Source organism: Marinobacter shunpengi (assembly GCF_045449715.1).
Lineage (GTDB): Bacteria > Pseudomonadota > Gammaproteobacteria > Pseudomonadales > Oleiphilaceae > Marinobacter.
On sequence record NZ_JBJJLA010000025.1, the window covers coordinates 1 to 55,310 of the forward strand.

The window sequence follows — 55,310 nt, forward strand, 5'->3', positions numbered from 1 at the left end:
TCTCCCCCCTCACCCCGGCCCTCTCCCTCCAGGGGAGAGGGAGAAGTAACCCGCAACCTTTAAGGGTAAGCACCTCTCTGCTTCCCCCTGAATCTCCTGCAACGCGAAGTCTCGTAATCCCAACGCGTTGTAAAGGAGAACACCCATGTCCACCGCCCTGGCCGAAGCCCCGCAGGCCGCCACCGAATCCCTCCAGGTTATCAAGCGCAATGGCACCCTGGTCAGCTTCAATGCGTCCAAGATCAGTGTCGCCGTCACCAAGGCCTTCCTGGCCGTGGAAGGTGACCAGGCCGCCGGGTCCGCTCATATCAACCATGCCGTCCAGGATGTCACCGACCAGGTGGTGCAGGCCATCAGCCGACGCCTGAAAGCCGGCGGCAAGGTCCATATCGAGGACATCCAGGACCAGGTGGAACTGGCCCTGATGCGCGGTGGCGAACAGAAAGTGGCCCGGGCCTACGTGCTCTACCGGGAGGAACACGCCCGCCAGCGCGCCATCGATGAGCCCATGGAAGCCCACCCGCACCTCACCGTGAAAAAGGCCAGCGGCGAGATCGCCCCCCTGGACCTGGGCCTGATGAAACTGCAGGTGGAACAGGCTGCCACCGGCCTGGAAGGCATCAACGGCGACTCCCTGGTGGAAGACGCCCTGCGCAACCTCTATGACGGCATCGACGAAACCGAGGTGCTCTCCGCCCTGGTCATGACCGCCCGCGGCCGCATCGAGCAGGAGCCGGACTACAGCGCCGTCACCGCCCGCCTGCTGCTGGAACAGCTCCGCCTGGAAACCACCGGCGCCCTGGGGCTGTCGACCCAGTCGAGTCTCGCCGAGGTCTATCCTCAGGCGCTGACCGCCTTTATCCACGAAGGCATCCGCTACGAACTGCTGGACGAAGCGCTGGCGGCTTTTGACCTGGAACGCCTGGGTGAGGCCCTGCAACCGGAGCGGGACCAGCAGTTCGGCTTCCTGGGCCTGCAGACCCTGTACGACCGCTACTTCCTGCACTGGGACAAGGCGCGGCTGGAACTGCCCCAGGTGTTCTTCATGCGCGTGGCCATGGGCCTGGCCCTGCGGGAGGATGACCCCAACGCCCGCGCCATCGAGTTCTATGACCTGCTGTCCAGCTTCGACTACATGGCCAGTACGCCCACGCTGTTCAACAGTGGCACCCGCCACTCCCAGTTGTCCTCCTGCTACCTGACCACGGTGCAGGACGACCTGGAAAGCATCTACGGCGCCATCCGCGACAACGCCATGCTGTCCAAGTGGGCCGGCGGCCTGGGTAACGACTGGACGCCGGTCCGCGCCCTGGGCTCCCACATCAAGGGCACCAACGGCGAGAGCCAGGGGGTGGTGCCGTTCCTGAAAGTGGTCAACGACACCGCCGTCGCCGTCAACCAGGGCGGCAAGCGCAAGGGCGCGGTGTGCGCCTACCTGGAAAGCTGGCACCTGGACATCGAGGAATTCCTGGAACTGCGCAAGAACACCGGCGACGAACGCCGCCGCACACACGACATGAACACCGCCAACTGGGTGCCGGACCTGCTGATCGAACGCATGCGCAACGACCAGGACTGGACCCTGTTCTCCCCCAGCGACGTGGGCGACCTGCACGACCTGTATGGCAACGAGTTCCGTGAGCGTTACGAGCACTACGAGGCGCTGGCGGAGCAGGGCCGGATCAAACTGTCCAAGAAAGTCTCCGCCAAGCAGCTCTGGCGCAAGATGCTCACCGTACTGTTCGAAACCGGCCACCCCTGGATCACCTTCAAGGACCCCTGCAACCTGCGCTCGCCCCAGCAGCACCGGGGCGTGGTCCACAGCTCCAACCTGTGCACCGAGATCACCCTCAACACCAGCGAGGACGAAATCGCCGTGTGCAACCTGGGCTCCGTCAACCTGGCCGCCCACGTGAAAGACGGCGAGCTGGACGTGCAGCGCCTGGAACGTACCGTCAGCCGCGCCGTCCGCATGCTCGACAACGTTATCGACATCAACTACTACGCCGTGCCCCAGGCACGCAACTCCAACCTGCGCCACCGCCCGGTGGGCATGGGCCTGATGGGCTTCCAGGATGCCCTGTACAAGCTGGGCGTACCCTACGCCAGCCCGGAAGCCGTGGAATTCGCCGACGTGGCCATGGAGCAGATCAGCTACTTCGCTATCCGCTCCTCCGCCGAACTGGCCGGTGAACGCGGCGCCTACGAAAGCTACGAAGGCTCCCTGTGGCACCAGGGCATCCTGCCCATCGACTCGGTCAGCCTGCTACGGGAAAACCGCCGGGAAGGGGACTGCAGCGTCGACACCACGGCCCGCCTGGACTGGACCCCGGTGCGCGAACTGGTGGCGAAGCATGGCATGCGCAACAGCAACGTCATGGCCATCGCCCCGACTGCTACCATCTCCAACATCGTGGGCGTTTCCCAGTCCATCGAACCGGCGTACCAGAACCTGTTCGTCAAATCGAACCTGTCCGGCGAGTTCACCGTGGTGAATCCCTCCCTGGTCCGAGACCTCAAGGCCGAGGGCTTGTGGGACAACGTCATGGTTAACGACCTCAAGTACTTCGACGGCAGCGTGCAGCAGATCGACCGCATCCCCGACGAGCTCAAGGCCCGCTACGCCACCGCCTTCGAGATCGACGCCCGCTGGCTGGTTGAAGCCGCCGCCCGCCGCCAGAAATGGCTCGACCAGGCCCAGAGCCTCAATCTCTACATGGCTGAACCCAACGGCCGCAAGCTGGACGACCTGTACCAGCTGGCCTGGGAACGCGGCCTGAAAACCACCTACTACCTGCGCTCCCTGGGCGCCACGGGCGCTGAAAAGACGGCACCGGTCGCCGCGCCACAGCCGCAGGTATGCAGCATCGACGATCCTGACTGCGAAGCGTGTCAGTAACCGCTTAAGCTGGCAGGTATACCGGCAGCTTCGATGTAACCATCCCCTCTCCCCTGGAGGGAGAGGGCCAGGGAGAGGGGGAAGGCGGCCAAGCTGCGGAGTTAATGTCCCCACCCTCTCCCCAACCCCTCTCCCGTCAAGGGAGAGGGGCTAACACCGGCATTCTGGTAGCCCGTTTTCCAAAGGAGATCCCCCATGCTTAACTGGGACGACGAACCAAAACCCCAAAGCAAACCCACCAACACCGAAGGCCCAGCCCCGGTCAACGTCGACGACAAACGCGTCATCAACGGCGAAACCGACATCAACCAGCTGGCCCCGTTCAAGTACCCCTGGGCCTGGGAGTACTTCATGAACGCCAACAAGAACCACTGGACCCCCCTGGACGTCAACATGGCCCAGGACGTCCACGACTACCACCACCGCCTCAACCCGGCGGAAAAACACGTCTACGAGAACGTACTGGCCTACCTCACCACCTCCGACATCCTCGCCATGCGAAACATCGGCCTGGCCGTCATGGAAAAGATGAGCGCCCCGGAACTGCAGATCTACCAGGCCCGCCAGGTCTACGAGGAAGCCATGCACACCTGGGCCTACCAGCACTGCATCGAAACCCTCAACCTCGACCAGAGCGAAATCTACAACCGCTACCGCGTAGTACCGGCCATCAACGGTAAGATCCAGATGGCCAACCGCCGCCTGGACGCCGCCATGCGCTCCGACATGAACCTGCGTAACCGCGACGACCTGCAGGAATTCATCATGTCCTACCTGTTCTTTGCCGCCGTGTTCGAGGGCGCCTGGTTCTACAACGGCTTCAGCCCCATCTTCGCCCTGCAACGCCGGGGCCTGATGCGCGGCACCGGTGAACAGCTCCAGTACATCCTGCGGGACGAGGCCATGCACTTCTCCTTCGGCCTGAAAGTGGTCAACCAGATCCTGGAGGAAGAAAACATCACCCTCGACCCCAAAGCCGTACGCGACATGTGGGACGAGTCCGAAGCCGCCGAGAGGGACTACGCCAACTACATCCTGCGGGACCCGATCCTGGGGTACTCCGCCGAATACCACCACGAACAGTTCCGCTTCGTCGCCAACCGCCGCGCCCGCACCGTTGGCCTGGAAGAACCCTTCCCCGGGGCGAAGAACGTCTCCCCCTGGCTGGACGAACAGGCCACCATGCGCAAGGAGAAGAACTTCTTCGAGACCCGGGTGATCGAGTACCAGACCGGGGCGCAACTGGAGTGGTAAGCAGGGACCATTGGGCGTCGGGGGAATAGCACCGGCCCCCGATGGCAGATGGATTGGGATCTGTGATGCCGGTTGTTGAAATGATTCACTTGTCGCTGCAAACTGCTCGCTGAAGATTGTCGCCTGGCGATCTTCAGGGAACAGGTGTAGCACAAGGAATAGTGGAAGCACGCATTAACTTTTTCCTTGTACGTTGTCGACCCCTGCCGTCTCTTCGGTGCTACTAGCGATTTAACAAGGAACTGTTATGCGTGATGATCTGCTCATCCCCATCGTTTTTCCGGACTACCTTATTTCCGTCCCAACACCCAGAAGAAATGTGGACTTTCTCCCTTGGTTTGAGTTCGACGATTTCTCCATCCCCGCCACAAAGTGGTTGAAAAAGCCGGCTTTGAAACACCGTGGATGATAGATCCAAGACCAAATTCATACATCGGCGAATTTCGGGACGACTATGTGGATTTGAACTTTGCACCAAAAAACCGCGTCCTGGAAATAGAAGGCAGGGGGGCTATCAACCAATGAAGACCGTTCTGGTTGTAATGCTGATTTTTATGCTATCAGCCTGTGATGTGGTGCCTGTATCCGATCCGGAAAAGCCAGCGACAGTACCTGAATCCGCTTTCTGGGTGGGCGGCGACGATGGCGGTGTCTTTGTGACGGTTTCCAAGAAGGGAGAATCCTATCAGGGCACTATCTACTGGCAAGATGGCGAAATCTGGTACGAAGGCCCCCTTGAGTTTTCGGGCGAGAAAGGTAAAGAACCCGATATTGATGACCCGGAAATTTACATGGGGTGGGATGGTGACGACCTTCTACTCCAAGGTGGGGAGGCACTCAGTATTCCCTAGCTTATGTTGCTGACCCTTTGAAACTAAACCATCATGCTGGTATGCGGCAGGGACTTTGTCGAAGCAAAATTCAATAGTCCGGAATACCGTGACTATCAGAGGGAACAGCAGAAAAGCACTGACCGCATCAACCATGTAACGGATGTGTTGTGGGCGGTGTTGGGTGTTCGGCGTAGAAGGTAGACTGTCTGGAAAACTCTATTCAGTGAACCTTCATGCCAAGAACCTTCTACCGCCGCGGCCCTGACCACCGCGGCGGCGCCACCGTTACCTTCCTGCATGTCCGGCGCCGGTTCCAGTTCCGCACCGTCGAGATCGGCCGCTGGGTCACCGAACCGGAAAAACAGCGCAGCGCGGCCCTGTTCTACGACGCCCTGTGCGACCTGATGACCATCCTCGGCGGCACCGAAAGCCTTATCTCCCTGCGCGGCACCCTGGCCCTGCAATACGGCATCGGCGGCCAGCCCGGCGTGTCCGCCCACTACACCCCCGCCACCCGCAGCTTCGCCCTGGCCAAGAACGCCGGCCCCGGCAGCATCGCCCACGAATGGTTCCACGCCTTCGACCACTACATCGCCGACAAACTGTTCGAACGCAGCGGCAAGGGCGCCTTCGGCTCCACCCTCTGGCTGACTCGAGACGACGCCATCCAACACCCCCTCAACCAACGGCTGGAAGCCTGCTATCAGGCCATCCTCCTCAACGACACAGGCACCGAACCCAGCGAGCTCTTTCAGAAGTCCGCTGTGGCGGACAAGGCCGCCGGCGTCCACTACTTCAGCAAACCCGAAGAACTCTGCGCCCGGGCCTTCGAAGCCTTTGTGCAGGATGCCGACTGCAAGAACGAATTCCTGGTGAAAGGCACCCGGGAAACCGATGAGGCAAGAATGGGCCTGTATCCGCAGGGGAGCCAACGGGAGAAAATCAACGCCGCGTTCCGGGATTACTTCTCAAGCCTCGGGAGGGCATTGCAGCGCACGGATGCCTGAAGGCTGGAGTTCAGCGAACGTGTTTGTAAAACTCCGTGAATTGCACAGGAAATGCCGATAACCATCTGATAGGGTTGAAAGTAGAAGGTGGACCTGTGGAGTTATACGCCCATTGATACTCTCCGGGAGTGGTCCGTGCCGGGGCGTATAACTCCGGCGGAATCTATGGGGGCGAGTCTTAATCTTATGAATTACGAGCGTTTTCCGGGATCCATGGCTGGCCGATTTTTGGAATTATACGAACGGGTGTTATACGACGGCGTTCGTATAATTAGCTGTTATGTATCACCAAGGGGCAAGATTTCGAATGAGAAAAATGGCGCTGTCCTGTTGTATGCTTTTCAACCTTTCTGTGCCCGTTAGTCAAGCCGCAGATTCGGAAACAGACCAACTAATGGCCGAAATTGGGAAGCTTCAGCTTGATTCCCTTCCCGGCGACAATATCGACAGGAACGGAGACGGCCGGCCAGATCTCTTTTTTCAGCATGAAGGTGAGTATCTTTACGAGTTAGTCGATAACAACTTCGATGATTCGGTTGACGAAAGCTGGAAATATAATCAGGACGACGTTCTTGTCTCAGGGCGGGTAGACGAGAACTTTGACGGTATCCTAGAAACCGAGCTGGTTTACAGGGATTTTTTGCTCTTCCGGGTGTTCTCGGATACAGATAGGAATGGCGTTGTGGATCTCGCTACGGAATTTAATGATGGTGCCCGTTCGTTTTCCGAGAAGTTCTACCACTCCTCAGAGCAGAATCAGATTGGGAGAGTCGAATTTCGCTACGGCTACCCTAGTGGCCCTGAAGAGCTAAGAAAGACAGAACTCTCAGAAAAGGAGTTTCAAGAGCTTTGGCGTGGCCAGCAGTAATCACATAACCAATACAGGCAAGGGACGCGCCTTGCGTCGCGCCCCTGCTGTCGGCGTTAAGGTTTCGTAGGTATGAATAAAACTGAGTCACTAGTTTCCGGCGAAAGCTTCACCTACGAACTTTTATGGTCATGCTGCAAGCAGCAAATGGCTATGGCCAGGAGTAGCGAACAAGGTAGCCACTACTTCTACCTTACAGCCATGACTATGGCGTACTTTACCTTTGAAGCATATGTTAATCATGCACTTAGTTGTGTTGCCCCTGAGATTTTCGAGAATGAGAAGGCGCATTTTTCAAAAGGTGAGTATTCAGGAGCGCCGGGGAAATTGAAGAAGCTTTGTGAGCTGAGAGGATTCGACCTGCCGGACACCTCTCGGAGGCCATACCAGAGTATCAGGTTGCTCCAGAATCTCAGGGATGTCGTTGCTCACGGAAAAACGCATACCTTTGAGTCTCGTGTTAAGCATTTAATCGGCGAGAATCCATCAGTTGTCGAATCCAAGTTCGACAAGTTTGTTTCGGCAAAGCAAGCAACAATGTGCTTGGACGACACCCAGGAATTTATTTGCTGGTTCAACTCCCAGCTACGAGCCTCGTTTTTTGACTGCGGACTTTTGGTGTCGCCTCTTTCCGGATTTCATGGGCACTCAAACGCAGAATATGTCGAAGAACCTTAACAATCACAGGCACGGCGACGTCTACTACTTTGCGGCTTCGCCTCCATTCCGTAGCCGCGCATACTGGCTGGCGTTAGCGTTTTCGGGAGATAGCAATGCCTTTTGTTCAAACCAAAGGTCCCAAACAAGGGCTTTGTAATATCTGCAGGACGCATGGCAAGCTGACTGAAGACCATGTGCCACCTAAAGGCACGATTAAATTTCCTAGAATGACTCTCTACGGCATTAGCGAGGTGCTCAATGCAAAAGCAGAAAAAGATCGAAGGGGTAGAGATTTTCAGCAAGGCGTTAAGTTCCGAAGTATTTGCTCCGTCTGCAATAACGATTATCTTGGTGGACTCTACGACCAAGAATTAAAAAATTTCGCAAACAACGTAGGCTCTTACTTACACAGCTTGGTGGCTCGCCCTAATACGACCAATTTTCCGGTTGTGCCGGGTAAGATTATTCGTGCTGTGTGTGGCCACATTCTCGCGCTTGGAGTCGAACGTTTTCCGCGGGGAGATATGGGCGATGCTATGGCGGATTTGGTATTAAACCCAGATAAAGAAATCCCAGACAGCCTCCACTTTTACTACTGGGTCTATCCATTCTGGGATCAAGTGGCGATTCGTAATTTTGGTTTTCTTGTTCACACCGGCACACCGCCATTGGTTAGCTCCGTTTTAAAATTTTTTCCGCTGGCATTTATGGTTCTTTGGGAGCCAGCTACGGACTTCAGGAGTTCGCTCATCAGGCTAAATGACTACTGTGTAGGTGCGGGCAATAATCGGGTGGATATTCCGTTTCGCCTCACAAACATTCCGCCGCAGCGCTTCCCTGAGGCTCCTGGCGATTCTGGTGTTACGCTGCATGGTAGCGATTCGTACTTTTCGAGCAGGTTGCGCAGACCATGAACTACGCTAACCAATCGCTTAAGTACGTTCCCGGCGTAGCGGCCGTCCACCGGACGTCCCTTACGGGCCGCCGCTTAGCTTCGCGTTGAGGCTGTAGAAAAAGGCCGAAGGCCTATCTGGAGTCGAAATTGATCAAGAAATGAGCTAAAAATACGGCATATTCTTGAAATCTGGAACACTCATGGCCGAAAACGCATCCAGATTTTACGTAGGGGCACGATCAAAAATAGGGGCGGGACTTTTCCTACAGCCTCGTTAGGCGTCATAGGAGAGTCCTGATGGGCATGACTCCAAAAGAATTCTTCGAGTCCTTCGTGGAGGGAAATCTCGAGGATTGCCAAGAAGATCCTGGTTCAGTGCGCCGGGCATTCAATGCCGCAATTAGCGCTTCGCATTTGGCCGATCAATGGCACACATTCAATCAAAGACACAACCCCAACCTTGTGTCAGGGTTCAAGGATATCGGCCAGCTCGTTGAGCACCTATCGCAAGCGACGTCCGGCGCCTTCCGCGACGTCAGAAGCATTGCAAACGCGTACAAGCATCTATACACAGACAGTAGCTCCAGACACGGAGCTCGCTCAACTATTGACTCATCTGGCGCAATTACATCCGTCGAGCAGCTAGGCGGATCGGAGGTAGTAAAGGTTGAGGAGGAGTATGGAGACACATCGTCAAAGGTGGTCTTCACCCGACGGGATGGTTCAACGCTAGACTTTCTTCCCGTACTAGAAAAAGTCGTTGACTACTGGCGCAGTTCTATCGCGTGATGGCGCCTAACAATTCGTTGGGGGAAGTCCACCATCCACTCCGCTTCGCGGTTTAATTCAGGCATTAGAGGGTTTCATGGAAACGATGGAGATTGAGGACAGATTCAGAGAAAAGCTGGAAAGCAGAGCTGACATTGAAGTTGCGATCTATCGAGATGACTATAACGTTCTCTGTGTCTCCACTCGTTCGCCATGCGCTGACATTGGGCAACTGGTCGCAAGAGTTGAATCTAGAGCTATCGTACTCTCCTGCAACATTGCGCACTCCCACGTTGATGCGGCAGAGATGGAGCGGAGAGGCTATCCAGAACCAGTAGAAGCAATGCTGAATGAAGCGGTTTCGAATTTCGTCGATCTCGTTGAAAATCAGGCCTTCTTGTTAAGGAGGATCGCCCCCAATGGAGCCGTTATATCCAGTGGTTGGGGACCAATCTCAGCAATTAACGATAAGAACGAGAAGTTCGATAGGATGCTTGCGGAGACATACGGAGGCCCGATCATCGAAGAAAGGTGGCTCTGGTCGGGAAAAATTGATGAAACCCTCTAATCATTGCATGTTGGCGGACTGATTTTCCGCTGTGCTCCAAACCATCCGCAAATGTAAGCGTTAACTGCTCTAAATAGCGAAATAAAATGGAATTTGTAGCCGTTTTCCTGTTGTCGATAGTCTATTTTGTTGTTTTGCTGCTTGTTCCTGTCCTTATGGCTGCAGAACTCGCGTGCATAATGATTCTGTCTTACGGTCTGTTTTTGCGGTTTTTCGAGCCCAGGCAATATCGCTTGTTTCGCTTTTTCAGAAACGTCGGGGCCTTGCGCCTTTTGGTGACGCCAGTACTTTTGACGCTGGCTTCTGGTCTTTATCTTGCCAGCCAAACATGCTGCAAAAACACATTCGCCACTTTCCTCTTCAACGTTCAGCTGGTGGTTTGGGGTGTGGGTATAGCTGTCCTGGTTTCTGCAATAGCATTGCGACAGCTCTTTCGGTGGCTGAGGTTTTAGCAGTTAACAAGTGACTGTGGTGCCAACACCCGTAGTTGTCCCAACGTCACCGTCAAGAAGCAAAGACTATGGAAATTGTTCCTCTAGCTGACAAGAAGGAGTTCATTCTGGAGTTGGCGGAGCTTCACCATGGCGAGTGGAGTCATTTTAATCCGTCGCTTACTCTGGAAAAGCGGGCTGAAGCAATTGCTAAAGCCGCGGGACGAGAGGGTGTTCCGTCAATATTTGTTGCTATGTCAGGAGGTCAATTGGTTGGTTCAGCAGCCCTGGTTCAGCAGGACATGGACACCAGGCGTGATTTATCCCCTTGGCTGGCTGCCGTTTATGTCAAAGAAGGCTTCCGACATCAAGGAATCGCTACGGAACTGATCGCTCGATGCGAAAGGGAGGCCGTCAAATCAAAGGCTGATACCTGGTACCTCTACACGGAATTCGCGTCCAGGCTCTATGAGAAACTTGGCTGGCGTCATATGGAACGTTGTGAATATAAAGGCGTAGTGGTCAGCGTCATGTGTAAACAGATTGCCTGTTAACAATTACAGTGCCGGTGCAGGAAACTGGCGGGGCCGCTTAACCAGACACTTGTTTCGTGCATACATGCCAGGGAACACTAACCAGGCCGTTCGAGCGCTCTGCAGTGCCTGACCTGGCCATCGCAGGTCCATTGCGAACCTACCCCTTCCAGGCTGGGCGTTATCTGCCGCGCCAGATTATTTTCTCTCTCAGAAACCTCAAAGTTGGACTAGGATGTCAGGGGACGTGATTCGAGCGACCTGATCGTAATGTCGGCGGGTTTGTCTGTGCCGTCGCTGATGGAACCTTCGACAAGCGGTCAATCACCAACAAGGGGCGACTCCGTTGGGGACCCCTTCTGGCAAATCAGGAGCGACCAGCATGGGTAGACTAAATGACAAGGTAGTCGTCATTACGGGTGGGACGGGCGGTATTGGCAAAGTGACCGCAGAGCTGTTTCTGAACGAGGGAGCCTCTGTCGTCGTGGTAGACCTGGACCAGTCAGCCATCGATAAAACCGTGTCAGAACTGGCTGTCCACGGCCCGGTCACTGGCGTCAAGGCGGATGTCAGCAAGGAGGATGAGGTAGCCGCCTACGTAAAAGCCGCCGTCGATACTTACGGCCGGATCGACGTGTTCTTCAACAATGCGGGCATCGAGGGCAAAGTGGCCCCCATTCCCGAACAAGCCATCGAAGATTTCGACAAAGTCTTTGGCGTGAACGTCCGAGGGGTGTTTCTCGGGCTCAAACATGTGTTGCCGGTGATGTACCAGCAGAAATCCGGCTCGGTCATCAACATGTCGTCCGTTGCCGGCCTGACTGGCAGTGCAGGCGTCGCCCCCTACGTCGGCTCCAAACATGCAGTGGTCGGCATTACCAAGTCAGCCGCCCTGGAGGCAGGCCCCAACAACGTGCGCGTTAATTCGGTTCACCCTTCGCCGGTGAACACTCGCATGATGCGGTCGCTGGAGGAAGGCTTCAACCCGGGACATGGGACCGAGGCCAAAGCAGCTCTGGAACAGGGGATCCCCCTGGGCCGCTACGCGGAGTCCATTGATATCGCCAACTGCGTTCTCTTCCTGGCGTCGGACGATTCCAGCTTTGTGTCAGGTTCGATGTACCGGATTGATGGCGGGATGTGTGCGGACTGAGTTTCCGCATCACCGGAGTGAGTTGGCGCCCTCGACGGTGCCTGGTTTGTTTGCCGGACCCCGTGACTGGCCCCGCTGCTGTCCGATTTCATACCCGAGGCTTTGGCGCTCGGTGCCACATTTGTTGCCTGCAGAAAGCCGCTGATCGTCGGAGGCGGGGTCTTTCTCTGTCGGCAGGGAAAGGCAAAGGTTAAATTGAAGAAAGATGGATGGACCGTTGTCACCAGTGATAAGAAACTGTCTGCACAATGGGAGCATACGATTGCCGTAACATCGGATGGCTATGAGGTCCTTACACTCCGCGAGGAGGAGTGTATCCATTAATGACAGGAGTCTGTTCATGCAGCCGAAAGACATCGTGGCGCAGTTCATCGATCATATCCATGACCAGCGTTTTGACGAGGCGAAGGCCTTGCTGGGCGCTGAGGGGTTTGAGTTTGTAGGCCCGAATATGCGTTTCCTCAGTGCGGATGACATGCTGTCGTACCAGTTTGGTATGGCGGCTATCCAGAAGGACCTGATCGTCCGCCAGCTCAGTGCCGACGGGGAGCATGTGTTTGCCATCCTGGATTACCAGACCCACTTTGAACCGATCGGTGATGTTCGGCTCGCCGTCTGGTTCCGGGTCCAGAACGACAAGATCCAGACGGTCGAAGCCTTCTACAACGCGGCGGTGGTTGAAAACATGCTGGGGGGCAACCTGCCGTCAGCCGACTGAACAATAGCGGATGCAAAGGAGATATAAAGTCATGGACGCAAAAGTCGCCGTTTTCGGCCACCTTCGGTTCCCACCGGAAGCCATGGGGGCCGTCAGGCCTCACCTGCTGGCATTCGTGGAGGCTACCCGGCGCCACGATGGCTGTATCGCCTATGACGTTGCCGAGGATCTCACCGACCCGGGGCTGATCCGCTTTTCCGAGCTGTGGCCGAGTCAGGAATCCCTGGATGCTCACCTTGTGGCACCGCATATTGGTCCCTGGAGGGACGCGGCGAAGGGGTTGGGCCTGATGGACCGGAAGTTTACGGCCTACGGGATTGCCTCGTCCCGCGCCGTCTAGGTCTGGCACCGGGCCAGAAGAGCCCGGCCCGGTGCCTTCACCTACCAGAAATGCCAACATCCCTTCTGTCAGCCGGTTATGAGAACAACAACAATGAATGATGTGTCCTTTGCCTCCCGTGGGAACGGGGTTTCTGTAGTCTGGTGGGTGGCGTTTGTCGCTTCTGGTCTGGCGTATATAGCCCTGCGGGGTGCTATCCCGGTCCAGTGGGGCTGGCTGGTCAAGATTATCCCCATTGCCCTGTTGTTATTTCGGAGCCTGTCGGAAGCTCGCGGAAAGCCCCGGGCTTTTCTGGCGGCTGGTCTGCTGCTGTCGGCAACAGGCGATGTGTTGCTGAGCCTGGAGGGGCTATTCATTCCCGGGCTGGGCGCTTTTCTGTTGGCGCAGCTGACCTACGCGGCACTGTTCCTGTCGCAATTCCGCTGGCGAGTCAGCCGTCTGCCCTGGGTGGTGCTCGTTGTGGGCTATGTGCTGGCCTGTAGTGTGTTGGTTCTGCCGGAAACCGGTAACCTGCAGTGGGTCATCACCGCCTACATGGTCGCCATCAGCCTGATGGCCCTGGCCGCCGGTTTCCGGAACGACCGGCAGTTCCTCTGGGTCGCCATGGGCGCGTTGGTGTTCATGGTCAGCGATACGCTGATCGCGGTGAACACGTTTGTCTCGCCCTTCCCCTTCGCGGATGCTGCCATCATGGTCACCTACTACCTGGCTCAGGCATTGATCGTGCTGGGGATTATCCGGCATAACCGGGAGAAGGCTGGCCGGTAGCCCCATACGGACAGGCCATTCCCGGGACTTTCCCGGCGGCCCGGTCGATTCGTGGTATCGTTCGAGCACGATAAGCATTTTCGTGGCAGTTCAACGGGTAACAGGCTTGATATCAAGACTTCCAAAATGGATTGAGTACGGGGCCTTTGTGCTGGCCCTGGTGGCCGGGTTTATCAATGCGATTGGTCTGCTGGGCTTTGAACATCAGGCAGTGTCCCATCTGTCCGGCACGGCCACCCTGCTGGGCACCTCGGTGTTGGGGAACTCGGCCACCGTCAGCCTGTACCTCGCCGGGATGTTGTTCGCGTTCTTCCTGGGCGCCTCGTTATCAGGCTATCTGCTCCATGGCAGTACCCTGAGGCTGGGGCAGCATTACGACACGGCGCTGGTGGTGGAGTCGCTGCTGCTCTTCGGGGCGTTCTATCTGCTGTCCGGTGGCTCCGTCTTCGGTATGTTCGCAGCGTCGGCGGCCTGCGGCCTCCAGAATGCCATGGCCACCCAGTACAGCGGCGCGGTAGTGCGCACCACCCACCTGACCGGGATCTTCACGGATCTGGGCATGATGCTGGGGGCTTTCCTGAGAGGGGAGGGTTTTGATCGGCGCAAGGCATTGCTGTTCCTGATCATTATCTCCGGATTTATTGCGGGGGGTACTCTGGGAGCCATGCTGTTTGAGGCTCTGAGGTTTAAATCTCTGCTGGTGCCCGGCACGGTGTGCCTGGTGCTGGCAGGCTGCTATCGGCTCTACTCGGCCAGGTATCGACAGGTGTCTGACCAGTAACTCGGTGGCCATACAGTCGCCTGGTCTACCATCGCACGGGAACTCGCCAGGGTGTGCGTGCTCATACAGCGGAAGGAGGATTTCCCCATGAACACCAATGTAATCACCGTGTCGGTCCTGTTGCTGGCACTGACGAGCCCGGTCGTGTTGGCGGCAGAAACGTCAGACTACACCGGGCAGGAACAACGGGCGATCAAGGCACTGTCGGAAACGGAGGTCGCTGACCTGCTGGACGGCAAGGGCATGGGTTACGCGAAGGCAGCGGAACTCAATGGCTACCCCGGGCCGGCCCATGTTCTGGAACTGGGCGACAAACTGAACCTGACGCCGTCACAACGGGAACGCACCCAGGCCATTTTTGACCGCATGCAGGCATCGGCCCAGGCTCTGGGTGCGGAGCTGGTGGCGGCGGAAAGCGCCCTGGATCGTGCGTTCGGAGACCGTAGCGTTGACGAATCGACGTTGTCGGAACGGGTGGCGGACATCGCCCGCATCGAATCCCAACTGCGGGTGGTTCACCTGAGGGCCCACCTTGAGCTGACCGGCCTGCTGGATGACCACCAGGTTGCCCGGTACAGCGTGCTGCGGGGCTATGTCGATGTCGACCCGCACCGGGGCGGGCATGGCCACCACCAGGGACATTAATGGCAATGGGCCTGTGCTGCTGAGTCGGTGTCCCTCGGGTATCGGGAAATGATGATCAAATCGGTTCAGTCGGTAGCAGAGGGACACATTGATGGACGACCGTGAGCGCCAGCGCCTGATCGAGGAGGCCATCCCCGACGTCCGTGACGGCCTCACCCGTACCGAGCGGCTGATCCTGTACGTACTGAGCGAGACCCAGAAGGAGCTTGGCGGGCGCAATGTGCCCACCGTCATGCTCTACGGTCGGGTGGTGGAGTACATCAATATCACCGAGCAGGAGCTGCACCTGTACCTGGATCGTCTCGGCGTGAAGGGGGATGGAACCTAACGGCTGCCCGATCAGCGGCTGTCCGGGGCCAGGCGGTAGCGGCGCTCGGGCCGCCCGACGGTGCCGTAGGTCACTTCCGCGGTCAGTTCGTCGGTGCTTACCAGGTATTCCAGGTAGCGGCGGGCGGTGGTGCGTGAGGCGCCGATCTCCTGGCCCACGGCTTCCGCGCTCCAGTCCCCGTTGGTGCGGACCACCTCGCGGATCTTGTCCAGGGTGAGGGCGTCGATGCCCTTGGGCAGGCGGGGGGCGGCGGGTTCCCCGGTGGATTCCGGCGGCGTGCGGGGCAGCAACGCGTCCACTTCCTTCTGGGCGACATCACCCAGGCTGTCCAGGGTCTCCCGGTGCTCGCGATAACGCTGGATCGCCGCCTGCAGGCGCTCGAACACCAGCGGCTTGAGGATATAGTCGAACACGCCGCCCCGCAGGGCACTGCGCAGGGTATCCACTTCCTTGGCGGCGGTAATCAGGATGACATCGCTGGGGCTGTCGCTGGCCCGCAGTTCCCGCAGCAGTTCCAGGCCATTGCCATCCGGGAAGTACACATCCAGCAACACCAGGTCCGGGCGCAGCACGTCGATCTGGTCCCGGGCGTCGGCGAGGGTGTGGGCCAGTCCGCACAGTTCCACGCCGTCCATGCGTTCCACAAAACGCCGCTGGATCTCGGCAATCTGGGTATCGTCTTCAACAATCAACAGGCGAATGGTGTTCAAACGGCGTTAACCTCGCTGCATCCGGCGGTTCGGGTCGGATTCGGGCACCTTTGACAGGTACAGTGTAAACCGGCTGCCGGACGGCTGCAGCGACTCCACTGTCACCGAGCCGCCCCACCGGTCCACGAACTGGCGCACCAGGTACAGGCCGATGCCACGGTCGCCGTCACCCTTGCCACTGACGCCGCGTTCGAAGATCCGGTCCTGCTGGTCGGCGGGAACGCCCGGCCCCTGGTCCTCCACTTCAAAGATCAGGTCGTGGCCCAGGTCGGTCATGCTCAGGTGCACGATGCCACCTTCGCCCCGGTGCTGTCGCGTGGCTTCCAGGGCGTTGTCGATCAGGTTGCCCAATGCACTGACCAGTTGGTCCCGGGGCAGGCTGTCGGGCACGTCCGCCATCTGGCTGTCCGGGTCGATCACCAGGCGCAGGCCCATCTCCCGGGCGCGGTTGTACTTGCCCAGCAGGCAGCCGGCCAGCACCGGGTCCGGTACCGCTTCCAGCAACAGGTGGATCAGGGCCTGGTGATCACTCACTTCGCTGCCAATCAGCGCCAGGGCCTCGTCGTTGGCGCCAATCTGGATCAGCCCGGCAATGGTGTGCAGCTTATTGGAGTACTCATGGGTCTGGCTGCGCAGTGTGTCCGCGTACTGCTGGATGCGGGTGAGCTGGCGGCTGACCTGGTCCAGCTCGTCCCGCAGCCGGAAACTGGCCACTACGCCAATAATTTCGTCCCCCTGTCGCACCGGCAGCCGGTTGACGATCATCTGCCGGCCCTTGAGCCACACTTCCTGGTCGAAGGCGGACTCGCCGGTTTCCAGCGCTGCCATCAGGTTGTTGTCCGGCAGGATATCGCCAATGGGTTGGCCCGCCAGTCGGGTGTCCGGGTCCAGCCCCAGGGTTTTGATGGCGGTGCGGTTAAAGGTGGTGATGATGCCGTCGCGGTTGATGGCGATAATGCCTTCCCGCACCGACTGCAGGGTGGCGTCCCGTTCCTGGAACAGGCCGGCGATCTCCTCCGGCTCCAGGCCGAAGATGGCCCGCTTGAAGCGCCCGGCAATCACCATGGCGGCCAGCACGCTGCCCACCAGCATCAGTCCCATCACCGTGTAGAGCACCAGGTTGTAACGACGGATCACGGAGAACACCTGCTCCAGGGAATAGCCTACCGACACAATGCCGATAATCTCGCCGTTGGCCGGGTCCACAATCGGCGATTTGCCCCGCATGGACTCCCCCAGGCTGCCCTGGGCCCTGGCAACATACGCCTGGCCCTGTTCCAGTGCCAGGGTGCCCCGGTCGCCGTCGTCATCCGCCATGGAATGGCCGATACGCGTGGGGTCGGGATGGGCCAGGCGGATGGCGTTGTGGTCGCCGATCACGATGAACAGGGCTTCGTTGGTCTCCGCCAGACGATCGGCCAGGGTAGTCAATGCTCTGGAATCGCGCTCACGCACGCCCTCAATCACCGCCGGCATGGCCGCCACGGTCTTGGATACCATCAGCGCCCGCTGGCCGATCTCGTCGTACAGGGACTCACTCAGGTAGTAGCCGGCAAAACCGCCGATCAGGCCGGTCTGCAGGGCGCTGACCAGTCCCAGCACCAGGATCATCCGGGTTTTCAGTTTGAGCTTGCGGTAGGCGAACGGCATTCACTGACAACGTTTGTTATTCGGTATTGGGAGAAAGGGTACGTCAGGAACGGGGGTTTTGCCCGTGAACAATATGCACAAAACACCCGTTAAGTTCTTTAAAGGCATTACGCCCACAAACTTCATCGTTCCGTCACCGATTCGTAACCTGCGCCTTGAGCCTTCCCCCGGTTGTCACGCCTGACGCCAGAGGCACGACTCACAGGGAGTCATGCCCCGGGAAGGCACAACAACAAGATTGAGGTGCCAACGATGCTTATCAAACGATGCCTGTCATTCGTGGCCGTGGCCACGTTCAGCCTGTCTGCCCTTGCCTGGGAACCTTCCGGAAAAGTCGAATGCATTGCCCCCGCCGATCCCGGTGGCGGCTGGGATTTCACCTGCCGCAGCGTCGGCAAGGTGATGGAAGATCTCGATCTGGTTCCCCGCAGTGTGCAGACCATCAACATGGCCGGTGCCGGCGGCGGCGTGGCTTTCGCCCATACCGTCAGCAAGCGCAACGGAGAGGAGCAGGTGCTGGTAGCCGCCTCCACCGCCACCACCACCCGCCTGGCCCAGGGGCAGTTCCCGGGCGTGAACGCCGACATGGTGAACTGGATCGGTGCCCTGGGTGCCGACTACGGCATCATCGCCGTGGCCAAGGACTCGCCCTACCAGGACCTGCCATCGCTGATGGCGGCCCTTGAGGAGGACCCGCGCAGCGTGAAGTTTGCCGGCGGCAGCGCCAAGGGTGGCTGGGACCATCTCAAGGTGCTGATCGCCGCCAAGGAAGCGGGAGTTGAGGCCCTGCCGCGCATTCCCTACCTGTCCTACAACAACGGTGGCGAGGCCATGACCCAGGTGGTGGGTGGCCACGTGGACGCCTTCACCGGGGACATCACCGAGGCCCAGGGCTTCATGGACTCCGGCGACCTGCGGGTGCTGGCGGTGCTGTCCGAGGAACGCCTGCCCGGCGACTACGCCCATATCCCCACCGCCCGCGAGCAGGGCATTGATGCCCTGGGTGCCAACTGGCGCGGTTTCTACATGCCGGCGGATATTTCCGACGAGGCACAGCAGTACTGGATTGACGCCATGGACACCATCTACCAGAGCGATGAGTGGAAGGCGGTGATGCGCCAGAACGGCCTGATGCCGTTCCATATGAGTGCTGGCGAATTCGAACGCTACGTGAAGAACCAGATCCAGGACATCGAGGACCTGTCCCGGGAAATAGGGCTGGTGCGGTAATGGCTGGCTTCAACGATCGAATCTTCGGCGTTGTCATGATCGTCCTGGCCGTGGCCTACGGCTGGGGCGCCCTGCAACTGCCGGAACCGTTTGGCGGCTCCGAAGCCGTCGGGCCCGACACCTTCCCGCTGCTGCTGGCCGTGGTGCTGGGGCTGTCCAGCCTCTACATGGTGGTGCGGCCGGACCCGGACAACGCCTGGCCCTGGAGCCGTACCGGGGTGGAACTGGTGATTGCGGTGGTGGTGCTGGTGCTCTACGCCGCGCTGCTGCAGCCGCTGGGCTTCATCATCAGCACGCTGCTGGCGGTGGGCACCCTGTGCTGGCGCATGGGCGCCCGGCCCCGCAATGCCTTTACCACCGGGGGCATTGCCGGCGTGGTGGTGTTCCTGGTCTTTACCTTTGCCCTTGATCTGGCACTGCCTTCCGGCCTGCTGGCGATCCTGGAGGTGAACTGATGGAAACCCTCGGATTCCTGATGGACGGCTTTGCCGTCGCGCTGGCGCCACAGAACCTGATGTTCGCCCTGCTGGGGGCGTTCCTGGGTACCCTGATCGGTGCGCTGCCGGGCCTGGGCCCCGCCAATGGCGTGGCCATCCTGATCCCGCTGGCCTTCACCCTGGGGCTGGCGCCGGAAACCGCATTGATCATGCTGACGGCGGTCTACGCCGGGGCCATGTACGGCGGGCGTATCTCGTCGATCCTGCTGAATATTCCCGGTGACGAACCGGCCATGATGACCTGCCTGGACGGCTACCCCATGGCCCAGAAGGGCAAGGCCGCCGAGGCGCTGGCCATTTCCGCCATTGCCTCCTTCATGGGCAGCCTGATCGCCACCATTGGCCTGATCCTGCTGGCCCCTCTGCTGGCGAAGTTCGCGCTGACCTTCGGGCCGGCGGAGTATTTCGCGCTGTTCCTGCTGGCCTTTGCCACCCTCGGTGGCATCACCGGCAAGAACCCCATGAAGACCGTGGTGGCGGCCTGCATCGGCCTGATGATTGCCACCGTGGGCATGGATAACACCGGGGTGCAGCGGTTCACCTTCGGCACGCTGGAACTCTATGAGGGCGTGGACTTCATCATCGCCATCGTGGGCCTGTTCGCCATCTCCGAGCTGATGTTCTTTATCGAGGACAAGGCCGGCGGCGGCAAGGCGAAGATGGCGGTGAACAAGCTCAAGCTGTCCTGGAAGGATATCCGCGAGATCATGCCGTCCAGTATTCGTGGCGGTATCCTGGGCTTTATTGCCGGCGTGCTCCCCGGTGCCGGCGCGTCCCTGGGCAGCTTTATCGGCTACACCCTGGAAAAGAAGGTGGTGGGCAAGAAAGGCTACTTTGGCGAGGGCGACCCCCGCGGCGTGGCCGGCCCCGAGGCGGGCAACAACGGCGCCTCCAGCGGTGCCCTGGTGCCCATGCTGACCCTGGGTGTGCCCGGCAGCGGCACGACGGCAGTGCTGCTGGCGCTGCTGATTTCCCTGAACATCACCCCCGGACCGCTGATGTTCACCCAGAACGCGGACATTGTCTGGGGCGTGATCGCGGCGCTGCTGATCGGCAACTTCCTGCTGCTGGTGCTCAATATCCCGCTGGTGGGCATCTTCGTGCGGCTGCTGTCGGTGCCGCCCAAGTACTTGCTGCCGGTGGTGACCATGGTCGCCTTCGTGGGGATCTATTCCATCAGCAACACCACCTTCGACCTCTACTTCATGGTGGCGTTCGGCGTGGCGGGCTATGTCTTCCGCAAGCTGGAGATTCCGCTGGTGCCGATCATCCTCGGCCTGCTGTTGGGCCCGGAGATGGAGAAGAACCTGCGCCATGCGCTGGACCTGTCCGACGGCGACTGGACCACCCTGTGGGACAGCGGCCTGGCCGTCGGCCTGTGGGTATTCGCTGGCCTGGGGCTGATCCTGCCCTACATTGTCGGCCCATTGCTGCGGCGGCGCATGAACTCCGCAATGAAGGAGGTACCGGTCTCGGACTGAGGCCACACACGCTTTTCAGCGACCAGCAACGTTAGTCATCGTTGCCTTTTGGGGTATCAGGTAAAGCCTGGTACCCCTTTTTTCTGGCTGGCGTTCAGCTTCCCCACCGACTATTTCGCGGCAACTTCGGGCTTGCCAAGGGTAGCGACGGCCATGGCCGCCACCAGGTTGACGGCGATGCTGCCCACAATGGCCAGCGTGTAGTCCTGGCTCAGGTCATAGGCGTACCCCGCTGCCGTCGGACCCACCAGGGTGCCCAGGGCAACGCTGGTGTAGAGCACACCGATGATGCCGCTGACGTGGCGGCCACCGAAATAATCCATCACCAGTGCCGGCATCAGGGCGACGAAACCACCGTAGAAGGTGCCGAACGTCAGCCCGAAGATCGCCAGCGGCACCAGGCTGACGGAGACCGCCCAGATCACCAGGGTCGCCGCCATGCCGGCAAAGGCCAGGATCAGCGCGGTACGGCGTCCGATCAGGTCGGCCACATTGCCCAGCAGGAAACGCCCGATGGTACTGCCGACTCCCACCATGCCCAGCAAAAAGGCGCCTTCGCCCGCGCTCATGCCCTGGTCCGTGGCAAAGGGCACCAGGTGGACAAAGGGTACGAACAGGCCGAAGGAGGCAATCAACCCGGCAAAGTACAGGGTCAGGAAGGGGCGGCTGCGTATCGCCTGTTTCAGCTCGATGCCCTCGGAAACGCCGGACGGGGCGGGCTGAAGCGGTGGGCCGCCATCCGGCCCCAGGCCGCGGCTGCGGGGATCATTCACGATCAGCAGGGCCATGCTGATGCCCAGCACGGCAGAGAGAACGCCGAGGGAAATGTAGGCGCTGCGCCAGCCCAGGGTGCCAATCAGCAGGGCCGCCAGCAGGGGCATGATCAGGGTGCCGAAGCCGATCCCGCTCACTGCCAGACCGGAGGCAAAACCCCGACGGCGCGCGAACCAGCGCTGCACGGTGCCCACCGATGGCACGTAGGCGAAGCCCACCCCGAGACCGACACCCAGGCCATAGGCCAGGTAGACCTGGAGCAGACTCTGGGCGAAACCGGCCAGCACCAGGCCGCTCGCCACCAGCACCATCCCGATGATGGCCATCGGCCGGGAGCCAAACCGGTCAGCCAGGGGCCCGGTGACCACACCAAGGCCGAAATAGAGGAATCCCGCCAACGAGAACACCAGCGACACGGCCCCGCGGGACGCATTGAACTCCTGCTGCAGGGCATCCACGAAGGCGCTGAAGCTGTAGGCGGCACCGAAGCCCACAAAGGTCACGGCAAAGGCGGCGGCCACCACGTACCAGCCATAGAACAGGGGCTGACGGCCTGGGGTATCGTTATGCAGGGGCCGGGTGGTGCGGCGGGTATTGTCGGGATAGGTCATGACCGGGTCATCCTGATGAGTAGGTTACTGTTGTTTTTATAGGCTTATCTTCGTCCGCGCTTACGGATTGTGCAACCCCGCTTCCTGCTCTTGCCTGAAACAGGCCATTGACAGCGATCTCCGAATAGATGATAGTCATCATATGATGGTCGTAATCAAATGGAGAAAACGTCATGAATGCTGAAAGAACCGCCACTGAACAACCGACACCCCGGACCGGAAGTGGTCATCAGGCCGATGAGGTTTTCCAGGCCTTGATGACGCCGCAGCGGGTTCCGGCCACCGGGGAGGAACAGGCGCTGCTGGCCGGAGCGGTCAGCTTACGGGTACGGCACGGCGACAACAGACTGGCGGTCTGGCAATGGGGGCATGAAGGCCCCAGGGTCCTGCTGGTTCACGGCTGGAACAGCCGGGCGAGTCATCTGGGCCACTATATCCAGACCCTGCTGGCAGCGGGTTACCAGGTATTGGCGTTCGACGGGACCGGCCACGGGGAGTCCGAAGGCGGTCGCTCCAATGTGGTGGACCTGGGACAGGCGGTGCTCCGCGTCGTGGAAACTGCCGGTCCGGTGGAGGCGGCAATCGGGCATTCCATGGGGTCGCCGGCACTGCTGTACGCCTTTGCCCATGGTCTTGAGGTTCGCGCCAGCATTCATGTTGCCGGCCCCAGCTCCCTCAGAGGGGTGCTGTACCGGACCGCCGCTATGGCCGGGCTGGATACGGAGCAGCGGGATCGTCTGATTACCCTCATGGAAGCGGAAACCGGCATGTCAGTGGAAGAGATGGAGCTGACCCGGCTGGCCCAAGGGTTTCGTCACCCGGCGTTGATTGTCCATGACGCGGACGACCGCGAAGTGCCCGTCCAGGAAAGCCAGCAGCTTCACGCCGCCTGGACCGGGGCGACCTTGCACGTCGTTTCCGGACTGGGGCATCGTCGGGTGATCAGCGATCGCGCGGTGATTGAGCTTGGTCTGGAACTCCTGGGGCGGTACCTGCCGATCAGTCGGACCGTGGCAGAGGAGGTCGGATCATGAACGCATAACCCTGGCGGACTCCGCTACTCTGCTGATCGTTGCCTGCGTCCTGCAGGCGCTGGGTACCTGTGCCGGTTTTGTCACGGCGCGGGCCCTTATCCGGTATGTTCTCTTTGTCATCCACGTCCTATAGGATATGAGTCAGCACGTTCTCCCCGTGGTGCAACAACAGGATAGCCTGCCAGGAAGGCCCACCACCATTACCTCCGGTTACACCAACAAAGGATCCGTGAATGTCTGACGATACCTATACTCCCCCGAAAGTCTGGAAATGGGAACAGCAGGACGGCGGCAAGTTCACCAGCGTTAATCGCCCCATCGCCGGTCCTACCCATGACAAGGAACTGCCGGTTGGCAAGCATCCGATCCAGCTGTACTCCCTGGCCACGCCCAACGGCGCCAAGGTGACCATCCTGCTGGAGGAACTGCTGGAGAAGGGCATCAGGGAAGCGGAATACGACGCCTGGCTGGTGAAGATCATGGATGGCGACCAGTTTGGCAGCGGCTTCGTGGAGGTGAACCCCAACTCCAAGATCCCGGCCATGGTGGACCACAGCCAGGATCCGCCCCTGCGGCTGTTCGAATCCGGCTCCATGATGCTGTACCTGGCCGAAAAGTTCGGCGCCTTCCTGCCGAAGGACATCGCCGGGCGTACGGAGACCCTGAACTGGCTGTTCTGGCAGATGGGCAGCGCCCCGTTCCTGGGGGGTGGTTTCGGGCACTTCTATGCCTACGCCCCGGAGAAATTCCAGTATCCCATCGACCGTTACACCATGGAGGTGAAGCGCCAACTGGACGTACTGGACCGGCAACTGGCCAACAATCGGTATGTGGCCGGGGATGAATACACCATCGCCGATATGGCAATCTGGCCCTGGTACGGCCAACTGGTGACCGGCACCATCTACGATGCCCAGGAATTCATCGAGGCCCATACCTACACCAACGTGATCCGCTGGAGCAAGGAGCTTCAGCAGCGCCCGGGCCTGAAGCGCGGCCAGATGGTCAACCGGGTCTGGGGCGATCCCGCCGGTCAGCTACCTGAGCGCCATGATGCCAGCGACTTTGAGCTGAAGACCCAGGACAAGCTCGATACAGCGGAATAGCCCGTCGGGCAGGTCCCATCGCCGGATGGAGCAGGGTTCCGCTCCGTCCGGTGCTACTATCGCAGGCCCGTGATACTCGGTCACTGCTTTTGCGCACAGTCCTCAATCACCAGTGAACCCCTCTCGAACCGGATCTTGACGGGCTCCGGGGCGAACGGTTCGATATGCGCCGGAACCTCCTCCCGGGCAAACGTCGCTCGAAGGTATTCGTATACCTGTGGTTCTACGATCGGCCCCTCGTAAAAGTAGGCGGGGCCCTCTTTTTGAAAGGCCAGAACCGAGTATTCGCCGTTATAACGAGCAGGGATGGCTTCGGCGTTTTCAGAGGATATCGGGAAGATGGAGATGAAATCAGCCTGATCATCGGCTTCGAATTCATTCAGATAGTACGACCAGTCTCCGTAAGTTTCCTGAGGGGTTTGCTCGTCCGGCGCGATAACAATCATTACCGGCTGCCCTTCCTGCCAGGTTTTTTCAACATCGGCGAACCCTTCCGCCAATGCACTCATTGGACTGAACCATGGTAATACGGCGAGCGCCGCCACCAGTTGCATGAACTTTTTCATTGTCGGAACCATCATTTTTTCAACAGAATCGGCTGGTTGCGGGAAATCGAGAGTTGGTTAAAAGCAAACTTGAAGTCGTAGTCGTCGCTATCGGGATTAACCCGTTTGTCAAAGTGGGGTGTGTCCGGGCGACTGAAATTGCCTCCCCAGCGCAATCCGTGTTTGGTCATGGCATCAATAAACTGAGTTGCCGCCTGTGTTTCATTACCATTCCTGAAATCGCTGGAGGTATTCCAGGAGCCACCGTCGACAATATTGCAGTCAATGGCATGCCCGATAAGATGTTGGGATTTTGTTGCCGGTGGCACCACGGCACCTGACACAGCATTTCCGTTTACCCGAAAAGCCTGATTGAGGAATAGTTTGACTGAGAGTGTGCCAGCGGTCTGATCAGCAAACTTAAGCGATTCCAGGAATCCCAGCGATATAACGATCTCTCCCTGCTGAACCGCTTTGTGGGAAAGAACGCGGAAACCTGATGATAGTTCGATGTTTGCAAAATCGGCCGCTTGAACTCGAATGAGATCACCGGTTGTTCTGAAATCGCTCTTCAGCCAACGCGATATCTCCTCACAGAGCAAGGGATTCAGAGAGGAGGAAAGTGATCCATTGAACCGATGGGTATCCTGTACTACAGATTGGTTGGCGACACGCTGGGAATGACTCTTTGCATTCCAGGAAAACATCCGGAGGCTGCGCCCGGTCTTGGGGCCAAATTCGCCATCGATATTACCGGAGTATGTTCCCAGTTCCGCCAGATCGGTTTGCAGCCTTGCGACGTGATTACCGGCTGATGTGCGCCGGGCCCCGCCCCATCGTCGATCCGAATCAGAATCTCCAGAGGTAAGGTTATAACCGCCATAACGGTGTAGCTGCGCCATTTGCACTCCTTGTCTGTTAGTGAGTCATTCCGTTGACAATTGCACGTTAAACATACTTGAAATCGCCATGGGAAACTATTGCGGGGAGTTCAGGTTTGTGGGCCCTTTGGAAAACCTGAAGACACGCGTGTTCTGCACTGACAATACGGTCCGTAAAATTAGGTTTAACGGACCGTACTGAGTGGCTTCACCTGTTGGCTGGCTTTCGTCGGTCTTCGACGATATGGCCATAACGGGTGAGATCGTTTTCATGGGCCGCATCCCGCCAGGGCTCTTCCAGGGCCAGCCTCTCCCATTCCTCCATGCCGGGCAATGACAGCATCCGTTGCAGGTATTGCTGACAGTTCTCGGGGGCCTTGAGCTGATAACCCCGGAACCGGAACACCACCGGCGCGAAGAAGGCATCCACGCCCGTGAACCTGTCGCCCGCCAGGAAGGGGCCGCCGAAGCTGGCCAGCCCCTGTTGCCACAGGGCAATGACCCGTTCGATGTCCCGTTCCAGTGGCTCGGGCATCCTGTTGAGGTGCACGGTGACACCGACATTCATGGTGCAGATGTCCCTCAGGGCGGCGAACCCCGAATGCATCTCGGCACAGGCGCTGCGTGCCCAGGCCCGGGCGTCGCTGTCTTCAGGCCAGACCCCGGCGTGGTCTTCCGCCAGGGTTTCCAGGATGGCCAGGGAATCCCAGGCCATCCGGCTGCCGTCCACCAGCATGGGCACCTTGCCGTTGCCGCCAAGGCCTCGATACTCCTGCCAGGCTTCCTGCTGGCCAAACGGAATCAGGTGTTCGTGAAAGTCCAGGCCCAGTTCCCGCATCATGAGCCAGGGCCGCAGGGACCAGGATGAGTAGTTCCGGTTGGCGATGTACAGGGTTTTCATTGTCGTGCCCCTTGTCGGGTCATGGGCGCCAGAAGGGCTTGTGGGCCTCGCGGCACAGGGTGCCCCGGGGGACTCCGATGTCCTTTTCCACCAGCGCCTGGTCCATGTCGCGCAGGCGGATCCTGAGGGCGGCCCGATAGCGGCTCCGTTGCCACCATTGGTGGAGTGTGGCGTTCAGTTTCTGGTGAAGTGTCATGGTCATGCTTCCCTCCCAATGGACGTCCGGGTTAAGGTGGAAGCCGGCTTCAGTGCCACATTAGGCGACGGTCGGGAGTCCGGTCCATCAGTATTTCGGCAACGGAGCGTTCGTAAATCATGAACATGAATAATCTCAAGCTCGACCGGCTACGGTCGTTCGTACTGGTGGCGGAGGAAGGCAACCTGACCCGGGCCGCACGGCGCCGGCACACCACCCCATCGGCGGTCAGTGAGCACTTGCGGCAACTGGAGGAAACCCTGCTGGTGACGCTGTTCGAACGCACCCGTCAGGGCATGACACTGACCCGGGAAGGCGAATTGCTGCTGCCACCGGCCCGCAAGGCTCTGGCGGGCGTCCGGGAAATGGCCGAGCTGGCGGGCCAGCTTGGACAGGCGCGACCGGTGTCGCTATCCCTGGGCATCAATGCCCCGCCGGAAAAGCTGGGAGTGGACCGGCTGATCCGCCAGTGCGCCAGCGACCTGCCGGAGATTTCCCTGGAGTTGCGCACCAGCACCTCAAACACGATCGTTCACCAGGTACTCCATGGCGAAATGGATTGCGGTTTCGTCTATGGAGACTGGTCGGACCGACGACTGTCACTGGCACCACTGATGGATATCGAGGTCTGTGTGGTGGCGCCGGCCAGCGTAGCCGCCGATGCCTTTCCGGACGCCGCTGACGACATTGCCAACCTGCCCTGGATCTGGCCGTCGGATACCTGCCCTTTCCACGGACTGCTACAGAAGCTGCTGGCCAAGGGCGGATCTGGTGGACGCCGGGTGGCCACGTCGGAGGACGAACACACCGCGCTGGCCATGGTGTCCGCCGGGCTTGGCTACGGGGTGGTAGAAGGGGCGCTGGCCCGTGACTGGCAGGCCCGTGGTCAGGTCACGGTGCTGGAGCGCCCCATGTTCCGGTCGCGGCTGAGTTTCTGCACGCTGGCCAACCAGCATGGGGCGGGTTCGCCGGTTGATCGGCTGGGGCGGCTGGTCCGGGAACAGGTGTTTGCGGTGGATCGCCAGGGCGTTTAGAGAGGTTCGGTTCCTGGCGGCAGTTCCAGGTGAATCACCCGTCGCGCATCCAGGTCAACGGGGGGCTGGTAAACCTCGGAATAGTGCTTGCGCACCAGTTGGCGGATCAGCCCCGCCGATTCCGCCCGACGTAGCGCGGTGTTCAGGGTCCGGTACAGTTCCTGGCGCTCTGGAGAGACATAGAGGATATGGTCCTTGCGGTAGACCAGGACAAGGTTCTCCTCCACCGCCAGTTCCGGGTATTCGGGCCATTCCTCGGCGATTTCGTTGGCGCCCCGGGGCAAGTAGTCGACGCCCCGGTTGCCGGCGGCGACCATGCGGAACAGGCGCTTCCAGTCTCCGCCCAGGCCGGTGACCGGCAGATCGTTATGTTCCCATATCTGGTAATCCAGCCAGGTCTTGCCCATGCCGGCGGTGAGCTGGCGCTCCCGGATATCGTCCAGGTTTTCGATACCGTCGTACCGGTCCTGCTCGCCCTGGGGGATAAACAGGATACGCTGGCCGATCAGGTTGTTGGTCATGCCTACCTCAATGGGCAGGAAGCGACGGTCCCGGCTTGCCGTCTGACCCAGCATCATCACGCTGATATCGCCTTGCTTCAGCATCCATTCCAGGCGATTGTTGGGCATGTTGGGCGCCTGCTCCACGGTGACCTGGTAACCTTCCTGCTCCAGTACCCGGGTGAGCAGGTCCGACAGGTAGTCGAAATCGTTCAGGTCGCCCAGGGTCAGAACCACGGAGGGGGCGGCATGGGTCGGTCCCCAGGCCAGCACCAGCAGGAATGTGAACAGGGTCGGCCAGCAGCGGGCACGACGGCTATGGTAAACAGGAGACTTCACAACACACCTATGTTTACGCGCCGGAGGCGAATCGACACATGCTAGGTCAGTTGCCGTCAGCGTACAAGTGAGTGCTTCCTTACGGGCTTATGCACCAGGGCCGGTTGTTGTAATCGATGGTTTTCAGGGATGATGTACGGGGCTCCGCCAGGCCGCCGCAGATGCCGGGTTGGCGGAACGACGGTGTCCGTAAGGGAGCATGTCCTTGTCGAGAGCTGCGCTGATTTTCTGGCTGTTGCTGATCCTGGTCATGGTGGCCGTGGACTACTATCGGGCCTGGCAGTATATCCCACCGGAATGGAATCCCTGGGCCCGGGTTGAACTGGATCATCCCATGACACCGATTACCCGCCTGAAACTCACCGGTCTCCGGGACGACCAGCAACAATGCACGGAGTTGCTGGCCACCGCCCCGGACGCCTGGCTGGATCATTTACCGCTGGAGGACTATACCCCGGTGGAATCCTGCCCGCTTACCAATGTGGTTCGGGTCAGCCGAACCAGTGTCGAACTCAGCTCCACCTTTACCGCCACCTGCCCATTGGTGGCGGCGTGGGTGATGTTCGAGCAGCAGCACCTCCAGCCCCTGGCCCGGCAACACCTGGGCAGCCCGGTGGCACAACTGGACCACTACGGGACCTTTGCCTGTCGCAATATCTACCATCGCGAGAACGCGCGGCGCAGCGAGCATGCCCGTGCCGCCGCCCTGGATGTAGCGGCCTTCCGCCTGGCGGACGGTCGGCGTATTTCTGTGCTGGACGACTGGGACAATGAGCAGGAACCGGCCCGGAGCAAGTTCCTCAAGGACGTTCACCAGGCAGCCTGCAACTACTTCGGTACGGTGCTGGGACCGGACTACAACCAGCCCCACGAAAACCACTTCCACCTGGATACCAGCCGGTTCGGGATCTGCCGTTAAGGCGTTATTCAGAGACTCCTTAAGCAGACGGGATAGCAGACCCGAAGACAAAGCTGTCCATGGACAGCACGCCGTGTTCGATGCCGCCTTCAATCAGCGTTGCGGCTGCGCCTTCGCCGGCCGCTCCCGCCGCCACCAGCAGTGGCAGGAAATGCTCGCTGGTGGGATGAGCCCGGCTGGCATGGGGGGCCTCCCTGAGGGTGTTGAGCAGGCGCCGGTGATCCCGGGTCAGCACGACGTGGCGTACCCAGTGACTGAAATCGCGGGCATAGTCCGCTCCCCGTTCCCTGCCCCAGTTCACCTCATGGAGATTGTGGGTCAGGCTGCCGGAGCCGACGATCAGCACGTCGGCGTCCTGCAGGGGGGCCAGGTCCCGGCCCAGTTGCCAGGCCGAACGGCTATCCAGGTCTATCGGCAGGGATACCTGGAACACCGGCACCGAGGCATCCGGGTACAGGTAACGCATGGGCACCCAGGCGCCGTGGTCCAGCCCTCGCTCCGGCTCAGGGGCCGGTTGCCAGCCGGCCTCCTCCAGGTGTTCCAGTGCCTGTCGGGCCAGGTCCGGATGTCCCGGGGCCGGATATTGCAGGTCATACAGCGCCTTCTCGAAGCCCCGGAAATCATGGATGGTGGCGGGCGCTGGCGAGAGACCCACCTGCAGGTCCCGGGTCATCCAGTGAGGCGACACCACCAGCACGGCAGCCGGCCGGGGCAGTTGCCGGCCCAGCCGGGTGAGGGCCGGGCCCGCCAGGCCCGGCTCCAGTGCAAAGGTGGGGGCGCCATGGGAAATGAACAGACTCATACCTCTAGCCTCCTCCCGTGGGTGTGATCAGGCTCGGGCCAGCAGACGGTCCACCGAGGCCCGGCCAGCACCACTGAACAGCAGCGAAACCGAGACCGCCAGCAGGGCCAGGCCGAATTCGTAGCCGTTGTTGCTCATGAACAGGCCGTTACCGATATGCACGCTGAAGATCGCGATAAGCATGGCGAAGGCCAGTACGGCAGCTGCGGGACGCACCAGCAGGCCGACAATGAGTGCAAGGCCACCGAAGAATTCCGCGGCCCCGGCCAGCAGGGCCATGACGATGCCCGGGCCCAGGCCGATGGAATCCATCCATTGGCCGGTGCCTTCCAGCCCGTAGCCACCAAACCAGCCAAACAGTTTCTGGGCGCCGTGGGCCACAAAGATAATGCCTACGGGAATGCGCAGGGCGAGTGCACCCCAGCCAGCGTTGGTGGACAGCAGTTTGTTGATGAGTGCGTTGTTCATAATCAGGTCTCCCAGGTGTGTGTGAATATGGGAGTAGATTATCGGTATCGATATTCGGGATAAATAAGCCTATATTGAATTAATTGTTCCTGATAATGAGATAATCGACCATGGACCGATTGCTGGAAATGCAGACCTTCTGCACCGTAGTGGAGGCGGGTAGCTTTGTGGCCGCGTCCGAACACCTTGGGGTTTCCAAGGCGGCGGCGTCTCGCTATGTCAGTGAGCTGGAATCCCGGCTGGGGGTCAGGTTGCTGCACAGGACCACCCGACGGTTGTCCCTGACGTCGGAAGGCGAGGTGTTCTATATCCGTTGCCGTGAGCTGCTGGCGTCGGTGGAGGAGGCGGAAGCGGAGGTCACCTCCCGGGGGGATGTGGCCAGGGGCATGCTGCGCATCAACGTGCCGGTCAGTTTCGGGATCAGTCATCTGGCGCCCCTGTGGGGACAGTTTCACGAACGCTTTCCCGAGGTGGAACTGACCATCGACCTCTCGGACCGCACCGTGGATGTGGTGGAGGAGGGCTACGACCTGTCCGTTCGGATAGGCAGGCTACGGAATTCCACCCTGGTCAGCCGGCGCATTGCCACCACCCACCTGAAACCCTGTGCCTCGCCGGACTACCTCCGGCGCCACGGCGAACCGACCCACCCCCGGGAGCTGGCGGACCATCGGGTTATTGCCTACAGCTACTTCACCGGCGGTAACGACTGGCCCTTCAGCGGACCGGAGGGCGAGGTCAGTGTCCGCACCCGCCCCTGGATGGTCGCCAGCAACGGGGAAACCTGCGTCGCCACGGCCCTGGCGGGCCAGGGCATTGTGCTGCAACCGGGGTTCCTGGTGAACGAGGCGCTGGAGGCCGGCACCCTGGTGGAGCTGATGCCGGACTATCCGTCCACGGAGCTGGGGGTGTACGCCGTCTATCCGACCCGCAAGTTCGTCACCCCCAAGGTGCGGGCGCTGGTGGACTTCCTGGTGTCTGCCTTCCCTGACTCCCTGTAATGCGGGCTGCCGTTACTCCCGCGGACTCCCGGCCTCCGGCTTTGTGGTGGTCCCTGACCGTTTCAGCAACGGGCGCTTGCTGTCGGCGTTGAGGATGATCAGGGCGAGGACTCCCGCCACCATGCCCCAGAACGCCGATCCCACATCAAACAGGGTCACGCCCGAGGCGGTCACCAGGAAAGTGATCAGGGCCGGTTCCCGGTGGGATTCTTCACGCAGCGCCGTCACCAGGCTGTTGGCGATGGTATTGAGCAGGGCAAGACCGGCAATGGCGAAGATGAATTCTTTCGGAAAGGCCGCGAACACCGCACCCACGGTGGCGCCAAACAGGCCCACCAGCAGGTAGAAAAAGCCGGCCGCCATGGCCGCAACGTAGCGCTTGCCGGGATCTTCGTGGGCCTCCCGGCCGATGCAGATGGCGGCGGTGATGGTCGCCAGGTTGATCGCGAAGCCGCCCAGGGGCGCCAGCAACACGGTGGCGGTGCCGGTCCAGCCAATCAACGGCGATGCCGGCGCGTTATAGCCCGACGCCCGCAGTACTGTGAGCCCGGGCAGGTTCTGGGAGGCCATGGTTACCACGAACAGGGGCAGAGCCACGCCGATCAGGGCGTCCAGGGTAAAGGTGGGTGTCACCCAGACGGGGGTTGCCACTGTCAGTTCCACCGCCGCGAAATCCACGGAGCCCTGCACCAGGCCGATGGTCGCACCCAGCACCAGTGGCACCAGGATGGCGTAGCGGGGGATCAGTCGCCGGGCCAGCAGGTACGAGGCGAACATGGCGAACACCAGCCCGAACGACGAATTCAGCGAGGCAAAGGCATCCAGCCCGAACTGCAGCAGGATGCCCGCAAGCATGCCGGCGGCAATGGACAGGGGGATGCGGTTCATAACCCGTTCGAACCAGCCGGAGAAGCCGGATACGGCCATCAGCAGCCCCGACACGATAAAGGCACCAATGGCTTCCGACATGGAAGTGCCGGAGGCTCCGGTAATCAGCATGGCGGCGCCGGAGGTGGACCAGGCGGTGGCAATGGGCATGCGGTAGCGCAGGGACAGACCAATGCTGGTCACCGCCATGCCGATACCAAGGGCCAGCAACCAGGAGCCGACCTCTTCCGGTGAGGCGCCCAGGGCCCGGGCGGCCTGGAAGATGATCACCGCTGAGCTGGTGTAACCCACCAGCACTGTGACAAAACCCGCGTTGATGGCGGACAGAGACAGATCCTTGAGAAACTTCATGACAGATTCCATGGGTTCATGGGGCCGTTCACCCCGATGTGTCGGCCCCGATGTATGATCAGGTTCGTTTGCGCCGCCGTTCGGAGACCGGTTCGCCAGCGACGCCCCAGTTGTCCATATCGACCTCATCAATCACCACGAATGTGGCCGAAGGCGGTTTTTCCAGGACCTCAAACAGTAGCTGTGTGGTTCCCTCAATCAGCCGGGCTTTCTGCTCCCGGGTGACGCCGGTGTCGGTAACGCGGATATTAACGAATGGCATGGGTGTCTCTCCTTGGATCGGTGCCCCGCCAATCCTGCGGGGCGCTGGATTCAGGCGGCCTGGTGAGCCTGTTCCTGTTCCACGGCTTTTACAAACGAGGGGTGTTGCGCGAGGTCGGTTAACAGGCGCTGGACGTTCTCTCCGACCGGGATATCCACCGGAAACAATTCGCCCCAACTGGCGTACACCGTGAGCATCATATCCACGACGGTCGGTTGCGCGCCACAGACAAAGGGCGAAGTGGCCAGGGTGCGGTCCACGGTTTGCCACAGGTCGCTGATCATCCGGGCAGCCTGTTCCAGGGCCGCCAGGCGGGTTGGTTCGTGGTCGATGTGCTGGCTGATGAAAAACAGCCTGCCGTAGGCCGGGTGCAGGGTGGCGTTGGCGAACATCAGTTGCTGGGTGAAACGGGCCCGGTCTGCACCGGGGCATGGCAGCATGGCATGCGCATGCTTCTCCAGCAGGTAGAGTACGATGGCCGCGCCTTCCCGCAACACCAGGTCGTTGTCCACCAGCACCGGCACCTGGCCGGTGGGGTTGAGTCTGGCGAAGTCCGGCGACGGGTTGCGATGGACCAGTTGAACGTCTGCGCCCAACTCGATCAGCAGGGCATGAATGGCGCGCGAGCAGGCGCCGGGCAGGTAGTAAAGTGTGTACATGTAGGGCTCCTTCCGTTGATGATGTCACTGGGGCAACCAGTGTTAGAGGAGCATAGATCCAGTGGTTACCAAAAGATACCTGGTTTCTTTAAGTTATATGATTCTCCGGTTACCGCCTGGTAACCAGGTGATCTATAGTTACCCATTGTCGAAAGTCGATCGTCTGGGGGATACCATGGTGATCGGCGCGCAGAAGGAGACGCTGGACCATGCTGCCAAGGCGTAAGAACCCCGTGGAAGAACCACCGGAGCAATGCCCGCTGAATGAATGCCTGAGTATCATCGGCGGAGCCTGGACCCCCAATATCATCTGGTACCTGAGTGAGCGTCCCCGGCGATTCAGCGAACTGAAGGATGATATTCCCGGCATTTCCGCCAAGATGCTGACCGCCCGCTTGAAAAAGCTGGAGGCCGACGGCGTGGTGGAAAGGCGGGTGGAACCCACCTCACCCCCCAGCGTGGAGTACCGGTTGACGGAACTGGGCGGTGAACTCAAGCCGGCCATCGATGCCATTGTCAGCGTCGGACACAGACTGAAGGAGTTAAATGGCTGACGCCGACAGCAAAGAACCGTCGTTTAACCCAACTGGAGGTTGTCGTGGCGTATCCGCCAACAGAAGACTCCTATCGCTGCCTGGGAAAGGGATATTCCAATGAAACCTCAACACATTGCCATCATCGGTGCCGGCACTGCCGGGCTTGCCTCCGCCACCCTGCTTGCCCGGCAGGGCCATCACATCACACTGTTTGAACGAGCGGAATCCCTTGCGCCGGTGGGTGCCGGGTTACTGTTGCAGCCCGCCGGGCTGGATGCCATGGCGGAGCTGGGGTGCCTGGCGACGATCCGGCAATATGGCCAGCGGGTTGATGCCCTGTACGGCTGCACCACCGATGGGCGGGCCATCATGGATGTGGCCTACCGGGATCTGGGCCAGGGGGAGCAGGTAGCCGGCCTGGGGGTGCATCGTGCCGCCCTGTGCCATGTGCTGGATGAGGCACTGGCGGACCTGCCCCATGAGCGCCGGTTCGGCTGTGAAGTACTCTCACTGGGTGACGCGGCCACCGGCACCATGGTGGCCTTCCGGCAGCAGGATCAGACCAGCCAGGAACGTTTCGACGGCGTGCTGGTAGCCAACGGCAGTGCCAGTACCCTGCGCCCGCGATCCCTGGTCCGCTATAACCGCCAGTATCCCTGGGGAGCCATGTGGCTGATCCGCCCGCTGACCGATGGTCTGGCGACCTTTTCGAAGCCGCTGCTGCAACAGCGTTACCAGGGCGCTCACCGCATGCTGGGCATGCTGCCTACGGGCAAGGTTCCCGGCAATGGCAGCCAACCCATGGTCAGCTTTTTCTGGAGCCTGCCGGTGGCTGACATGGCTTCCTGGCAGGAAGATGACTTTCCCCTGACCCACTGGAAGCGGGAAGTCACGGACCTGTGGCCGGAGCTGGGCCCGTTGGTGGAAAGCATCGGTTCCGCCAGTGACCTGGTGCCCGCCACGTATCGCGACGTGGTCCTGGATCACTGGGGCGAGGGGCGGATCGGGGTCATCGGCGATGCCGCCCATGCCATGAGCCCGCAACTGGGCCAGGGGGCCAACATGGCCCTGCTGGACGCCGTGGCCATGGCCCGGGCCCTGGCCGACTGTCGTCGCTGGGAGGAGGTGTGGCCGCATTATGCCAACCAGCGCCGGGGTGCCATCCGTTTCTATCAGCGCATGAGTTGGTGGCTGACGCCGCTGTTCCAGTCCAACCTCAAGGGTGCCGCCGGTCTGCGGGACCTGACACTGCCCCTCTCCCGCAAGGTGCCCTGGCTGCGCAGGCAGATGGCGGAAACCGTTGCGGGTCGAAAGCAGAAGTGGTTGTAGTTCGTAACGGTCGGGGGCGATCAGGGTGAGGTAGTGGCTGACGCGGCCCGGTCAGAGACCGCTACCGTGACGGCCGGATCAAACACCAGCCGCAGATGTGTGCGATACGCATGCACCTGTTCAATCAGCGCCTTATTGTCGTCCAGCACTCTCGCCAGCACGATGCCTCCCTCCAGGCAGGAGCTGAACATATCGGCCAGGGCCTCAATGGAAACCGGAACCCGGGCCGGATAGCGCCCGGCGATGATGGTCAGCCGGTCGAGCACCATGGTTCGCCATTCCATCAACCCGTCCTTCATGCGCTGGCGGACAATGTCGTCAAACTGCTGCATTTCGTAGGTGAAGGCCGCCACCAGACACCCGGGGTGGGTGGAAGTCATTCCGCCGACCATCTCCGCCAGCAGGTTGAGGAAGATCAGCAGTCGCTGTAGTGGGTCCTCACTGAGGCTGTCGGCGCGTTCAAGCAGTTCACCGAAGACCTGCCGGTCCTGCTCCAGGTAGCGTTCCACCAGCGCTTCCGCCAGGGCACTCTTACCGTTGAAGTGATAGAAGAAACCGCCCTTGGTAATGGCCGCCTTCTCAAGGATGTCCTCAATGGAGGTGCCCACATAACCCTTCTGGAGAATCAGCGACTCTGCGGTGGCCAGAATCCGTTCACGGCTGCTGTTGGTGCGTGTAGCCATCCTTAACTGTACCTCCGGTCCAGTAAAAGACCCTGTTCTGACACCGATCGTCATACTTCCGGGGCTAATGAACCTAATCCACTGATTATAAATCAGAAAAATAATGAAAAAGTCCGTACTCCCGGTCCACTGCTTTCCGGCGCGGGCCTCCCTAGACTGTCTGTTGTCCGGCCGGATATTTCGAATTGCAACATTGTGCAAATAGTAAACGATTAGCGCGGGGAAGGGGAATGTATCCACACCGGTTACGCCCCCGGGCGGTACCCCACGTCATGGCAAATGGCCAAGGAGTGAAACGAAATGACTGCGAAATACCGAAACAACCTGCCGCAACTGGACAACCGGATCTTCCTGCTGGACGGCGGACTGGAATCCACGCTGATCTTTCTGGACGGTGTGGAACTGCCCCTGTTTGCCGCCTTTGACCTGTTGTCCACCAGGGAGGGCGAACAGAAGCTGGAGGCGTACTTCGAGCCCTATGTGGACATTGCCCGCAAGTCCCGGCGTGGGCTGATCCTGGAGACGCCCACCTGGCGGGCCAGCAAGGCCTGGGGGCAACAGCTTGGCTACAGCGAGGCGGAACTGGCGGACGCCAACCGCCGGGCCGTGGCCTTGATGGAACGCATCCGTGAGCGCCATGAGACCCCGGAAACGCCCATGGTAATCAGTGGCTGCATCGGGCCGAAGGGCGATGGCTACACCCCGTCCGGAGAGCTGACTATCGAGGAGGCCCGGGCCTACCATCAGTCCCAGATCGATACCTTCAGGGACACCGCCGCCGACCTGGTGGCCGCACTGACCCTGAACACGGTTGAAGAGGCCATCGGTATCGTCCAGGCGGCGGTGTCCGCCGGCATGCCTTCCGTGGTGTCATTCACCACGGAAACCGATGGCCGGCTGCCAAGTGGTGTCAGTCTGGGGGAGGCCATCCGCACCGTGGACGAGGTAACGGACGCTGCGCCAGCCTACTACATGATCAACTGTGCTCATCCCGAGCACTTCAGCCAGGGACTGGAGCCCGGCGCCGACTGGACCCGCCGCATCCGGGGGCTGCGTGCCAATGCCAGCCGCAAGAGTCATCAGGAGCTGGATAACAGTACGGAACTGGACGACGGCAACCCGGCGGAACTGGGAGAGCTGTACGCGTCGTTGCGTGAACGCTTTGATCACCTGACCCTGCTGGGAGGATGCTGCGGTACCGATGTCCGCCACATCCAGGCAATTGACACCTGTTGCCGACACTGACGGCCGCCCGGTAGAAAGAAAACCCTCGTTCAGCCGCTGCGAGCGAGGGTTTCTACATTGCGGGGGAGGCTACTGAACGTTGTCTCCGCCCTCACCAATCACCAGGGACTCCGACGCATACTCACCTCCACCCAATGCCCGGTACAGGGTGATCCGGTTCGCCAGCCGCAGCAGTTTGGTGTCCACTAGGGCCTGGCGGGCGCTGAGCAGTTCCCGCTGGGCATCCAGTACTGCCAGGTAATCGTCAGCACCGCCTTCATAGCGGGCCTGGGCCAGGGTCAGCGAACGCTCGGTGGCCTGCACCAGGCTGGCCTGGGCTTCCACCTGCTCCGCCAGGTAGGCGCGGGCGGCCAGGGCATCGGCCACCTCCTGGAAGGCGGTCTGGATGGCCTGCTCGTAGCGGACCACGGCCTTGTCCCGGCGGATCTCCGCCACATCCAGGCTGTCCTGCAGCCGTCCGGCGGTGAAGATCGGCAGGTTGATACTGGGGGCGAAGGACCAGGTGCCGGAGCCACCCTCGAACAGCCCGGACAGGTCGGCGCTGGCGGTGCCGGCGGACCCGGTCAGGGTGATGCTCGGGTAGAAGGCCGCCCGGGCCGCGCCGATGTTGGCGTTGGCGGCCCGTAGGTTGAACTCCGCCTGGCGGATGTCCGGCCGCTGCAGCAGCACGGAGGAGTCCAGCCCCGCCGGCACACCGGCCAGCAGCGCCACCGCCGGGTCGATCACGTTCCCTTCCGGTGTCTGCGGTACCGGCCCACTCACCAGCACCGACAGGGCATTGCGATCCTGTTCCACCTGGCGACGCAATTGTGCCCGGTTGGCCCGGGCGGTTTCCAGGGCGATCTCGGCCTGGCGGACATCCAGTTCCGCCGCCAGCCCGGCGTCGAAGCGCTGGCGGACCAGGTCCACCGAGGCCTGCTGGGCCGCCACCGTGTCCTCACTGATGCGGAGCTTCTGGCCATCGGCCAGCAGCGTCAGATAGGCGTTGGCCACTTCGGACACCAGGGTGATCCGGGCACTGCGGCGGGCGGCCTCGGTAGCCAGGTAGCTCTGCAGGGCGGATTCCTCCAGGCTGCGGACGCGTCCGAACAGGTCCAGCTCGTAGGCGGCCACGCCCAGGCCCACGCTGTACTGACTGGTGATGGTGCTGTCACCGGTGCCGCTCAGGTCCGCCGGCAAACGCTGGCGGGTACCATCGGCGCTGACGCCGATTTCCGGGAACAGGGCGGCACCCTCGATGCCGTATTGCGCCCGGGCTTCGGCCACATCCAGCATGGCCAGTTCCAGGTCACGGTTATTGGCCAGGGCGGTGTGGATCAGGGCCCGTAGCTGCGGGTCCGGGAACAGGGTTTCCCAGCCCGGCAGGACCACCGTATCCACATCCTGGTTGCCGTCGCCCACCGCTTGCGGCACCGGGGCGTCCGGTGTCTGGTAATCGGGAATCATGCTGCAGCCGCCGAGGGTCAGGGCCACGGCCAGCGCGGGTATCAGGGCCTTCATGACGGATTCTCCTGTAATTCCAGGACCTGATGGTCGTCGTTGGTGTCGTCCCGGTGACCGTGCAGGGGCACGCCGGAGATCCGGCGTACCAGCACATAGAACAGCGGGATGAAGAAGATGGCCAGTACGGTGGCCGCCACCACGCCACCGAACACGCCGGTGCCGATGGCGTGACGGGCGCCGGACCCGGCCCCGGAGCTGAGCATCAGCGGGGTAACGCCGAGGCCGAAGGCCAGAGAGGTCATCAGGATCGGGCGCAGCCGCATGCGGGTGGCTTCCAGGGTGGCCTGAAGCAGGCTACGGCCTTTCTTCTCCAGATCCTGGGCGAATTCCGCGATCAGGATCGCGTTCTTGGACGACAGGCCGATGGTGGTCAACAGACCCACCTGGAAGAACACGTCGTTGTTCAGGCCCCGGAGATTGGCGGCCAGCACGGCGCCGATAATGCCCAGGGGCACCACCAGCATCACCGAGAACGGAATCGACCAGCTTTCATAGAGGGCGGCCAGGCACAGGAACACCACCAGCAGCGACAGGGCATAGAGGAGTGGCGCCTGGTCGCCGGACTGGATCTCCTGGTAGGACAGACCGGTCCACTCGAAGCCGAATCCGCCGGGCAGTTCCGCGGCCAGTTCCTCCATGGCGGCCATGGCGTCCCCGGTGCTGAAGCCGGCGGCGGCATTGCCCTGGATGTTTATGGACGAGACGCCGTTATAACGCTGCAACTGCTGGGCGCCGTAGGTCCACTCGCCGGTGGCGAAGCTGGAGAAGGGCACCATCTCGCCATCGCCGTTGCGCACGTACCAGTTGTCGATATCCTCCGGCAGCATGCGGAAGGGAGCGTCCGCCTGGACATAGACCCGCTTGATGCGGCCCCGGTCGGCAAAGTCGTTGACGTAGCTGGAGCCCCAGGCCACCGACAGGGTGGTGTTGATATCCGCCAGGGAGACGCCCATGGCGCGGGCCTTCTGGCGGTCCACATCCAGACGGTACTGGGGTGCGTCCGGCAGGCCGTTGTAGCGCACCTGGGTCAGGGCGGGGTTCTGGTTGGCCTGGCCCAGCAACTGGTTGCTGGCGTCCACCAGGGCCTGGTGACCCTGGCCGCCCTGGTCCTGGAGCTGGAAGTTGAAGCCGCTGGCCACGCCCAGGGCCGGGATGGCTGGCGGGTTGAGGGCGAAGATCACCGCCTCACGCACCTGGGAGAAGGCCCCCATGGCACGGCCGATGACGGCATTTACCCCGTCCTGCTCCAGATCCCGTTCGCTCCAGTCCTTCAGCCGCACGAAGGCGAGGCCGGAGTTCTGGCCCTGGCCGGCAAAGCTGAAGCCGGCCACGGTAAAGACGGATTCCACCGCCTGGGACTCCTCTTCCAGGAAGTAGTGTTCCACCTTGTCCAGCACCTCCAGGGTTTGCCCCTGGGTGGAACCCACCGGCAGTTGCACCTGGGTCAGCAGGATGCCCTGGTCCTCTTCCGGGAGGAAGGCGGATGGCAGGCGCATGAAGCTGAAGGCCAGTACGCCGACAATCACCACATAGAGGAAGCTGTAGCGCCCCCAGCGGCCGATGATCTTGCCCACACGACCCTGGTAACGGTTGGCGGCACTGTCGAAGCTGCGGTTGAACCAGCCGAAGAAGCCGCCCTTGGTGTTGTGGTCGCCCTTGTGGGGCTTGAGCATGGTGGCGCACAGGGCCGGTGTCAGGATCAGAGCCACCAGCACCGACAGCACCATGGCGGACACAATGGTGATGGAGAACTGGCGGTAGATGGCGCCGGTGGAGCCCGGGAAGAACGCCATGGGTACGAACACCGCCGACAGCACCAGGGCGATACCCACCAGCGCGCCGGTAATCTGGCCCATGGACTTGCGGGTGGCCTCGACCGGGCCCAGGCCCTCTTCCGCCATCACCCGTTCGACGTTTTCCACCACCACGATGGCGTCGTCCACCAGCAACCCGATCGCCAGTACCATGCCGAACATGGTCAGGGTGTTCACCGAGAAGCCGAAGGCGTAGAGCACCCCGAAGGTGCCCAGCAGCACGACCGGCACCGCGATGGTGGGGATCAGGGTGGCGCGGAAGTTCTGCAGGAACAGGTACATCACCAGGAACACCAGGGCGATGCCCTCGAACAGGGTCTTCACCACCTCCATAATGGAGATTTCCACGAACGGCGTGGTGTCGTAGGGATAGGACACTTCCAGGCTGTCCGGGAAGTATTCGCTGAGTTCCCCGATACGCTCCCTGACCTGCTCGGCTGTGTCCAGAGCATTGGCGCCGGAGGCCAGGTTGATGCCGATGCCGGCGGAGGCCTTGCCGTTGTAGCTGCCAACGATGTTATAGGACTCCGAACCCAGCTCAATCCGGGCAACGTCCGCCAGGCGAACCCGGGAGCCGTCTGCGGTGACCTTGAGCAGGATCTCGCCGAATTCCTCGGGGGTTTCCAGCAGCGTCTGCACCACGATGGAGGCGTTCATCTGCTGGTCTTCCACCGAGGGCGCACCGCCCAACTGGCCGCCGGCCACCTGGTTGTTCTGCACCTCGATGGCGCCGGTCACGTCCGCGGGAGTCAGGTTGTATTGGTTGAGTTTGTTAGGGTCCAGCCACACGCGCATGGCGTACTGGGCGCCGAATAGCTGGACCTGGCCCACACCCTGGGTGCGGGAGATGGGGTCCTGCACATTGGCGGCGACATAGTCGGCAATGTCCGACTGGCTCAGGCTGTCGTCGCTGGAGGTGAAGGCCACCACCATCAGGAAGCTGTCCGACGACTTGGTGACCTGCACACCCTGCTGTTGCACCACCTGGGGCAGGCGCGGGGTAGCAAGCTGCAGTTTGTTCTGTACCTGCACCTGGGCGATGTCCGGGTCGGTGCCGCCAGCGAAGGTCAGGGTGATCTGGACATTGCCGGAAGAATCACTGGTGGAGGACATGTACAGCAGGTTGTCGATGCCGTTCATTTCCTGCTCGATGACCTGGGTTACCGAGTCCTCCACCGCCTCGGAGGAGGCACCGGGGTAGTTGGCGGAGATGGTCACCTCCGGCGGCGCTACCGTGGGATACTGCTCCACCGGCAGGTTGGTAATGGCCAGGGCCCCCGCCAGCATCATGATGATGGCGATCACCCAGGCAAAGATGGGGCGGTCGATAAAGAAGCGTGCCATGGTGTCAGCCCTGTGCGTTGTCGGTTGCGGCGGTGGTTGCCCCGTCGTTCACATCCACCGGCGTGACCGGGCTGCCGACCTGGACTTTCTGCAGGCCATCAACGATCAGGCGATCACCGGCCCTGAGGCCGTCGCTGATCAGCCACTGGTTCCCGACCGCTTTCTCGGTGGTGACGTTGCGCTTCTCCACGGTGCTGTCCTCGTTAATCACCAGGGCGGTGGCCTGGCCGCTGGGTTCCCGGGAGATGCCTTTCTGGGGCACCAGGATGGCGTTGTCACGCTCCGCCTGGGGCAGGCGGGCACGGACGAACATGCCCGGCAGCAGGGCACCGTCCGGGTTGGGCACCAGGGCCCGCAGGGTGACCGAGCCGGTGGCCTCGCCCACGGCGAACTCCGAGAACTGCAGGGTGCCCTCGTGGGGGTAGACGGTGCCGTCCTGCTGCGCCAGAGTCACCGATGCCTTGCCCTCGCCCACGGTTTCCAGCTGGCCGCTGGCCATGGCCGATCGCAGGCGGCTCAGTTCCTCGTAGGACTGGGTCAGGTCCACATAGATCGGGTCAAGCTGGCGGATGGTGGCCAGGGCCGTGGTCTGGTTGGCGGTGACCAGGGCACCGGCGGTGACCGTCGAGCGACCGATGCGCCCATCAATGGGGGCGCGGATGGTGGTGTAGTCCAGGTCGATACGGGCGCTTTCCACGGCGGCCTCGGCGGCGGCCACCTGGGCGTTGCCGGCGCTGAGGGTGGTGCGGGCCTCGTCCAGGGTCTGCTGGCTGATGGCGCCGTTGCCGATCAGGGATTCATAGCGGTTGGCGGTAAGGCGTGCCTTGTCCCGGTTGGCGCGGGCGTTGGCCAGTTCCGCCTGGGCACTGGCCAGGGCGGCCTGGTAACGCTTGGCATCAATCCGGTACAGGGCCTGACCCGCTTCCACGGTTTCCCCTTCCTCGAACAGGCGTTCCTCGATCAGGCCAGTGACCTGGGGGCGGACTTCGGCCACCTGATAGGGTGAGGTGCGACCGGGCAATTCATTGACCAGGATAAAGGGCTTTTCTTCGACGGTGATAAAGCCGGCCTGGGGCGGTGGTTGCTGACCGGCGGCCTGGGCGGAACCGGTTTGCTGCTGGCCACAGGCGGACAGCAGAGCAGAAGCAATCAGCAACAGGAGCAGGGATTGCGTAGAATGGCGCATGGGTAGTGACCTCTATCCAATAAAAAGGCGCCGGGGTCCATGGCGGGGCTCCCCGGCGCACAAGGCACAACAACGTATAACGGTAAACACGATGATACATACATTCATGAATGTATGTATAGTGACATTTACTGCCCTTACGCGTTATTTACAGGAGCACCCATGGCCAGACGCACCAAAGAAGACGCCCAGAAAACCCGGGAGCAGCTGATTGAAGCGGCTGAGGTGGTGTTCTATCGCAAGGGTGTGTCGCGCACGTCACTCAATGACATTGCGGCGGAGGCGGGTGTCACGCGGGGGGCCATCTACTGGCACTTCAAGAACAAGCACGATGTGTTCGAAGCGATGATGGACCGGCAGAAGCTGCCGCTGGAAATGCTCAAGGCACTGATGGAAGATCCGGACGAGAGCGATCCCCTGGGCCGGTTCCGGGAGTTCCTGCTCTACCTGACCCAGGAGATCGCCCGCGACCCCCGACGGCACAGGGTGTTCGAGATCATGTTCCTGAAGAGTGAACTCACCGAAGAGAACGAACCCCTGGGCAGCCGCCGCCGGGAGAACTTCCGGGAAGCCTCCGAGCGTATGGCCATGGTACTTCGCAATGCCATCGAGCGTGGCCAGCTACCCGGGAACCTGGACGTGGACCGGGCGGTGGTGCACCTGCACGTGCAGCTCACCGGCCTGATCTACACCTGGCTGCTGATTCCGGAAACCTTTGATATGGAGAACGAGTCGGAACAGGTGATTGATGCCTACTTCTACTCCCTGCAGAACTGTTTCGGGAAGGAGTAGGCCCCGTCTCCAGGGGGTTATGTCAGCTCCGGTCGGTAAGCCGCCGCTTCTCTGCCCGCCGCATCCAGTACCAGGCGATAAACGCCACCACCGACACCGCCAGGATGATGATCGTGGCCAGGGCATTGATCTTGGGTGACACCCCCATCCGCACCGACGAGAACACCACCATCGGCAGGGTCGTGGCCCCCGGGCCGGAGACGAAGCTGGCGATGACCAGGTCGTCCAGTGACAGGGTGAAGGCCAGCAGCCAGCCGGACACCAGGGCCGGGGCGATCACTGGCAGGGTGATGACGAAGAAGGTCTTCAGGGGCGTGCAGCCCAGGTCCATGGCAGCTTCCTCCACGGAGCGGTCCACTTCCCGCAGGCGGGCGCTCACCACCACGGCCACGTAGGCGCTGCAGAAGGTGGTGTGGGCGATCCAGATGGTGACCATGCCCCGGTCCTGGGGCCAGCCCACGAGCTGGGCCATCTGTACGAACAGCAGCAACAGTGACAGACCGGTGATCACCTCCGGCATCACCAGCGGGGCGGTGATCATGCTGGACAGCAGGGTGCGCCCTCGCATGCGCCGGAAGCGGGTCATCACGAAGGCGCACAGGGTGCCCAGGCACACCGCCATACTGGCGGAATAGAAGGCAATACGCAGGCTCATCCACACCGCTGCCAGGATCTGCTGGTCGCGGAACAGTTCGCCGTACCAGTGGGTGGAAAACCCGGCCCACACCGAAACCAGCCGCGAGGCGTTGAACGAGTACACGATCAGCACCACCATCGGCAGGTACAGGAACAGCAGTCCCAGCCCCAGCATGGCTTTCGAGAAGCTGATTCTACCCATGCTTTTCCATCTCCCGGGCCTGGAACCGGTGGAAGAACACGATGGGAATCAGCAGCAGGGCCAGCATGACGATGGCCAGCGCTGAGGCCACCGGCCAGTCGCGGTTGTTGAAGAACTCCTCCCACAGCACCTTGCCGATCATCAGCGTATCGGGCCCGCCCAGCAGTTCCGGAATCACGAACTCACCCACTGCCGGGATGAACACCAGCATGGCCCCGGCGATGATGCCGGCCTTTGACAGTGGCAGTGTGATACGCCAGAAGGTGGTCAGGCTGCGGCACCCCAGATCTGAGGCGGCCTCCAGCAGACGCAGATCCAGCTTCACCAGGTTGGTGTAGATGGGCAGCACCATGAAGGGCAGGTAGGCATACACTATGCCCAGCACCACCGCGAAATTGGTGTTGAGCATGCGCAGGGGCTCGCTGATCACGCCGAGCCACAGCAGCAGGCTGTTCAGCAGGCCCTGGTTGCCGAGGATGCCCATCCAGGCATAGACCCGGATCAGGAACGAGGTCCAGGATGGCATCATCACCATCAGCAGGAAGACCAGTTGCCAGTGCTTCGGCGCCCGGGCTATGGCATAGGCCATGGGGTAGCCGATCAGCAGACACATCACGGTGGCCAGGAAGGCGGTTTTCACCGAACCCCAGTAGGCGGCGATGTACAGGCTGTCCGAGGCCAGGAACAGGTAGTTGCCGAAGTTGAGGACAATGGAAAAGGTATCATCCGCCCACTGCACCACCGGCTCGTAGGGCGGAATCGCCATCACCGCGCTGGAGAAGCTGATCTTCAGCACCAGCGCGAAGGGCAGCAGGAAGAACAGCAGCAGCCACAGGAACGGAATGCCGAACACCACCCGGCGGTGCAGAACGATGGCACGTACCCGCTCCAGCACGGGTGAGCGACTCAGGTTACGGTTCACCGGCTCAGTTCCACAACAGTATCGGGCTGGAGGCTTCCCAGGAGACGAACACATGGTCGCCCCAGGTGGGTCGCTCGCCGCGACGCTCCACGTTGGCCATGGTGGCCTGTACCCGTTTGCCGCTGGCCAGCTTCACATAGTAGGAGGTGATGTCCCCCAGGTAGGCGATGTTGTCCACCGTGCCCTGGCTCCAGTTGCTGTCGCCTTCGGGCCGGTCTGTGGTCAGGTAGATCTTCTCCGGGCGCAAAGCCACCAGTGTGTCGGTGGTTTCTGCCGGCGTGGTGACGCCCCGGTCGATGAAAACCGGCGCGTCCAGCAGCTCGCTGGTCAGCGTGATGCTGTCTGCCTCGTCGGCCTGGATGCTGGCCTCGAAAATATTCACCGAGCCGATAAACTCCGCCGTCATGCGGCTGTTGGGACTTTCGTAGATATCAATGGGCGAGCCCACCTGGGCAATTCGGCCGTTGGCCATGATGGCAATGCGGCTGGCCATGGTCATGGCTTCTTCCTGATCGTGGGTCACCATCAGGCAGGTTGCGCCGACCTTTTCAAGGATGTCCACCAGCTCCAGCTGCATCTCGGTGCGCAGTTTCTTGTCCAGTGCCCCCATGGGCTCGTCCAGCAACAACAGCTTCGGGCGCTTGGCCAGGGACCGGGCCAGGGCCACGCGCTGCTGTTGTCCGCCGGAAAGCTGGTGGGGCTTGCGCGCGGCGTAGGGCTCCATCTTCACCAGCCTTAGCATGGCGGCCACCCGGTCACGGATCTCGCTTTTCGGGAGGCGGTCCTGTTTCAGGCCCATGGCGATGTTCTGCTCCACCGTCATATGGGGGAACAGGGCGTAGCTCTGGAACATCATGTTGGTGGGCCGCAGGTAGGGGGGCAGGTCGGTGATGTCCTGGCCGTCCAGCACAATGCGACCGGTATCAGGCCTTTCGAAACCCGCCAGCATGCGCAGCAGTGTGGACTTGCCGGAGCCAGAACCACCCAGCAGGGCGAAGATCTCGCCCCGGTGGATGTCCAGGCTGACGTTGTCCACCGCCAGTGTGCTGTCGAAGCTCTTGGAAATACCCTCGATGCTGAGTAGCACCTCCGCTTGCGCGGAGATGCTGTTATTCCCTTCCACTAGCGACCAGACTTCACGCTGGTCCAGGTACGGGTCATCAGGCGCTGGGCGTCCTGGGGCCGGCCTTCCATCAGGTACAGCTTCTTCATCACCTCATCGGTGGGGTAGATGCTGGTGTCGCTGAGGATCTCCGCGTCCACGAACTCGTTGGCAGCGCTGTTGGGGTTGGCGTACCACACGTAGTTGGTGATGTCGGCAATGATCTCCGGGCGCATCAGGAAGTTCATCAGCTTGTGGGCGTTATCCACGTTGGGGGCGCCGGCGGGAATGGTCATCATGTCAAACCACAGCACCGCGCCTTCCTTGGGGATGGTGTACAGGATCACGTTGCCGTTGTCGGCTTCCTCGGCGCGGGCAGCGGCCTGCAGGATGTCGCCGGAATAGCCGGCGGCCACGCACAGGTCACCATTGGCCAGATCCGCAATGTAACGGGAAGAGTGGAAGTAGGTGATATTCGGGCGCACAGCCTTGATCACCTCGCCACCCTTCTTGATGTCGTCCGCGCTGTTGCTGTTCGGATCCAGGCCGATATAGGCCATGGCGGCCCGGACCATTTCCTCACCGGAATCCAGCATGGCAATGCCGCAGCCACCGGCGGCCAGCTTGCCGGTCACTTCGGGATCGAATACCAGGGCCCAGGAGTCCGTGGGGGCGTCGTCACCCAGGATTTGCTGGATGCGGGCTTCGTTATAGCCGTAGCCGTTGGTGCCCCACAGGTAAGGGATGGCGTACTGACTGCCCGGGTCGACCTTTTCCAGCTGCTTCATCAGGTCGGGATTCAGGTGGGTCATGTTCGGCAGCTTGTCGTGGTCCAGGGGCGCAAAGGCCTGGGCGGAGATCTGCTTGGCCACGTAGTGGTTGGACGGTACCACCAGGTCATAGCCGGAACGGCCGGAAAGCAGCGCCGCTTCCAGGATTTCGTTGCTGTCGTAGACGTCGTAGATAACCTTGATGCCGGTCTCTTCGGTGAACTTCGCCAGGGTATCTTCGGCGATGTAATCGGACCAGTTATACACACGCACCTCACCTGCCGCCAGGGCGACAGAGGAGCCGAGTGACACAGCAATAGCGGCCGCCAGGGCCGCGGGCTTACACAACTTCAACATGGTGTTGTCCCTCACTGAAAAGGGATGAAAGCAAAACGTACACGAGGTACGCAGTGTTGTGCAGGTCTGCTGAGGGTGGCCTTCTGGCGGCTGGGAAGTCGCCCGAGACTCCTTTGAGGCTTGTCCTGGAAACGGCGGTGGGGAACCTGCCGAATTCTCGCGATATTTATCACGACTTTTTGCAGGGCGCTATCAAAAATTTAACGCCCGGCATGGTGATTTGTGCTTATCCGAACGGTGTCACTGCAAAGACGCTACGCTTTTCGCTTCCTGTGAGGATTGACGGGCCCGGGCCCGCTTTGCACAGGCCTCGCCGAACGCGCCCAGAAGCGCGCGGTAGAAGGGAAAATCCCCCACATCATGGCAGGGATGCCACTGCCATTCCGGATGCCATTGCACTGCCAGGGTGAAGGCCGGTGCGTTGATGAGTGAAAACGCCTCCACCAGGTTATCCTCGGCAACAGCCTCCACCCGCAGCCCCGGGGCCAGGTCTCGGATGCCCTGTTCGTGCAGCGAATTCACGTAGACCGAGTCCGACTGGGGCCAGATCCGGGCAAGACGACCATCCGGCAGGATCCGGATGTCATGGCCGGTGGCGTAGCGTTCTGCCAGTGGCGTGCCCTTGTCCTCACGGTGCTCCCGGAAGCGGCCGGTGGTGTGGAGCTTCTGGTACAGGGTGCCGCCCAGGGCCACGTTCATTTCCTGGAAGCCGCGACAGATGCCCAGGATGGGTACACCGGCGGCTACCGCGGCGCGGATCAGGGGCAGGGTGGTGGCGTCCCGTTTGGGGTCATGGGCGGTGCCCGGTTCGCTGCCCTGGTCCCGGTAATGGTGGGGTTCGATATTGGAGGGGGAACCGGTGAGCAGGATGCCGTCCAGCCGGTCCACCAGCTGTTGCAATGGCAATCCTGTTCCCAGGGCCGGGATGGCGACCGGTATGCCGTCGGCGCCCTCGCTCACGGCGCGGCTGTACTTTTCGCCGAAGGTGAAAATCGGGTGCTCACCGTCAGTGTGCTGGCTGCAGGCACTGATGCCGATCAACGGGTAGCAGGGGGTATCGGGGGCGTTCGGTGTGCTCAATGGGTGCCTCCTTGAGGCGAGGATGCCAGCGTCGCTTGGGCTGGTCAGAGATTGCGCAATTTCTAGCACGGGCTGCCCCCCTGCGCCAGCGATTTCATGGGCCCGCCGCTACGGCATATGCGTATCTTGCAAAAGCGCGCGGAAAGCAGGATAAAGGACGCTGAGACACGCCTGTGCCGGCCCTTCTGCACGGGTTGAGTGTGAGTTCCGAAAGGCTTTCCTATGGGTTCTGGTTTAGCGAGCGTCGACGCCTTCCTTCAGAAGCATCCCGAGCTGCAGTTTGTCGACCTGCTGATTCCGGATATCAACGGTATTGTCCGTGGCAAGCGGGTGGATCCGTCGACCCTGGCCAAAGTGTTCGAGCGGGGCATTGCCCTGCCGGCCTCCATCTTTGCGCTTAATATCCAGGGCACAACAGTGGAAGAGACCGGCCTGGGTCTGGATATCGGCGAGGCGGACCGGGTTTGCCTGCCCATCGACGCCACCCTCACCATGGAACCCTGGCAGAAGCGGCCCACCGCCCAATTGCTGCTGACCATGTACGAGCTGGACCGGGAGACGCCGTTCTTCGCCGATCCACGGGTGGTGCTGCAGAACATCGTCAAACGCTTCGAGGCGATAGGGCTGACCCCGGTGGCGGCCTACGAGATGGAGTTCTACCTGATCGATCAGGAGAACCTGGCTGGCCGGCCCCAGCCGCCCAAGTCGCCGATTTCCGGCAAGCGCCCGGCGGGTACACAGGCGTACTCCATCGACGATCTGGACGAATATGCGGAATTCCTGGCGGATGTGCTGGATGCAGCCCATGAGCAGGAACTGCCCGCCGACGCGCTGGTGGCGGAATCCGCCCCCGGCCAGTTCGAGGTGAACCTGCACTACGTGGACGACGCGGTGCGGGCCTGTGACCATGCCACCCTGCTCAAGCGTCTGATCAAGAACATGGCCTACGACCATGAGATGGACACCACCTTTATGGCCAAGCCGTACCACCACCAGGCGGGCAGTGGCATGCACCTGCACGTGAGTCTGGTGGACCAGGACGGTAAGAACGTTTTCGCCGGTGATGCCGAGCAGCCCAACGACCTGTTGCGTTGGGCCGTGGGCGGGCTGGTGGCCACCATGAACGATGCCATGGCGTTGTTCTGCCCCAACATCAATTCGTACCGCCGCTTCAGCCCGGAATACTATGTGCCCAGCGCGCCCACCTGGGGCGTGGATAATCGCACGGCCTCGCTGCGCCTGCCCGGTGGTGATCCGGAGGCATTGCGTATCGAGCACCGGGTGGCTGGCGCCGACGCCAACCCCTACCTGCTGATGGCCGCAGTGCTGGCGGGCATCCATTACGGCATCACCAACCGCATCGAACCGCCACCCATGACCGTAGGCAATGCCCATGAGCAGCACGAGGCCAGTCTGGTGAACAACCTGCGGGATGCCCTGCGGGAACTGGCTCAGTCAGCGGTAATGGAAGACTATCTGGGGCGGGATTTCCTGGAGGTGTTCGTGGCCTGTAAGGAGCACGAGCTCAACGAATTCGAGATGACGATCTCGGACCTGGAGTACCTCTGGTATCTCCATACCGTGTGATGATCCGGATGTGAAAACGGCACCACACAGGCGCCGGTTTCGTATCGACCGGAGACTAGTCGAGCGAGATCCAGGTCGCCTTGAGCTCCGTGTACTTGTCGAAGGCATGCAGTGACTTGTCACGGCCATTGCCTGACTGCTTGAAGCCGCCAAACGGCGCGGTCATATCGCCGCCGTCATAGTGGTTGATCCACACACTGCCGGCCCGCAGGGCTTTGGCCACCTTGTGGGCGGTGCTCAGGTTGGCCGTCCATACCGCTGCCGCCAGGCCGTAGATGGAATCGTTGGCAATCGCGATGGCTTCCTCGGCAGTGCTGAAGCTGATTACCGACAGTACCGGCCCGAAGATTTCCTCCGATGCAATGCGCATGGGGTTGAGGACGTTATTGAACACCGTCGGTTCCACAAACAGCCCGCCGGTGTCCTCCATCACCCGTTTGCCACCGGTGACCAGTTGCGCACCCTCGGCCTGACCAATGCGGATGTACTCGATGATGCGATCCAACTGGGCCTGGTCGACGATGGCCCCGCAGGTGGTGGCCGGATCCAGCGGATGGCCGGGGCGCCAGGCTTTCAGGGCGTCGCAGACCTGTCCGATGAACTCGCTGCGGATGCTGTCCTCCACCAGTAACCGGCTGCCGGCGGTACATACCTCGCCCTGGTTGAAAGCGATGGCGCTGGCGGCCTCGGCGGCGGCCTTCTTCAGGTCCGGGGCGTCGGCGAAGACAATGTTCGGGCTCTTGCCGCCGGCCTCCAGCCAGACCTGTTTCATATTGGACTGGCCGGCGTAGATCATCAGCTGTTTGGCGACGTTGGTGGAGCCGGTGAATACCAGGCAATCCACATCCATATGCAGAGCCAGGGCCTTGCCCACGGTGTGGCCGAAGCCGGGCAGCACGTTAAACACGCCCGGCGGAATGCCGGCTTCCTCGGCCAGTGCCGCGAGGCGAATGGCGGTCAGGGGCGACTTCTCCGACGGCTTGAGGATCACCGAGTTACCGGTGGCCAGGGCCGGGGCAATCTTCCAGGCGGCCATGATCATGGGGAAGTTCCAGGGCACGATGGCGGCCACCACGCCCATGGGCTCCCGGGAGATCATGCCGATCTGGTCTTGGGGCGTAGCTGCCAGTTCACCATAGACTTTGTCGATGGCTTCGGCGGTCCAGCGGATGGCCCGGGCAGTGGCGGGCACGTCCACGGTGCGGGCATGGGTGATGGGCTTGCCCATGTCCAGGGTTTCCAGCAGTGCCAGTTCGTCGCCGTGGGCTTCGATCAGATCGGCAAGGCGGATCAGCACCTGCTTGCGTTCGGTGGGCGCCAGGCGGCTCCAGGTGCCCTGTTCGAAGGCGCGGCGGGCGGCGATGACCGCCTGTTCCGCGTCATCCTGGTCGCAACTGGCCACCTGCACCAGCTCCCGGCCATCCACCGGGCTGATACAGGGGAAGGTATCGCCATTGACCGCCCACTGGTAGGCACCATTGATGTAGGCGCGCCCCTCGAAGACGAGTCGGTCCGCCCGTTGTTGCCACTGGTCACGGGTGGTGGGTGTTGCGGTGTTGGACATGGGCGCCTCGCAGGCAATGGAATCGGTCAATATCAGGCGAACTATCGGGCTTCCTTACAGGTCCCGCTATAGGTAGAAGAACGTGTCTTCCCGCGTGCCCGGCGCTGGCATAGACTTGCCGCAATATCGTCCCTGATGGCGCTGATCCATGACCCATTACCCTCCGGTTCCTTCCTGTTACGCCGCCTCTGCCAATCCTGCACCGGAACGTTCGCCCCTTGAGGGCCGGAGCGAGGCGGATGTCTGTGTGGTAGGCGCCGGCTACACTGGTCTGTCCACGGCCCTGTTTCTGGCGGAGGCGGGCTTCAGGGTAGTGGTGCTGGAGGCGGCGACGGTGGGCTGGGGGGCGTCCGGCCGCAATGGCGGCCAGATCGTCAACAGTTTCAGTCGTGACCTGGACGCCATCGAGCGTCAGACCACACCGGACCACTTGCGCCTGCTGGCGGAGATGGCATTCGAAGGCGGCCGGATCATCCGCCAGCGGGTGCGGGATTACGACATTGCCTGTGACCTGAAGGATGGCGGCATCTTCGCGGCCCTCAACCCGCGTCAGCAGAAGCATCTGGAAGCACAGCAGGCCTTGTGGCGACGATTTGGCCATGACCAGCTGGAACTGCTGGACCGGGAGGGTATCCATGCCCGTGTCAGCACCGACCGCTATGTGGGTGGCGCCATTGACCACTCCGGCGGCCATATCCACCCGCTGAACCTGGCCCTGGGAGAGGCCGCTGCGCTGGAGTCCCTGGGCGGGGTGATCCACGAGCATTCCGAAGTCACAGGTATTAGCCACGGCCAGCGAGCAATGGTCAGAACTGCCCAGGGAGAAGTGAGCGCCCGCTTCGTGGTGCTGGCGGGCAATGCCTACCTGGGCGGGCTGGTGCCGGAGCTGGGCGCCAGGTCCATGCCCTGCGGTTCGCAGATCATTGCCACCGAGCCGCTGGATGAGGCGGTTGCCAACCGCTTACTGCCGGACGACAACTGCGTGGAAGACTGCAACTACCTGCTGGACTACTTCCGCCTCTCCGGTGACCGGCGGCTGATCTATGGCGGCGGTGTGGTCTACGGCGCACGCGACCCGGCCAATATCGAGCGGCTGATCCGGCCCAATATGCTCAAGACCTTCCCGGAGCTGGCCAATGTGAAAGTGGACTACGCCTGGACCGGCAACTTCCTGCTCACCCTGTCACGGCTGCCCCAGATGGGGCGCCTGCAGAACAATGTATTCTATTCCCAGGGCTGCTCGGGCCATGGTGTCACCTTTACCCATGTGGCCGGCAGGGCGCTGGCTCTGGCGATCCAGGGGCAGTCGGACCGCTTCGACGCCTTCGCCAGCCTGCCTCACTACCCATTCCCCGGTGGGCGCCTGTTCCGGGTGCCGTTCACCGCCGTCGGGGCGTGGTATTACGCCATGCGAGACCAGCTGGGCGTTTGACTCCGGCTGGCTACAGGATTTCCGAAACCTGGACGATGGACTAGAATCGCCTGTCCGGGTTACCCGGCTTTTTCTCCTCTGTTGAAAGGATCTCCACCGTGAGTCGAACACTGATTTCCAGCGGTTCTGAATTCGAGTCCAAGATCGGCTATTCCCGCGCTGTCGTTGATGGGGACTATGTGTACGTGTCCGGCACCACCGGCTTCAATTACGACACCATGACCATCTCCGACGACGCGGTGGAGCAGGCCGAGCAGTGCTTCCGCAACATCGGCAAGGTACTGGAACAGGCGGGCAGCAGCTTCGCCGATGTGGTGCGCATCCACTACATCTTCCCGGACCGGGCCGACTTCGAGCCCTGCTGGCCCGTCTTCCAGAAGTACCTGGGTGAGTCCCGTCCCGCTGCCACCATGTTTGTGGCCGGCCTGCTGGATGACGCCATGAAGCTGGAGATTGAGGTCACCGCCAGGGTCCGGGGCTGACCTGATAACCTGAACGGCACACTATGCCAATTGGGAGGCGATGGACTCGGCCATCAGCCGGTAGCCTGCTTCCCCCGGATGATAACCATCCTCCGCCAGCAGTGAGGTGTCGGTGACCGTCTCATAGGGCAGGTAGGTAAAGTCTTCTGGTCGCTTTCGCGCCAATACTCTGTATACGTTGTCTAACTGCCGGGCTCGCCAGCCCACCACCTGACGAAGGGGTGACGGTAGTGCCGTGAACAGGTGCATGGGAGGGACGCTGAGCAATTGGACCGGCACCGGGTAACGGGGTTTCAGCGTTTCCCGTAGTGCCAGTAACTGCCGGCGGAAGCGGCTGCGTGGTGTGAAGCCGGTGGTGTCGTTGACGCCCATGCTCAATAACACCACATCCGCCTGCGGCAGGGTTTCCAGCGGCAGGTTGTCCACCAATTCGGCCAGGGTTGCGCCGTTGATGCC

The 55,310-nt window shown here is 61.2% G+C and carries 57 protein-coding genes and 1 pseudogene (1 of these 58 running past the window's edge); 34 read left to right on the top strand and 24 right to left on the bottom strand.

Features of this window, described 5'->3' with window-relative positions:
- The first annotated feature begins 145 nt into the window (after nucleotides 1–145).
- The 19 genes and pseudogenes from ACJO3T_RS17395 (at nucleotide 146) to ACJO3T_RS17485 (ending at nucleotide 15,449) form a co-directional block, all read left to right on the top strand.
- Nucleotides 146–2,899: a ribonucleoside-diphosphate reductase subunit alpha gene (locus ACJO3T_RS17395; RefSeq protein WP_406979276.1), complete on the top strand. Its 2,754-nt coding sequence runs from the start codon at nucleotides 146–148 to the stop codon at nucleotides 2,897–2,899.
- Between the two features lie 195 nt (nucleotides 2,900–3,094).
- Nucleotides 3,095–4,153: a ribonucleotide-diphosphate reductase subunit beta gene (locus ACJO3T_RS17400; protein WP_406979279.1), complete on the top strand. Its 1,059-nt coding sequence runs from the start codon at nucleotides 3,095–3,097 to the stop codon at nucleotides 4,151–4,153.
- A gap of 247 nt (nucleotides 4,154–4,400) precedes the next feature.
- Nucleotides 4,401–4,562 (top strand): hypothetical protein, encoded by a 162-nt coding sequence (locus ACJO3T_RS17405; RefSeq protein WP_406979280.1) that lies wholly within the window; start codon nucleotides 4,401–4,403, stop codon nucleotides 4,560–4,562.
- Nucleotides 4,563–4,674: 112 nt separating this feature from the next.
- On the top strand, nucleotides 4,675–5,004 hold the full coding sequence (locus tag ACJO3T_RS17410; protein ID WP_406979281.1) for a hypothetical protein: 330 nt from the start codon (nucleotides 4,675–4,677) through the stop codon (nucleotides 5,002–5,004).
- Between the two features lie 215 nt (nucleotides 5,005–5,219).
- Nucleotides 5,220–5,993, top strand: coding sequence for a CLCA_X family protein (locus ACJO3T_RS17415; RefSeq protein ID WP_406979283.1), 774 nt, complete (start codon nucleotides 5,220–5,222; stop codon nucleotides 5,991–5,993).
- A 307-nt stretch (nucleotides 5,994–6,300) separates the two neighbouring features.
- Entirely contained in the window at nucleotides 6,301–6,861 is a 561-nt protein-coding gene (locus ACJO3T_RS17420; protein WP_406979284.1) for a hypothetical protein, read from the top strand.
- Between the two features lie 72 nt (nucleotides 6,862–6,933).
- Nucleotides 6,934–7,539, top strand: coding sequence for a hypothetical protein (locus tag ACJO3T_RS17425; RefSeq protein ID WP_406979286.1), 606 nt, complete (start codon nucleotides 6,934–6,936; stop codon nucleotides 7,537–7,539).
- Nucleotides 7,540–7,634: 95 nt separating this feature from the next.
- Nucleotides 7,635–8,435 (top strand): hypothetical protein, encoded by an 801-nt coding sequence (locus tag ACJO3T_RS17430; RefSeq protein ID WP_406979287.1) that lies wholly within the window; start codon nucleotides 7,635–7,637, stop codon nucleotides 8,433–8,435.
- A 278-nt stretch (nucleotides 8,436–8,713) separates the two neighbouring features.
- On the top strand, nucleotides 8,714–9,205 hold the full coding sequence (locus tag ACJO3T_RS17435; protein ID WP_406979288.1) for a hypothetical protein: 492 nt from the start codon (nucleotides 8,714–8,716) through the stop codon (nucleotides 9,203–9,205).
- Between the two features lie 76 nt (nucleotides 9,206–9,281).
- Nucleotides 9,282–9,752, top strand: a complete 471-nt coding sequence (locus ACJO3T_RS17440; RefSeq protein ID WP_406979289.1) for a hypothetical protein — start codon at nucleotides 9,282–9,284, stop codon at nucleotides 9,750–9,752.
- A 520-nt stretch (nucleotides 9,753–10,272) separates the two neighbouring features.
- Nucleotides 10,273–10,737 carry a GNAT family N-acetyltransferase gene (locus ACJO3T_RS17445; RefSeq protein WP_406979290.1) on the top strand — a complete coding sequence of 155 codons (465 nt, stop codon included), beginning with the start codon at nucleotides 10,273–10,275 and terminating at the stop codon, nucleotides 10,735–10,737.
- Nucleotides 10,738–11,098: 361 nt separating this feature from the next.
- On the top strand, nucleotides 11,099–11,869 hold the full coding sequence (locus tag ACJO3T_RS17450; protein WP_406979291.1) for an SDR family NAD(P)-dependent oxidoreductase: 771 nt from the start codon (nucleotides 11,099–11,101) through the stop codon (nucleotides 11,867–11,869).
- A 198-nt stretch (nucleotides 11,870–12,067) separates the two neighbouring features.
- Nucleotides 12,068–12,193 (top strand): annotated as a pseudogene (locus ACJO3T_RS17455) (type I methionyl aminopeptidase); the annotation flags it as partial.
- 16 nt (nucleotides 12,194–12,209) lie between these two features.
- Nucleotides 12,210–12,587 (top strand): nuclear transport factor 2 family protein, encoded by a 378-nt coding sequence (locus tag ACJO3T_RS17460; protein WP_406979292.1) that lies wholly within the window; start codon nucleotides 12,210–12,212, stop codon nucleotides 12,585–12,587.
- 31 nt (nucleotides 12,588–12,618) lie between these two features.
- On the top strand, nucleotides 12,619–12,927 hold the full coding sequence (locus ACJO3T_RS17465) for a putative quinol monooxygenase (protein ID WP_406979293.1): 309 nt from the start codon (nucleotides 12,619–12,621) through the stop codon (nucleotides 12,925–12,927).
- A gap of 93 nt (nucleotides 12,928–13,020) precedes the next feature.
- The gene (locus ACJO3T_RS17470; RefSeq protein ID WP_406979294.1) at nucleotides 13,021–13,695 is read left to right on the top strand and encodes a lysoplasmalogenase; all 675 of its coding nucleotides are present in this window, start codon (nucleotides 13,021–13,023) and stop codon (nucleotides 13,693–13,695) included.
- Between the two features lie 106 nt (nucleotides 13,696–13,801).
- Nucleotides 13,802–14,476 carry a YoaK family protein gene (locus ACJO3T_RS17475; protein ID WP_406979295.1) on the top strand — a complete coding sequence of 225 codons (675 nt, stop codon included), beginning with the start codon at nucleotides 13,802–13,804 and terminating at the stop codon, nucleotides 14,474–14,476.
- An 87-nt stretch (nucleotides 14,477–14,563) separates the two neighbouring features.
- The gene (locus tag ACJO3T_RS17480) at nucleotides 14,564–15,121 is read left to right on the top strand and encodes a Spy/CpxP family protein refolding chaperone (RefSeq protein ID WP_406979296.1); all 558 of its coding nucleotides are present in this window, start codon (nucleotides 14,564–14,566) and stop codon (nucleotides 15,119–15,121) included.
- Between the two features lie 91 nt (nucleotides 15,122–15,212).
- Entirely contained in the window at nucleotides 15,213–15,449 is a 237-nt protein-coding gene (locus tag ACJO3T_RS17485; RefSeq protein ID WP_406979297.1) for a hypothetical protein, read from the top strand.
- Nucleotides 15,450–15,460: 11 nt separating this feature from the next.
- On the opposite strand, the gene ACJO3T_RS17490 is transcribed toward ACJO3T_RS17485, so the two are convergent.
- On the bottom strand, nucleotides 15,461–16,159 hold the full coding sequence (locus tag ACJO3T_RS17490) for a response regulator (RefSeq protein WP_406979298.1): 699 nt from the start codon (nucleotides 16,157–16,159) through the stop codon (nucleotides 15,461–15,463).
- Between the two features lie 6 nt (nucleotides 16,160–16,165).
- On the bottom strand, nucleotides 16,166–17,809 hold the full coding sequence (locus tag ACJO3T_RS17495) for an ATP-binding protein (protein WP_406979300.1): 1,644 nt from the start codon (nucleotides 17,807–17,809) through the stop codon (nucleotides 16,166–16,168).
- A 252-nt stretch (nucleotides 17,810–18,061) separates the two neighbouring features.
- On the opposite strand from ACJO3T_RS17495, the gene ACJO3T_RS17500 reads away from it, so the two are divergent.
- Genes ACJO3T_RS17500 through ACJO3T_RS17510 form a run of 3 tightly spaced genes read left to right on the top strand, consistent with a single transcriptional unit; the run spans nucleotide 18,062 to nucleotide 21,017 of the window.
- Complete coding sequence (locus ACJO3T_RS17500) at nucleotides 18,062–19,039, top strand: Bug family tripartite tricarboxylate transporter substrate binding protein (protein WP_406979301.1); 978 nt, start codon at nucleotides 18,062–18,064, stop codon at nucleotides 19,037–19,039.
- The gene (locus ACJO3T_RS17505; protein ID WP_406979302.1) at nucleotides 19,039–19,494 is read left to right on the top strand and encodes a tripartite tricarboxylate transporter TctB family protein; all 456 of its coding nucleotides are present in this window, start codon (nucleotides 19,039–19,041) and stop codon (nucleotides 19,492–19,494) included. Before ACJO3T_RS17500 ends, ACJO3T_RS17505 begins: the two co-directional genes overlap by 1 nt.
- Nucleotides 19,494–21,017 carry a tripartite tricarboxylate transporter permease gene (locus tag ACJO3T_RS17510; protein ID WP_406979303.1) on the top strand — a complete coding sequence of 508 codons (1,524 nt, stop codon included), beginning with the start codon at nucleotides 19,494–19,496 and terminating at the stop codon, nucleotides 21,015–21,017. Before ACJO3T_RS17505 ends, ACJO3T_RS17510 begins: the two co-directional genes overlap by 1 nt.
- A gap of 110 nt (nucleotides 21,018–21,127) precedes the next feature.
- Here the strand turns inward: ACJO3T_RS17510 and ACJO3T_RS17515 are convergent, their stop codons facing one another.
- A complete protein-coding gene (locus ACJO3T_RS17515; protein ID WP_406979305.1) occupies nucleotides 21,128–22,402 on the bottom strand; it encodes an MCT family MFS transporter in 1,275 nt (424 codons plus the stop codon).
- Between the two features lie 173 nt (nucleotides 22,403–22,575).
- Between ACJO3T_RS17515 and ACJO3T_RS17520 the strand changes: the two genes are divergently transcribed.
- Together ACJO3T_RS17520 and yghU are read left to right on the top strand one after the other, a co-directional pair.
- Nucleotides 22,576–23,436, top strand: coding sequence for an alpha/beta fold hydrolase (locus tag ACJO3T_RS17520; protein WP_406979306.1), 861 nt, complete (start codon nucleotides 22,576–22,578; stop codon nucleotides 23,434–23,436).
- A gap of 233 nt (nucleotides 23,437–23,669) precedes the next feature.
- Complete coding sequence (gene yghU / locus ACJO3T_RS17525; protein WP_406964971.1) at nucleotides 23,670–24,542, top strand: glutathione-dependent disulfide-bond oxidoreductase; 873 nt, start codon at nucleotides 23,670–23,672, stop codon at nucleotides 24,540–24,542.
- A gap of 80 nt (nucleotides 24,543–24,622) precedes the next feature.
- Here the strand turns inward: yghU and ACJO3T_RS17530 are convergent, their stop codons facing one another.
- The 4 genes from ACJO3T_RS17530 to ACJO3T_RS17545 form a co-directional block, all read right to left on the bottom strand.
- Nucleotides 24,623–25,108, bottom strand: a complete 486-nt coding sequence (locus ACJO3T_RS17530; protein WP_406979307.1) for a hypothetical protein — start codon at nucleotides 25,106–25,108, stop codon at nucleotides 24,623–24,625.
- A gap of 11 nt (nucleotides 25,109–25,119) precedes the next feature.
- Nucleotides 25,120–25,989, bottom strand: a complete 870-nt coding sequence (locus ACJO3T_RS17535; protein WP_406979309.1) for a M15 family metallopeptidase — start codon at nucleotides 25,987–25,989, stop codon at nucleotides 25,120–25,122.
- Between the two features lie 187 nt (nucleotides 25,990–26,176).
- Nucleotides 26,177–26,869 (bottom strand): glutathione S-transferase family protein, encoded by a 693-nt coding sequence (locus ACJO3T_RS17540; protein WP_406979311.1) that lies wholly within the window; start codon nucleotides 26,867–26,869, stop codon nucleotides 26,177–26,179.
- Between the two features lie 19 nt (nucleotides 26,870–26,888).
- Complete coding sequence (locus ACJO3T_RS17545; RefSeq protein ID WP_406964976.1) at nucleotides 26,889–27,071, bottom strand: DUF1127 domain-containing protein; 183 nt, start codon at nucleotides 27,069–27,071, stop codon at nucleotides 26,889–26,891.
- Nucleotides 27,072–27,184: 113 nt separating this feature from the next.
- On the opposite strand from ACJO3T_RS17545, the gene ACJO3T_RS17550 reads away from it, so the two are divergent.
- Nucleotides 27,185–28,099 carry a LysR family transcriptional regulator gene (locus ACJO3T_RS17550; RefSeq protein ID WP_406964978.1) on the top strand — a complete coding sequence of 305 codons (915 nt, stop codon included), beginning with the start codon at nucleotides 27,185–27,187 and terminating at the stop codon, nucleotides 28,097–28,099.
- Here the strand turns inward: ACJO3T_RS17550 and ACJO3T_RS17555 are convergent.
- Entirely contained in the window at nucleotides 28,096–28,938 is an 843-nt protein-coding gene (locus ACJO3T_RS17555; protein WP_406964979.1) for a transporter substrate-binding domain-containing protein, read from the bottom strand. The two genes, ACJO3T_RS17550 and ACJO3T_RS17555, sit on opposite strands and share 4 nt — an antisense overlap.
- A 205-nt stretch (nucleotides 28,939–29,143) precedes the next feature.
- Between ACJO3T_RS17555 and ACJO3T_RS17560 the strand changes: the two genes are divergently transcribed.
- Complete coding sequence (locus ACJO3T_RS17560; protein WP_406979313.1) at nucleotides 29,144–29,857, top strand: extensin-like domain-containing protein; 714 nt, start codon at nucleotides 29,144–29,146, stop codon at nucleotides 29,855–29,857.
- Nucleotides 29,858–29,876: 19 nt separating this feature from the next.
- Here the strand turns inward: ACJO3T_RS17560 and ACJO3T_RS17565 are convergent, their stop codons facing one another.
- Together ACJO3T_RS17565 and ACJO3T_RS17570 are read right to left on the bottom strand one after the other, a co-directional pair.
- A complete protein-coding gene (locus ACJO3T_RS17565) occupies nucleotides 29,877–30,659 on the bottom strand; it encodes a dioxygenase family protein (RefSeq protein ID WP_406979314.1) in 783 nt (260 codons plus the stop codon).
- Nucleotides 30,660–30,686: 27 nt separating this feature from the next.
- A complete protein-coding gene (locus ACJO3T_RS17570) occupies nucleotides 30,687–31,127 on the bottom strand; it encodes a DoxX family protein (protein ID WP_406979315.1) in 441 nt (146 codons plus the stop codon).
- Nucleotides 31,128–31,237: 110 nt separating this feature from the next.
- Between ACJO3T_RS17570 and ACJO3T_RS17575 the strand changes: the two genes are divergently transcribed.
- Nucleotides 31,238–32,128 carry a LysR family transcriptional regulator gene (locus tag ACJO3T_RS17575; RefSeq protein WP_406964985.1) on the top strand — a complete coding sequence of 297 codons (891 nt, stop codon included), beginning with the start codon at nucleotides 31,238–31,240 and terminating at the stop codon, nucleotides 32,126–32,128.
- A 12-nt stretch (nucleotides 32,129–32,140) separates the two neighbouring features.
- On the opposite strand, the gene ACJO3T_RS17580 is transcribed toward ACJO3T_RS17575, so the two are convergent.
- The 3 genes from ACJO3T_RS17580 to ACJO3T_RS17590 are packed head-to-tail and all read right to left on the bottom strand — an operon-like array spanning nucleotide 32,141 to nucleotide 34,288.
- Complete coding sequence (locus ACJO3T_RS17580) at nucleotides 32,141–33,367, bottom strand: benzoate/H(+) symporter BenE family transporter (RefSeq protein WP_406979317.1); 1,227 nt, start codon at nucleotides 33,365–33,367, stop codon at nucleotides 32,141–32,143.
- Between the two features lie 58 nt (nucleotides 33,368–33,425).
- Nucleotides 33,426–33,629 carry a tautomerase family protein gene (locus tag ACJO3T_RS17585; RefSeq protein WP_406964987.1) on the bottom strand — a complete coding sequence of 68 codons (204 nt, stop codon included), beginning with the start codon at nucleotides 33,627–33,629 and terminating at the stop codon, nucleotides 33,426–33,428.
- Nucleotides 33,630–33,679: 50 nt separating this feature from the next.
- Nucleotides 33,680–34,288, bottom strand: coding sequence for a glutathione S-transferase family protein (locus ACJO3T_RS17590; RefSeq protein ID WP_406964988.1), 609 nt, complete (start codon nucleotides 34,286–34,288; stop codon nucleotides 33,680–33,682).
- Between the two features lie 209 nt (nucleotides 34,289–34,497).
- On the opposite strand from ACJO3T_RS17590, the gene ACJO3T_RS17595 reads away from it, so the two are divergent.
- Together ACJO3T_RS17595 and ACJO3T_RS17600 are read left to right on the top strand one after the other, a co-directional pair.
- The gene (locus ACJO3T_RS17595; protein WP_406964990.1) at nucleotides 34,498–34,842 is read left to right on the top strand and encodes a winged helix-turn-helix transcriptional regulator; all 345 of its coding nucleotides are present in this window, start codon (nucleotides 34,498–34,500) and stop codon (nucleotides 34,840–34,842) included.
- A 99-nt stretch (nucleotides 34,843–34,941) separates the two neighbouring features.
- Entirely contained in the window at nucleotides 34,942–36,153 is a 1,212-nt protein-coding gene (locus ACJO3T_RS17600; protein WP_406979318.1) for an FAD-dependent oxidoreductase, read from the top strand.
- A gap of 20 nt (nucleotides 36,154–36,173) precedes the next feature.
- Here ACJO3T_RS17600 and ACJO3T_RS17605 read toward each other — a convergent pair whose 3' ends face one another.
- Nucleotides 36,174–36,836, bottom strand: a complete 663-nt coding sequence (locus tag ACJO3T_RS17605; RefSeq protein WP_406964992.1) for a TetR/AcrR family transcriptional regulator — start codon at nucleotides 36,834–36,836, stop codon at nucleotides 36,174–36,176.
- Between the two features lie 300 nt (nucleotides 36,837–37,136).
- Between ACJO3T_RS17605 and ACJO3T_RS17610 the strand changes: the two genes are divergently transcribed.
- Nucleotides 37,137–38,081 (top strand): homocysteine S-methyltransferase family protein, encoded by a 945-nt coding sequence (locus tag ACJO3T_RS17610; protein WP_406979319.1) that lies wholly within the window; start codon nucleotides 37,137–37,139, stop codon nucleotides 38,079–38,081.
- 69 nt (nucleotides 38,082–38,150) lie between these two features.
- Here the strand turns inward: ACJO3T_RS17610 and ACJO3T_RS17615 are convergent, their stop codons facing one another.
- The 3 genes from ACJO3T_RS17615 to ACJO3T_RS17625 are packed head-to-tail and all read right to left on the bottom strand — an operon-like array spanning nucleotide 38,151 to nucleotide 43,928.
- Nucleotides 38,151–39,581, bottom strand: coding sequence for an efflux transporter outer membrane subunit (locus ACJO3T_RS17615; protein WP_406979321.1), 1,431 nt, complete (start codon nucleotides 39,579–39,581; stop codon nucleotides 38,151–38,153).
- Nucleotides 39,578–42,742: an efflux RND transporter permease subunit gene (locus ACJO3T_RS17620; RefSeq protein WP_406979323.1), complete on the bottom strand. Its 3,165-nt coding sequence runs from the start codon at nucleotides 42,740–42,742 to the stop codon at nucleotides 39,578–39,580. Before ACJO3T_RS17620 ends, ACJO3T_RS17615 begins: the two co-directional genes overlap by 4 nt.
- Nucleotides 42,743–42,746: 4 nt before the next feature.
- Complete coding sequence (locus tag ACJO3T_RS17625; protein WP_406964996.1) at nucleotides 42,747–43,928, bottom strand: efflux RND transporter periplasmic adaptor subunit; 1,182 nt, start codon at nucleotides 43,926–43,928, stop codon at nucleotides 42,747–42,749.
- 162 nt (nucleotides 43,929–44,090) lie between these two features.
- Here ACJO3T_RS17625 and ACJO3T_RS17630 point away from each other — a divergent pair, with 162 nt between their 5' ends.
- Nucleotides 44,091–44,720: a TetR family transcriptional regulator gene (locus tag ACJO3T_RS17630; protein ID WP_406964997.1), complete on the top strand. Its 630-nt coding sequence runs from the start codon at nucleotides 44,091–44,093 to the stop codon at nucleotides 44,718–44,720.
- Between the two features lie 22 nt (nucleotides 44,721–44,742).
- Here the strand turns inward: ACJO3T_RS17630 and ACJO3T_RS17635 are convergent, their stop codons facing one another.
- From ACJO3T_RS17635 to ACJO3T_RS17655, 5 genes are all read right to left on the bottom strand, one after another.
- Nucleotides 44,743–45,558: an ABC transporter permease subunit gene (locus ACJO3T_RS17635; protein WP_406964998.1), complete on the bottom strand. Its 816-nt coding sequence runs from the start codon at nucleotides 45,556–45,558 to the stop codon at nucleotides 44,743–44,745.
- A complete protein-coding gene (locus ACJO3T_RS17640; RefSeq protein ID WP_406979324.1) occupies nucleotides 45,551–46,480 on the bottom strand; it encodes an ABC transporter permease subunit in 930 nt (309 codons plus the stop codon). The genes ACJO3T_RS17635 and ACJO3T_RS17640 overlap by 8 nt, the downstream gene beginning before the upstream one ends.
- A 4-nt stretch (nucleotides 46,481–46,484) precedes the next feature.
- Nucleotides 46,485–47,585 carry a polyamine ABC transporter ATP-binding protein gene (gene potA, locus ACJO3T_RS17645; RefSeq protein ID WP_406979447.1) on the bottom strand — a complete coding sequence of 367 codons (1,101 nt, stop codon included), beginning with the start codon at nucleotides 47,583–47,585 and terminating at the stop codon, nucleotides 46,485–46,487.
- Between the two features lie 17 nt (nucleotides 47,586–47,602).
- Nucleotides 47,603–48,709, bottom strand: a complete 1,107-nt coding sequence (locus ACJO3T_RS17650) for a polyamine ABC transporter substrate-binding protein (RefSeq protein ID WP_406965000.1) — start codon at nucleotides 48,707–48,709, stop codon at nucleotides 47,603–47,605.
- A gap of 240 nt (nucleotides 48,710–48,949) precedes the next feature.
- Nucleotides 48,950–49,789, bottom strand: a complete 840-nt coding sequence (locus ACJO3T_RS17655; RefSeq protein WP_406979325.1) for a gamma-glutamyl-gamma-aminobutyrate hydrolase family protein — start codon at nucleotides 49,787–49,789, stop codon at nucleotides 48,950–48,952.
- Nucleotides 49,790–50,011: 222 nt separating this feature from the next.
- On the opposite strand from ACJO3T_RS17655, the gene ACJO3T_RS17660 reads away from it, so the two are divergent.
- Entirely contained in the window at nucleotides 50,012–51,376 is a 1,365-nt protein-coding gene (locus ACJO3T_RS17660) for a glutamine synthetase family protein (RefSeq protein WP_406979326.1), read from the top strand.
- 55 nt (nucleotides 51,377–51,431) lie between these two features.
- On the opposite strand, the gene ACJO3T_RS17665 is transcribed toward ACJO3T_RS17660, so the two are convergent.
- The gene (locus ACJO3T_RS17665; RefSeq protein ID WP_406979328.1) at nucleotides 51,432–52,940 is read right to left on the bottom strand and encodes an aldehyde dehydrogenase; all 1,509 of its coding nucleotides are present in this window, start codon (nucleotides 52,938–52,940) and stop codon (nucleotides 51,432–51,434) included.
- Nucleotides 52,941–53,088: 148 nt separating this feature from the next.
- Here ACJO3T_RS17665 and ACJO3T_RS17670 point away from each other — a divergent pair, with 148 nt between their 5' ends.
- Nucleotides 53,089–54,372 (top strand): NAD(P)/FAD-dependent oxidoreductase, encoded by a 1,284-nt coding sequence (locus tag ACJO3T_RS17670; RefSeq protein WP_406965004.1) that lies wholly within the window; start codon nucleotides 53,089–53,091, stop codon nucleotides 54,370–54,372.
- A gap of 98 nt (nucleotides 54,373–54,470) precedes the next feature.
- Nucleotides 54,471–54,854 carry a RidA family protein gene (locus ACJO3T_RS17675; protein ID WP_406965005.1) on the top strand — a complete coding sequence of 128 codons (384 nt, stop codon included), beginning with the start codon at nucleotides 54,471–54,473 and terminating at the stop codon, nucleotides 54,852–54,854.
- 21 nt (nucleotides 54,855–54,875) lie between these two features.
- On the opposite strand, the gene ACJO3T_RS17680 is transcribed toward ACJO3T_RS17675, so the two are convergent.
- Nucleotides 54,876–55,310, bottom strand: the 3' portion of a protein-coding gene (locus ACJO3T_RS17680; RefSeq protein WP_406979329.1) for an SGNH/GDSL hydrolase family protein. It continues 318 nt past the right edge of the window; only the last 435 of its 753 coding nucleotides appear in the window; its start codon lies off the right edge, out of view; its stop codon occupies nucleotides 54,876–54,878.

Coding starts and splice junctions, on each gene's coding strand:
- ACJO3T_RS17395 (WP_406979276.1), top strand. CDS start 146: ATGTCCACCGCCCTGGCCGAAGCCCCGCAGGCCGCCACCGAATCCCTC.
- ACJO3T_RS17400 (WP_406979279.1), top strand. CDS start 3,095: ATGCTTAACTGGGACGACGAACCAAAACCCCAAAGCAAACCCACCAAC.
- ACJO3T_RS17405 (WP_406979280.1), top strand. CDS start 4,401: ATGCGTGATGATCTGCTCATCCCCATCGTTTTTCCGGACTACCTTATT.
- ACJO3T_RS17410 (WP_406979281.1), top strand. CDS start 4,675: ATGAAGACCGTTCTGGTTGTAATGCTGATTTTTATGCTATCAGCCTGT.
- ACJO3T_RS17415 (WP_406979283.1), top strand. CDS start 5,220: ATGCCAAGAACCTTCTACCGCCGCGGCCCTGACCACCGCGGCGGCGCC.
- ACJO3T_RS17420 (WP_406979284.1), top strand. CDS start 6,301: ATGAGAAAAATGGCGCTGTCCTGTTGTATGCTTTTCAACCTTTCTGTG.
- ACJO3T_RS17425 (WP_406979286.1), top strand. CDS start 6,934: ATGAATAAAACTGAGTCACTAGTTTCCGGCGAAAGCTTCACCTACGAA.
- ACJO3T_RS17430 (WP_406979287.1), top strand. CDS start 7,635: ATGCCTTTTGTTCAAACCAAAGGTCCCAAACAAGGGCTTTGTAATATC.
- ACJO3T_RS17435 (WP_406979288.1), top strand. CDS start 8,714: ATGGGCATGACTCCAAAAGAATTCTTCGAGTCCTTCGTGGAGGGAAAT.
- ACJO3T_RS17440 (WP_406979289.1), top strand. CDS start 9,282: ATGGAAACGATGGAGATTGAGGACAGATTCAGAGAAAAGCTGGAAAGC.
- ACJO3T_RS17445 (WP_406979290.1), top strand. CDS start 10,273: ATGGAAATTGTTCCTCTAGCTGACAAGAAGGAGTTCATTCTGGAGTTG.
- ACJO3T_RS17450 (WP_406979291.1), top strand. CDS start 11,099: ATGGGTAGACTAAATGACAAGGTAGTCGTCATTACGGGTGGGACGGGC.
- ACJO3T_RS17460 (WP_406979292.1), top strand. CDS start 12,210: ATGCAGCCGAAAGACATCGTGGCGCAGTTCATCGATCATATCCATGAC.
- ACJO3T_RS17465 (WP_406979293.1), top strand. CDS start 12,619: ATGGACGCAAAAGTCGCCGTTTTCGGCCACCTTCGGTTCCCACCGGAA.
- ACJO3T_RS17470 (WP_406979294.1), top strand. CDS start 13,021: ATGAATGATGTGTCCTTTGCCTCCCGTGGGAACGGGGTTTCTGTAGTC.
- ACJO3T_RS17480 (WP_406979296.1), top strand. CDS start 14,564: ATGAACACCAATGTAATCACCGTGTCGGTCCTGTTGCTGGCACTGACG.
- ACJO3T_RS17485 (WP_406979297.1), top strand. CDS start 15,213: ATGGACGACCGTGAGCGCCAGCGCCTGATCGAGGAGGCCATCCCCGAC.
- ACJO3T_RS17495 (WP_406979300.1), bottom strand. CDS start 17,809: ATGCCGTTCGCCTACCGCAAGCTCAAACTGAAAACCCGGATGATCCTG.
- ACJO3T_RS17500 (WP_406979301.1), top strand. CDS start 18,062: ATGCTTATCAAACGATGCCTGTCATTCGTGGCCGTGGCCACGTTCAGC.
- ACJO3T_RS17505 (WP_406979302.1), top strand. CDS start 19,039: ATGGCTGGCTTCAACGATCGAATCTTCGGCGTTGTCATGATCGTCCTG.
- ACJO3T_RS17510 (WP_406979303.1), top strand. CDS start 19,494: ATGGAAACCCTCGGATTCCTGATGGACGGCTTTGCCGTCGCGCTGGCG.
- ACJO3T_RS17515 (WP_406979305.1), bottom strand. CDS start 22,402: ATGACCTATCCCGACAATACCCGCCGCACCACCCGGCCCCTGCATAAC.
- ACJO3T_RS17520 (WP_406979306.1), top strand. CDS start 22,576: ATGAATGCTGAAAGAACCGCCACTGAACAACCGACACCCCGGACCGGA.
- yghU (WP_406964971.1), top strand. CDS start 23,670: ATGTCTGACGATACCTATACTCCCCCGAAAGTCTGGAAATGGGAACAG.
- ACJO3T_RS17530 (WP_406979307.1), bottom strand. CDS start 25,108: ATGAAAAAGTTCATGCAACTGGTGGCGGCGCTCGCCGTATTACCATGG.
- ACJO3T_RS17535 (WP_406979309.1), bottom strand. CDS start 25,989: ATGGCGCAGCTACACCGTTATGGCGGTTATAACCTTACCTCTGGAGAT.
- ACJO3T_RS17540 (WP_406979311.1), bottom strand. CDS start 26,869: ATGAAAACCCTGTACATCGCCAACCGGAACTACTCATCCTGGTCCCTG.
- ACJO3T_RS17545 (WP_406964976.1), bottom strand. CDS start 27,071: ATGACCATGACACTTCACCAGAAACTGAACGCCACACTCCACCAATGG.
- ACJO3T_RS17550 (WP_406964978.1), top strand. CDS start 27,185: ATGAACATGAATAATCTCAAGCTCGACCGGCTACGGTCGTTCGTACTG.
- ACJO3T_RS17565 (WP_406979314.1), bottom strand. CDS start 30,659: ATGAGTCTGTTCATTTCCCATGGCGCCCCCACCTTTGCACTGGAGCCG.
- ACJO3T_RS17570 (WP_406979315.1), bottom strand. CDS start 31,127: ATGAACAACGCACTCATCAACAAACTGCTGTCCACCAACGCTGGCTGG.
- ACJO3T_RS17575 (WP_406964985.1), top strand. CDS start 31,238: ATGGACCGATTGCTGGAAATGCAGACCTTCTGCACCGTAGTGGAGGCG.
- ACJO3T_RS17580 (WP_406979317.1), bottom strand. CDS start 33,367: ATGAAGTTTCTCAAGGATCTGTCTCTGTCCGCCATCAACGCGGGTTTT.
- ACJO3T_RS17585 (WP_406964987.1), bottom strand. CDS start 33,629: ATGCCATTCGTTAATATCCGCGTTACCGACACCGGCGTCACCCGGGAG.
- ACJO3T_RS17590 (WP_406964988.1), bottom strand. CDS start 34,288: ATGTACACACTTTACTACCTGCCCGGCGCCTGCTCGCGCGCCATTCAT.
- ACJO3T_RS17595 (WP_406964990.1), top strand. CDS start 34,498: ATGCTGCCAAGGCGTAAGAACCCCGTGGAAGAACCACCGGAGCAATGC.
- ACJO3T_RS17600 (WP_406979318.1), top strand. CDS start 34,942: ATGAAACCTCAACACATTGCCATCATCGGTGCCGGCACTGCCGGGCTT.
- ACJO3T_RS17605 (WP_406964992.1), bottom strand. CDS start 36,836: ATGGCTACACGCACCAACAGCAGCCGTGAACGGATTCTGGCCACCGCA.
- ACJO3T_RS17610 (WP_406979319.1), top strand. CDS start 37,137: ATGACTGCGAAATACCGAAACAACCTGCCGCAACTGGACAACCGGATC.
- ACJO3T_RS17615 (WP_406979321.1), bottom strand. CDS start 39,581: ATGAAGGCCCTGATACCCGCGCTGGCCGTGGCCCTGACCCTCGGCGGC.
- ACJO3T_RS17620 (WP_406979323.1), bottom strand. CDS start 42,742: ATGGCACGCTTCTTTATCGACCGCCCCATCTTTGCCTGGGTGATCGCC.
- ACJO3T_RS17625 (WP_406964996.1), bottom strand. CDS start 43,928: ATGCGCCATTCTACGCAATCCCTGCTCCTGTTGCTGATTGCTTCTGCT.
- ACJO3T_RS17630 (WP_406964997.1), top strand. CDS start 44,091: ATGGCCAGACGCACCAAAGAAGACGCCCAGAAAACCCGGGAGCAGCTG.
- ACJO3T_RS17635 (WP_406964998.1), bottom strand. CDS start 45,558: ATGGGTAGAATCAGCTTCTCGAAAGCCATGCTGGGGCTGGGACTGCTG.
- ACJO3T_RS17650 (WP_406965000.1), bottom strand. CDS start 48,709: ATGTTGAAGTTGTGTAAGCCCGCGGCCCTGGCGGCCGCTATTGCTGTG.
- ACJO3T_RS17660 (WP_406979326.1), top strand. CDS start 50,012: ATGGGTTCTGGTTTAGCGAGCGTCGACGCCTTCCTTCAGAAGCATCCC.
- ACJO3T_RS17665 (WP_406979328.1), bottom strand. CDS start 52,940: ATGTCCAACACCGCAACACCCACCACCCGTGACCAGTGGCAACAACGG.
- ACJO3T_RS17670 (WP_406965004.1), top strand. CDS start 53,089: ATGACCCATTACCCTCCGGTTCCTTCCTGTTACGCCGCCTCTGCCAAT.